Origin of the sequence: Pseudoalteromonas sp. Isolate6 (genome assembly GCF_022398435.1) — a bacterium.
Taxonomy (GTDB): domain Bacteria; phylum Pseudomonadota; class Gammaproteobacteria; order Enterobacterales; family Alteromonadaceae; genus Pseudoalteromonas; species Pseudoalteromonas galatheae.
Genome location: NZ_JAKEVK010000008.1, coordinates 1 through 56,141, shown reverse-complemented (window position 1 = coordinate 56,141; position 56,141 = coordinate 1). Strand labels below are relative to the sequence as shown.

General features: G+C 43.9%; 44 protein-coding genes, 1 pseudogene and 1 riboswitch. Of the genes and pseudogenes, 29 read left to right on the top strand and 16 right to left on the bottom strand.

Features of this window, described 5'->3' with window-relative positions; translation table 11 throughout:
• Positions 1-51 precede the first annotated feature (51 nt).
• From rpsQ to L1D50_RS02250, 5 genes and pseudogenes are all read left to right on the top strand, one after another.
• Positions 52-309 (top strand): 30S ribosomal protein S17, encoded by a 258-nt coding sequence (gene rpsQ / locus L1D50_RS02270; RefSeq protein ID WP_010607740.1) that lies wholly within the window; start codon positions 52-54, stop codon positions 307-309.
• Between the two features lie 271 nt (positions 310-580).
• Positions 581-758 (top strand): annotated as a pseudogene (locus tag L1D50_RS02265) (30S ribosomal protein S17); the annotation flags it as partial.
• A 476-nt stretch (positions 759-1,234) separates the two neighbouring features.
• Positions 1,235-2,086: a glycosyltransferase gene (locus L1D50_RS02260; protein ID WP_128725888.1), complete on the top strand. Its 852-nt coding sequence runs from the start codon at positions 1,235-1,237 to the stop codon at positions 2,084-2,086.
• 773 nt (positions 2,087-2,859) lie between these two features.
• Positions 2,860-4,812 (top strand): methyl-accepting chemotaxis protein, encoded by a 1,953-nt coding sequence (locus L1D50_RS02255; protein WP_128725887.1) that lies wholly within the window; start codon positions 2,860-2,862, stop codon positions 4,810-4,812.
• 97 nt (positions 4,813-4,909) lie between these two features.
• A complete protein-coding gene (locus tag L1D50_RS02250) occupies positions 4,910-8,368 on the top strand; it encodes a PAS-domain containing protein (protein WP_128725886.1) in 3,459 nt (1,152 codons plus the stop codon).
• Here L1D50_RS02250 and L1D50_RS02245 read toward each other — a convergent pair whose 3' ends face one another.
• Entirely contained in the window at positions 8,369-9,034 is a 666-nt protein-coding gene (locus L1D50_RS02245) for a response regulator transcription factor (RefSeq protein ID WP_128725885.1), read from the bottom strand.
• A 97-nt stretch (positions 9,035-9,131) separates the two neighbouring features.
• On the bottom strand, positions 9,132-11,414 hold the full coding sequence (locus L1D50_RS02240) for a TonB-dependent receptor (protein WP_128725884.1): 2,283 nt from the start codon (positions 11,412-11,414) through the stop codon (positions 9,132-9,134).
• 248 nt (positions 11,415-11,662) lie between these two features.
• On the opposite strand from L1D50_RS02240, the gene L1D50_RS02235 reads away from it, so the two are divergent.
• The 6 genes from L1D50_RS02235 to L1D50_RS02210 all read left to right on the top strand — a co-directional run bounded on the left by L1D50_RS02235 (position 11,663) and on the right by L1D50_RS02210 (position 18,537).
• Complete coding sequence (locus L1D50_RS02235; RefSeq protein ID WP_239965422.1) at positions 11,663-12,967, top strand: SLC13 family permease; 1,305 nt, start codon at positions 11,663-11,665, stop codon at positions 12,965-12,967.
• A gap of 15 nt (positions 12,968-12,982) precedes the next feature.
• Entirely contained in the window at positions 12,983-14,161 is a 1,179-nt protein-coding gene (locus L1D50_RS02230) for a homoserine O-acetyltransferase (protein WP_128725882.1), read from the top strand.
• 13 nt (positions 14,162-14,174) lie between these two features.
• Positions 14,175-14,930, top strand: a complete 756-nt coding sequence (locus tag L1D50_RS02225) for a 3-hydroxybutyrate dehydrogenase (RefSeq protein ID WP_039494664.1) — start codon at positions 14,175-14,177, stop codon at positions 14,928-14,930.
• A gap of 8 nt (positions 14,931-14,938) precedes the next feature.
• Entirely contained in the window at positions 14,939-15,643 is a 705-nt protein-coding gene (locus L1D50_RS02220) for a CoA transferase subunit A (protein ID WP_128725881.1), read from the top strand.
• On the top strand, positions 15,643-16,302 hold the full coding sequence (locus L1D50_RS02215; RefSeq protein ID WP_128725880.1) for a 3-oxoacid CoA-transferase subunit B: 660 nt from the start codon (positions 15,643-15,645) through the stop codon (positions 16,300-16,302). The genes L1D50_RS02220 and L1D50_RS02215 overlap by 1 nt, the downstream gene beginning before the upstream one ends.
• A gap of 888 nt (positions 16,303-17,190) precedes the next feature.
• Positions 17,191-18,537 carry an LTA synthase family protein gene (locus tag L1D50_RS02210; protein WP_235956606.1) on the top strand — a complete coding sequence of 449 codons (1,347 nt, stop codon included), beginning with the start codon at positions 17,191-17,193 and terminating at the stop codon, positions 18,535-18,537.
• Between the two features lie 168 nt (positions 18,538-18,705).
• Here L1D50_RS02210 and L1D50_RS02205 read toward each other — a convergent pair whose 3' ends face one another.
• Positions 18,706-19,353, bottom strand: a complete 648-nt coding sequence (locus L1D50_RS02205; protein WP_095728998.1) for a DUF2959 domain-containing protein — start codon at positions 19,351-19,353, stop codon at positions 18,706-18,708.
• 157 nt (positions 19,354-19,510) lie between these two features.
• On the opposite strand from L1D50_RS02205, the gene L1D50_RS02200 reads away from it, so the two are divergent.
• From L1D50_RS02200 to dtd, 3 genes are read left to right on the top strand one after another with little or no spacing between them, the layout of a single operon-like run.
• Positions 19,511-20,392, top strand: a complete 882-nt coding sequence (locus L1D50_RS02200; protein ID WP_102057833.1) for a virulence factor BrkB family protein — start codon at positions 19,511-19,513, stop codon at positions 20,390-20,392.
• 43 nt (positions 20,393-20,435) lie between these two features.
• Positions 20,436-21,380, top strand: coding sequence for an alpha/beta fold hydrolase (locus L1D50_RS02195; protein ID WP_128725878.1), 945 nt, complete (start codon positions 20,436-20,438; stop codon positions 21,378-21,380).
• Positions 21,381-21,399: 19 nt separating this feature from the next.
• Positions 21,400-21,840, top strand: a complete 441-nt coding sequence (gene dtd, locus L1D50_RS02190) for a D-aminoacyl-tRNA deacylase (RefSeq protein WP_128725877.1) — start codon at positions 21,400-21,402, stop codon at positions 21,838-21,840.
• Positions 21,841-21,872: 32 nt separating this feature from the next.
• Here the strand turns inward: dtd and L1D50_RS02185 are convergent, their stop codons facing one another.
• Entirely contained in the window at positions 21,873-22,562 is a 690-nt protein-coding gene (locus tag L1D50_RS02185) for an SAM-dependent methyltransferase (RefSeq protein WP_128725876.1), read from the bottom strand.
• A 173-nt stretch (positions 22,563-22,735) separates the two neighbouring features.
• Here L1D50_RS02185 and L1D50_RS02180 point away from each other — a divergent pair, with 173 nt between their 5' ends.
• On the top strand, positions 22,736-23,635 hold the full coding sequence (locus L1D50_RS02180; protein WP_010607756.1) for a bifunctional GNAT family N-acetyltransferase/hotdog fold thioesterase: 900 nt from the start codon (positions 22,736-22,738) through the stop codon (positions 23,633-23,635).
• Positions 23,636-23,708: 73 nt separating this feature from the next.
• Here the strand turns inward: L1D50_RS02180 and L1D50_RS02175 are convergent, their stop codons facing one another.
• From L1D50_RS02175 to dapA, 5 genes are all read right to left on the bottom strand, one after another.
• Entirely contained in the window at positions 23,709-24,731 is a 1,023-nt protein-coding gene (locus tag L1D50_RS02175; protein ID WP_128725875.1) for a phospholipase A, read from the bottom strand.
• Positions 24,732-24,942: 211 nt separating this feature from the next.
• Positions 24,943-26,055, bottom strand: a complete 1,113-nt coding sequence (locus L1D50_RS02170; RefSeq protein ID WP_128725874.1) for a M14 family metallopeptidase — start codon at positions 26,053-26,055, stop codon at positions 24,943-24,945.
• Between the two features lie 2 nt (positions 26,056-26,057).
• Positions 26,058-27,263: a PLP-dependent decarboxylase gene (locus L1D50_RS02165; RefSeq protein WP_239965421.1), complete on the bottom strand. Its 1,206-nt coding sequence runs from the start codon at positions 27,261-27,263 to the stop codon at positions 26,058-26,060.
• The gene (locus L1D50_RS02160) at positions 27,263-28,003 is read right to left on the bottom strand and encodes a 2,3,4,5-tetrahydropyridine-2,6-dicarboxylate N-succinyltransferase (protein ID WP_239965420.1); all 741 of its coding nucleotides are present in this window, start codon (positions 28,001-28,003) and stop codon (positions 27,263-27,265) included. Before L1D50_RS02160 ends, L1D50_RS02165 begins: the two co-directional genes overlap by 1 nt.
• A 10-nt stretch (positions 28,004-28,013) precedes the next feature.
• The gene (gene dapA / locus L1D50_RS02155) at positions 28,014-28,898 is read right to left on the bottom strand and encodes a 4-hydroxy-tetrahydrodipicolinate synthase (protein WP_239965419.1); all 885 of its coding nucleotides are present in this window, start codon (positions 28,896-28,898) and stop codon (positions 28,014-28,016) included.
• Between the two features lie 115 nt (positions 28,899-29,013).
• A riboswitch (Lysine riboswitch) is annotated at positions 29,014-29,191 on the bottom strand.
• A gap of 142 nt (positions 29,192-29,333) precedes the next feature.
• Here dapA and L1D50_RS02150 point away from each other — a divergent pair.
• Positions 29,334-31,058, top strand: a complete 1,725-nt coding sequence (locus L1D50_RS02150; RefSeq protein WP_239965418.1) for a response regulator — start codon at positions 29,334-29,336, stop codon at positions 31,056-31,058.
• Here the strand turns inward: L1D50_RS02150 and L1D50_RS02145 are convergent.
• Positions 31,044-31,661, bottom strand: a complete 618-nt coding sequence (locus L1D50_RS02145) for a hypothetical protein (protein ID WP_239965417.1) — start codon at positions 31,659-31,661, stop codon at positions 31,044-31,046. The genes L1D50_RS02150 and L1D50_RS02145 overlap by 15 nt on opposite strands.
• 158 nt (positions 31,662-31,819) lie before the next feature.
• Positions 31,820-32,695 (bottom strand): TraB/GumN family protein, encoded by an 876-nt coding sequence (locus tag L1D50_RS02140; protein ID WP_239965416.1) that lies wholly within the window; start codon positions 32,693-32,695, stop codon positions 31,820-31,822.
• A 528-nt stretch (positions 32,696-33,223) separates the two neighbouring features.
• On the opposite strand from L1D50_RS02140, the gene ilvG reads away from it, so the two are divergent.
• From ilvG to can, 8 genes are all read left to right on the top strand, one after another.
• Positions 33,224-34,885, top strand: a complete 1,662-nt coding sequence (gene ilvG / locus L1D50_RS02135) for an acetolactate synthase 2 catalytic subunit (protein WP_128725867.1) — start codon at positions 33,224-33,226, stop codon at positions 34,883-34,885.
• The gene (gene ilvM, locus L1D50_RS02130; RefSeq protein WP_010376329.1) at positions 34,882-35,124 is read left to right on the top strand and encodes an acetolactate synthase 2 small subunit; all 243 of its coding nucleotides are present in this window, start codon (positions 34,882-34,884) and stop codon (positions 35,122-35,124) included. The genes ilvG and ilvM overlap by 4 nt, the downstream gene beginning before the upstream one ends.
• 20 nt (positions 35,125-35,144) lie before the next feature.
• A complete protein-coding gene (locus L1D50_RS02125; protein WP_102055914.1) occupies positions 35,145-36,068 on the top strand; it encodes a branched-chain amino acid transaminase in 924 nt (307 codons plus the stop codon).
• Between the two features lie 92 nt (positions 36,069-36,160).
• On the top strand, positions 36,161-38,017 hold the full coding sequence (ilvD, locus tag L1D50_RS02120) for a dihydroxy-acid dehydratase (RefSeq protein WP_239965414.1): 1,857 nt from the start codon (positions 36,161-36,163) through the stop codon (positions 38,015-38,017).
• Positions 38,018-38,019: 2 nt separating this feature from the next.
• The gene (ilvA, locus tag L1D50_RS02115; RefSeq protein ID WP_239965412.1) at positions 38,020-39,561 is read left to right on the top strand and encodes a threonine ammonia-lyase, biosynthetic; all 1,542 of its coding nucleotides are present in this window, start codon (positions 38,020-38,022) and stop codon (positions 39,559-39,561) included.
• Between the two features lie 68 nt (positions 39,562-39,629).
• Entirely contained in the window at positions 39,630-40,682 is a 1,053-nt protein-coding gene (locus tag L1D50_RS02110; RefSeq protein WP_239965424.1) for an ABC transporter substrate-binding protein, read from the top strand.
• Between the two features lie 27 nt (positions 40,683-40,709).
• Positions 40,710-41,906, top strand: a complete 1,197-nt coding sequence (locus L1D50_RS02105) for a methyltransferase (protein WP_239965410.1) — start codon at positions 40,710-40,712, stop codon at positions 41,904-41,906.
• Complete coding sequence (gene can / locus L1D50_RS02100; RefSeq protein ID WP_128725863.1) at positions 41,906-42,574, top strand: carbonate dehydratase; 669 nt, start codon at positions 41,906-41,908, stop codon at positions 42,572-42,574. The genes L1D50_RS02105 and can overlap by 1 nt, the downstream gene beginning before the upstream one ends.
• A 66-nt stretch (positions 42,575-42,640) precedes the next feature.
• Here the strand turns inward: can and L1D50_RS02095 are convergent, their stop codons facing one another.
• The gene (locus L1D50_RS02095; RefSeq protein ID WP_010376312.1) at positions 42,641-42,910 is read right to left on the bottom strand and encodes an accessory factor UbiK family protein; all 270 of its coding nucleotides are present in this window, start codon (positions 42,908-42,910) and stop codon (positions 42,641-42,643) included.
• A 191-nt stretch (positions 42,911-43,101) separates the two neighbouring features.
• Between L1D50_RS02095 and rep the strand changes: the two genes are divergently transcribed.
• Positions 43,102-45,117: a DNA helicase Rep gene (gene rep, locus L1D50_RS02090; protein ID WP_239965409.1), complete on the top strand. Its 2,016-nt coding sequence runs from the start codon at positions 43,102-43,104 to the stop codon at positions 45,115-45,117.
• Here the strand turns inward: rep and L1D50_RS02085 are convergent.
• The 3 genes from L1D50_RS02085 to elbB form a co-directional block, all read right to left on the bottom strand.
• Positions 45,103-47,673, bottom strand: coding sequence for a diguanylate cyclase (locus tag L1D50_RS02085; protein ID WP_128725861.1), 2,571 nt, complete (start codon positions 47,671-47,673; stop codon positions 45,103-45,105). The two genes, rep and L1D50_RS02085, sit on opposite strands and share 15 nt — an antisense overlap.
• Before the next feature lie 218 nt (positions 47,674-47,891).
• A complete protein-coding gene (locus tag L1D50_RS02080; RefSeq protein ID WP_128725860.1) occupies positions 47,892-48,284 on the bottom strand; it encodes a cytochrome c5 family protein in 393 nt (130 codons plus the stop codon).
• Positions 48,285-48,529: 245 nt separating this feature from the next.
• Positions 48,530-49,180 carry an isoprenoid biosynthesis glyoxalase ElbB gene (gene elbB / locus L1D50_RS02075; RefSeq protein ID WP_128725859.1) on the bottom strand — a complete coding sequence of 217 codons (651 nt, stop codon included), beginning with the start codon at positions 49,178-49,180 and terminating at the stop codon, positions 48,530-48,532.
• A gap of 432 nt (positions 49,181-49,612) precedes the next feature.
• Between elbB and polA the strand changes: the two genes are divergently transcribed.
• The 3 genes from polA (at position 49,613) to L1D50_RS02060 (ending at position 54,071) form a co-directional block, all read left to right on the top strand.
• Positions 49,613-52,369 (top strand): DNA polymerase I, encoded by a 2,757-nt coding sequence (gene polA, locus L1D50_RS02070; RefSeq protein ID WP_128725858.1) that lies wholly within the window; start codon positions 49,613-49,615, stop codon positions 52,367-52,369.
• 615 nt (positions 52,370-52,984) lie between these two features.
• Entirely contained in the window at positions 52,985-53,554 is a 570-nt protein-coding gene (locus tag L1D50_RS02065) for a YceI family protein (RefSeq protein ID WP_128725857.1), read from the top strand.
• Positions 53,541-54,071 (top strand): DUF1285 domain-containing protein, encoded by a 531-nt coding sequence (locus L1D50_RS02060; RefSeq protein ID WP_128725856.1) that lies wholly within the window; start codon positions 53,541-53,543, stop codon positions 54,069-54,071. Before L1D50_RS02065 ends, L1D50_RS02060 begins: the two co-directional genes overlap by 14 nt.
• A gap of 24 nt (positions 54,072-54,095) precedes the next feature.
• Here L1D50_RS02060 and yihA read toward each other — a convergent pair whose 3' ends face one another.
• Positions 54,096-54,734 carry a ribosome biogenesis GTP-binding protein YihA/YsxC gene (gene yihA / locus L1D50_RS02055; protein WP_128725855.1) on the bottom strand — a complete coding sequence of 213 codons (639 nt, stop codon included), beginning with the start codon at positions 54,732-54,734 and terminating at the stop codon, positions 54,096-54,098.
• A 453-nt stretch (positions 54,735-55,187) separates the two neighbouring features.
• On the opposite strand from yihA, the gene L1D50_RS02050 reads away from it, so the two are divergent.
• The gene (locus L1D50_RS02050; protein ID WP_128725854.1) at positions 55,188-55,820 is read left to right on the top strand and encodes a c-type cytochrome; all 633 of its coding nucleotides are present in this window, start codon (positions 55,188-55,190) and stop codon (positions 55,818-55,820) included.
• Positions 55,821-56,141 lie beyond the last annotated feature (321 nt).

The following is a 56,141-nucleotide window of genomic DNA, read 5'->3' as shown; positions in this document are numbered from 1 at the left end:
TCGCAATATTGCGCGTGTGAAAACGGTTATCAACCAGAAGGCAGGTGCATAATGAGCGATAAGATCCGTACTGTACAAGGTCGTGTAATTAGCGACAAAATGGACAAGTCAATCGTTGTTGCTATCGAGCGTCAGGTTAAACACCCGATCTACGGTAAGTTCATCAAGCGTACAACTAAGTTGCACGCACACGATGAAAACAACACAGCACTAGCAGGTGACGTCGTGACTATTCGCGAATGTGCGCCAATCTCTAAGAAAAAATCTTGGACGCTAGTTGACGTGATTGAACGTCCTAAGAAAGCTTAATTTTAGTTTTTAACTAAATTAGACTTTTATAAAGCCCCGGCATTAGCTGGGGCTTTTGCGTTTCTGGATAATTTTTATAAATAGCTATCGAGCGTCAGATTAATACCAATTGTATTAGGTAAATGAGCAATTTGAAGCGGAGAAATAGCTTTAGTAGCTAGGCAAAAATTTTGCTATTTAGTTGTTCTAAATGAGAAATTTTTAACGACGCTAATATGGTATTTCACCCTTCAAATTGATTGGAGACTTAGTGTAATTGGTATAACCACCCTATCTACGGTACTCTTTATAGAAAGAAAGCATCAAGCGTACAACTAAGTTGCACGCACACGATGAAAACAACACAGCTACTCACAGGTGACGTCGTGACTATTCGCGAATGTGCGCCAATCTCTAAGAAAAAATCTTGGACGCTAGTTGACGAGATTGAACGTCCTAAGAAAGCTTAATTTTGGTTTTTAACTAAATTAGACTTTTATAAAGCCCCGGCATTAGCTGGGGCTTTTGCGTTTCTGGATAATTTTTATAAATAGCTATCGAGCGTCAGATTAACCACCCTATCTACGGTACTCTTTATAAAAAGCATTAAGGGGATAAATGAGCGTCAGACATTAGCTAAAGAAGATAGCGTTACCTTTGCGATATTAACAATTACCAAGCACGACGTATATTTTTGAGCGATATGTTTTGCGGCTTAGTATGGTTGAAACTTAGGGTGTTTGGTGTTAGTTTCTATGTCCGTTTATCTGGTGTGAAGAAGGATACTTAGGCGATCTTTTTAGTTAGCCTTAACCAGCAATCAATAGCAATTCACATCTTATTTAGTTAGTGGATCTATCTGACAATTTTCGCGGAGTATTTTCTATATTCTGGTTTTGTATGCTTTTTAGTTACAGATATATTCTCCAATTTCCAGAGTTTATACATGTTCCAACACTTTGTACTAACCCGTTTTAATTTGCGTAAGAAAGATTGGCTAGAAACGAAATCTAAAACACAAGTCCTAACCGATGAGTGGATGAGAAATCGGTTAGAGCTATTTGAACACTATTGTTTCTCTTCAGTGAAAGCACAAACGGAGCAAAATTTTAATTGGCTCGTCTTCTTTGACGTATCGACTGCTCCTGAGTTTCGCGAAACCATAGATCGTTTAGCTTCTGAGTTCCGAGCATTCATACCTATTTATGCTGATGGAATGGAGGATTTTTTACCAGCAATACAACGAGAGTTAAATGCACGATTAACCCAGCCATATTTGATTACTTCACGTCTGGATAATGATGACTGTTTACATCAGGACTATATAAAGGAAGTACAGGCACAGTTTGATCAACAGAGCTTTTTGGCTGTAGATTTTATTGATGGCTTTACACTTCAAGTAGCCCCAAAAGTGAGATTTGCCAAACATGCGCACGTGCATAATCCATTTTTAAGTCTAATTGAGACAAGTAAAGAGTATAAAACGATTTGGTGTAATGAGCGCCATGGTTATTGGTCGGAAATTAAGCAAGTGAAGACTGTACGAAAAAAACCAATGTGGATGTCTGTGATTCATATTGAGAACAAGATTAATGCATTCAAGGGTTTTGGTGATGTGAACCTAGAGCAACTTCAGGCATTCAATATTTGTCCGAAAGCTTGGAATTACATAGAGACACATATCGAGCCATATAGAGCCTGGCGTACCCAGGGTGTATATCATCAACTTCGAACGGGTTGGAAAGTCAACGCTAAAATACTGAAAAGGAAATTATTTCATGGAGACTCGACTACTTAGCTGCCTGAGTTGAGTCGTGTTTATTTATAGTTTGTGTAAAAGTTGCCAGAAGGCTGGCTACGGTGAGTGGTTAGACCTGTGCTGTACGATGTAGTGTTGTTAGCGGATAAAGTGGATAAGTCAATCACTGTTGTTATTGAACATAATAGAGCTGCGTTACCTTCCATTAGAAAAGCAAGCGTCAAGTGTACAAATAGGTTGCACACACATGATGAAAACAACACTGCTACTCACAGGTGACGTCGTGGCTATTCGCGAATGTGCGCTAATCTTTAATAACAATTTGCCTTGATACTTATTCAATTTGAGGGAATAAGTCAGGCGCTAACTGCGTAAAAACTTTTTATTTAGAACAACTAACTAGCAAAATTTTTGCCTCAAAATAGATCTCTTAATTAAGCAAATTGGTATAAGAAAAAATCTTGGACGCTAGTTGACGTGATTGAACGTCCTAAGAAAGCTTAATTTTAGTTTTTAACGAAATTAGACTTTTGTGTTTTAAAGAGAATAAATAATAGCATTCTCTCGGTCATAACGAATTTTTGTCGTGTAACATACGCTATCCCGCTCTAACTAATATTAACCATCAACAAATTACTGCTCCTTTTAAATGCGATAAGTGCGATATATCGGCGTTCCCCTAAGTTGTTTTTTAATCGGTACATACCTTTACTAAATGATGATTCACGTCAATGATTATTGTATTAAATACAAGTAGCGTCTGCTCGAGTTGCTACTAGTCTATCCGTGAATACGATGTTTAGGGTTGTTATATGCTTACAAAGTTAAAGTTAGGTCAGCAATTATCGGTTTCATTTGGAATCATGATCGCTCTAATGATAATGCTCTCTGGAGTGGCTTATGTCGGGTTGAGCGGTGGTTTTAGTAATTTTGTCGAATATCGGAGTTTAGCTAGGGCAAGTAATCTTGCAAGTAGTTTGGAGGCAAACTTGTTGTCAACCAGAGTCAATGTCTTAAATTTTCTCAAACAACAGTCTCAAGAAGATGTACGCCAATTTGAACAAAAAACTGAGCAATTACATAAAGACTTCCTTGAAGCTAGAGAGGTCCTAACTACACCTGAATTAGTCTCGCTAGTAGAGAAAAGTGAGGAGGCTTTAACTGAATATGAAGCTAACTTTAAACAAATCCTAACGCTTTACCGTCGCAGAGATTCAGTGGTTAACAATACACTGGATCAAATAGGTCCTCAAATGCGCAAAAATGTTACTCAGCTGATGGATTTAAGTGTCGAACGCAATGATTTTAAAGGGTTGGATATTGCGGCTCATATGCAAGAAAAGCTGTTATTAGGGCGATTATTTGTCAGTAAATTCTTAGTGAGTAACCTACCTGAAGACTATGAAAGAGCAATGAAAGAACTTAAGCAAGAGAAGGATTTACTAAACCAATCTAAGTCAGAGTTTACCGACGACGTATCCAAACGTCTGCTTGCAAGTACAGGATCACTGGGTGAGCGTTACTCTCAGGGGGTAAACGAAGTTCAGCGAATTATCACTGAGAGGAACCAGTTAATAGCTGGCTCACTTAACAAAAATGGTCAAAGTATTGCGGACTATTTAGGGCGTATTAAAGAGTCGATTAAAAACAAGCAAGACAAACTGGGGCCAGTTGCTCAAGCACAAAGTGAAAACACAGTGAATTCTATTATTGTTGTTGCATGTATTGTGATCCTGCTAGGCTGTTTTTTAAGCTGGTATATTACGCGTTTAATTAAAACTCCGATTGGCGGAGAGCCAAAAGAAATTGCAGAAGTGGCATCAAGGATTGCCAGTGGAGACCTTACTATTCAATTTGACAGGGGAGAGTCGGTCAGTGGTATTTATTTGGCGATGCGCAATATGGCTGACAAACTCAAAGTCATCATTGCAGAAATTCAAAGCTCCACTCATGCATTATCTTCCTCGTCGGAAACACTTAGTGCTATCACTGCCCAGTCCAAACAAGGGGCGGACAACCAAATGGAGCAACTCAGTCATAGTGCTGTTTCGATGAATGAAATGGCTGCTACGATTGCTGAAATAACCCAAAGTGCTCAACTCGCAGCGGATGCTGCGACCGATGCGGATTCTCAATCTAATTCAGGTGTTCAAGTTGTCGTTGCAACACAGCAAGCAATGGAAGGTCTAGTTGGTAAAATAGAAAATGTTAGCAAAACCATTGAGAATCTTGAACAAGAAACAGAATCGGTTGGTTCTATTTTGGATGTTATCAGGGGTATCGCGGAGCAAACTAATCTGTTGGCGCTCAACGCAGCAATTGAAGCTGCAAGGGCTGGTGAACAAGGGCGAGGTTTTGCAGTAGTGGCCGATGAAGTGAGAAGTCTTGCGAGTCGCACCCAAAAGAGTACGGACGAAATTCAAGAGATGATCTCTAAGTTGCAAAATGAAGCGAAGCGCTCCGTTGGTATGATGCGAGAAAACGTGAAAGACGCGAAAGATACAGCGGACAAGTCAGCGAAAACGGATGAAGTGTTACAAGCGATTTCTTCATCTGTGAGTACGATTAAAGATATGAATCTACAAATTGCCAGTGCTTCTGAGGAGCAAAACACGGTTACACAGCAAATTTCGCAAAGTGTGACCGAAATTAGTGAAACCGCGCAAGAGACTGCAACGGGAGCGGAGCGGGCGTCAGAGGAAGCGTTATCGCTGTTGTCGTTGTCCCGCGCACTAGATAAGTCGGTGAGCAGTTTTAGGTTATAAGTGATGATACTAAGCATTGGGGGATAGCACTAAAGTGTGCTGTCTTTTTACAGTACAGCCGCTATGCTAGAGCAAACAATAAAAAATCATCACAGTTATGTTTTCTATCGGGCTGATAAGTCTTATTGCGCTGCTGTATTTAGCGCTTTTATTTACCATTGCATGGGGCGCAGATAGGGCGAGTACAAAATTTCGGTCTTATCATGCCAAGCAAGTTACTTATGCCTTGTCACTTGGGGTATATTGCACCTCTTGGGCGTTTTTTGGTACTACCGCGCAAGCTGCAAATAATGGCTGGTGGCTTGCCCCAACTTATGTTGGCACGATTTTACTGTTTATATTTGGTTGGCAAGTCTACACACGAATTGCTGAAATATGCCGCCAGCAGCAGCTCACTTCCATGGCGGACTTTATTGCCACGCGTTATGGTAATTCTTCTAGTTTGTCTGGACTCATTTCTCTGATCTCTGTTATTGCGGTCGTGCCCTATATTGCTCTTCAGCTCAATGCTACCAGCGCCAGTATCGGTATGCTAACAAGTGACACCCAGCGGGTGAGTGTCGCGTTTTGGCAGGATAGTACTTTTTATATCACCTTACTGTTAGCTCTATTCGCAATTTTATTTGGCACGCGTAGGCTGAGACCGAGTGAGCATAACCCAGGGTTGATGACTGCAATCGCCTTTGAGTCATTAGTTAAGTTGCTGGCGTTTATTGCCGTTGGTGTCTACGTCTGTTTTGTACTCTTTGAATCGCCCACTCACTTATTTAGCCAGGCGGATCAGCAGGGAATTACCAAGCAAATAGAGGCAACTGCTAGCCCAACCTATGTTTATTTAGTCCATGTTCTCTTAGGGGTATTGGCAACGCTTTGTTTGCCGAGGCAGTTTCATACCTCTTTTATTGAATATGATGAACAAAACCAATTTAAGACCGCACGCTGGTTATTTCCCGTTTATTTGTTGCTAATTAATTTGTTTATTTTGCCAATCGCCTACGCCGGACTGGTGTATTTTAATGGTCAAGATGTTGGCTACGATACGTTTGTGCTCGCCTTACCACTGGGTTCTGATGCGCCTCTAGTTGCTTTGACAGCCTTTCTGGGAGGGTTTTCTGCGGCGACGAGCATGGTGATAGTTTCAGCCATCGTGCTATCTATTATGATCACCAACGACTTTATCAATCAATTTTTGTTGCGCCGCTCGCAGTTAAATTCAAGCCATCGGGGCTTATCTAAGTTTAATCTGCTCAATGCTCGACGGGTGGTTATTGTTGGCATTTTATTATTGAGTTACGCCAGTCATCGAGTGCTTGCTGAGGGCAACACGTTGGCCAATATGGGACTCATGTCATTTGCCTTGGTTGCGCAGTTTGCGCCTGCAATGGTGGTTGGTTTATGGTGGCGAGGGGCTTCATGTTTAGGCGCGCAATTGGGGATTGTGACGGGTTTTGCTATTTGGTTTTACACGCTGTTATTACCGAGCTTGATCAGTGGCTTTAACTTCGAAAGTCACTGGCTGAGCGCGGGACCCATGAATATCACATGGTTAGCACCTTTAGACTTTTTGGGTCTGGGATTAGATAGTACGAGCCAGTCCGTCTTGATCTCTTTAAGTGCAAATCTGCTGGTTTATTTGCTGGTGCCGTTTATTTCATCTGCACGTCTTGCTGAGCGATTACAAAGCAATAAATTTGTAATGCCGTCCAAATCTGCACAGTCCGCTAACACGGTATTGAGTTACCAAGACTTGGCAACATTACTGCAGCGCTTTAGCGAACAAGCGCGTGCGCAGCAGCTTGTAGAGCTTCATTTCCCTAAAGAGCCTGCAAACTGGAAGTTGCCAGCGCCATTGCAAGTTGAAAATATGATCGAGCGGGAGATGTCGACTCTCGTTGGCGGGGCATCTGCGAAACTGATTTTAGATGTCGCCAAAGATGAAAAACGCCAACCTTTAGAGCAAGTTGCAGAATTTGTCGATGAAGCGTCACAGGTGCTACGTTTTAATCGCGATTTACTACAGTCGACGATAGAAAACGTCAGTCAGGGGATAAGTGTAGTGGATAGTCAACTGCAATTGGTTGCTTGGAACCAGCGCTACGCAGAAATGTTTAATTATCCAGACAATGCGCTGTTTATTGGGCGTCCTGTGGCTGAGCTTATTCGTTACAATGCGCAGCGTGGACTATTTGGTGATGCTGATGTCGAGCAGCAAGTAGAGAAGCGTCTATCACATTTACGACGAGGCAATGCGTATCGCTACCGCCGCGAGCATCACGATGGCCGAGTGTTTGAAATGCAAGGTAACCCACTGCCTGGAGGTGGATTTGTAACGACCTATACGGATATCACCGAGTTTGTAAAACAACAATCCTTACTAGAGCAAGCTAATGTAAATCTAGAAGAAACGGTCGCGGCGAGGACCAAAGACTTGATAGACGCTAACCGTGCTTTATCTTCTGCGAAACGCCAAGCGGAACATGCAACGGAGAGTAAGACCCGTTTTTTCGCCGCAGCAAGTCATGACCTGTTACAGCCATTCAATGCAGCTAGCCTGTTTTGCTCATTAATGAGTGAAAAGGCCCAAGGGACTGAACTAGCTGAGCTTTCGCAAAGCATCAAAAGCTCATTGGCTAGTGCTGAAGAGCTTTTGTCGAGCATTCTTGAGCTAACAAAGTTAGAGGCTGGAGCGTTTAAGGTTAATCGCTCGCGCTTTGCGTTGTCGTCACTGTTGGAACCATTGGAAAACGAATATGGGGCGGTTGCGAAAGACAAAGGGTTAGCGTTTGCGGTGCGGGTTTGCGATGTCATGCTCTACACTGATAAAGCACTGCTAAAAAGGGTATTAGGAAACTTACTGAGTAACGCTATCCGTTACACTGAGTCTGGTACGGTAAGGCTTATCGCTGAATGTCAGGGGGAGAGTGTTTCTATCATTGTTGAAGACACTGGCGTGGGCATTGCAAAGCAAGATCAGGACGCCATATTTCAAGAGTTCAAACAGCTCCATAGTAAAGAGCTAGCGCAGGGGTTAGGACTCGGGCTTGCTATCAGCAAACGAATATGCGAAGTGTTGGAAATTCCCATCACCCTCGGCTCACAACTTAATAAAGGCACACAATTTACCTTAACATTGCCAAGCCTTGGGGGGCAGACGGATAAAAAGGCTGAAGTAACCGCTGACAAGCTCAGCGGTGATTCGCAATTATCGGGTCTGTCTATTTGGCTACTCGATAATGATGCCAACGCACTGGATGCACTATCACAAGTATTGCTAAGTTGGGGGTGTAAGGTGGCCGTAGCGCGAGATGAAGCAGCGCTTAGTGCACTGCAAGCAACGAGTCGGGCTGATATGTTGATCGCGGATTATCAGCTTGATCATGGTGTCACCGGACTTGAGGTAATTACGGCGCTTGCGCTGGACAATATGCCAATCATTATCAACACAGCTAACCACGACGAGGCTATTCGCGAGCAAGTAAGTGATGCCGGGATCCCATTACTTTATAAACCGCTTAAAATACCAGCCCTAAAGCGCATGATTAAACGATTAATTTAGTTAAGCACTCGCTTCATCGTCGAGGTGTACATCCGTAGCCAGCTGATTAAAGAGGATCCCAGCTTGGGTGCGGTTATACACATTGAGCTTTTTTAAAATTGCTGAAACATGCTGTTTGATGGTGGTCTCTTGAATCGACATTGCATATGCAATCTGCTTATTCAAAAGGCCGTCGGCAATCATCGTTAACACGCGATATTGCTGCGGTGTTAGCTTTTCTAAATTACGTGCAAATTGCGCTTGTTCGCTGTCACTTTCTGGCGCGATATCCACGATTTCAGGCAACCAAGTTTCTCCTTCAATAACGAGCTTGATAGCATCACTAATCACTTCTAGTGAGGAAGACTTGGGAATATAAGCGCTTGCCCCGAGGGCAACACATTGACTAATAATGGCTGCCGATTCGTTGGCTGAAACCATGATCACTAGTATGTCTGGATACTGATTTCTTAACCGGGCAAGACCTTCGAGACCTTTCGCGCCTGGAATAGATAAGTCCAAAAATACTAGCTCTGTTTCAGGATGCGCGAGCAACATCTCGAATAAGCTGTCTAAGGTACTGGCTTCTTTGATAGGATCATGACCAATCGCTTGTGCAGCGGCTTGTTTGAGAGCGCTGCGAAATAATGGGTGATCATCAGCGATGATTGCTTGCACCTGAGACATCCTTAACTAACTCCTAGTATCCGTTGTTATAGGGTATTTCCAAAACTACATCAAGTGATTGAGATAGCGAGGCTTCCTTGCAGCCTCGCTTTCGATGCTAAAAACGATAACCTACGGTAAGCGAAACGGTTCTTGGGTCGCCAAAGTAGCCTATCAAAGTATTATCACCACCAAGCCCCGGCGTATATTTACTCACATTACTCGGATCGCTCGGATCTGGTGTCACGAACTGATAGCCTCCTATCATATATTCTTCATCGGTCAGGTTTTTCCCATGAAGACCAACACGCCAATTGCCATCTGTGCTATACCAATTAATACTCAGATTGACTAAACCATAGCTATCCTGCGTCAGTAGGCTATCTTCCTCAAATAAGACATAATCACCACGATGGTAGTAGCTGGCATTGAATACCCAATCGCCAATATCGCTGTAGAGTTTATATGTCGCCCCAAGGTTAAAAGTTAAATCAGGGGTGTTAGAAATACTAAAGCGGTCTGATTTATCAAATGTCGCACCCGTGTCTGGGTTAGTATCGAGTACCTCTTCAAAGTCGCTGTCGATATATCCTATCGCGGCGTCAAAACTCAGCGCCTCTGTGGCGACATAGCTCAGCTCGGCTTCAATACCATTTGCTGTAGACTTACCGATGTTGCCAAGTCGTTGGTTTAGATCGGCAGAAGTTGCACCGGGCAATACGGAAATATATTGGCGGTCTTTGTGATCTAATGTGAATAGCGTGATATTGGCTCTTAGATTGTCGTTCCATTCGCTTTTCATACCGATTTCGAATGAATCTACGATTTCAGGGTCTGCAGCAGGCTCTGCGGTGCTAGCTCTGGGGTTGAAGGTGCCGGATTTAAATCCTTGAGCATAGCTGGCAAAGAACATGATATCGCGGTTGTATTGATATTCCACTCCCACTCTTGGCGTAAACCGTGACCAATCTTCTTCATCATCAAGCACTGACGGTACGAGCTCACCGGCAGGGCGTGTATAACCTGGGATCCAATTTGATTCGGGATACACGACATCAAAGACCAAACCATTACTGACTTGTGCTTCTTTGCTGTCTTTAGTGTAACGAGCGCCCAATGTGAGCGACCACTGCTCTGCTAAATCAATGGTGCCTTGAATATACGCGGCTTTACTATTTGAGTTGTTACAACCACTCACTTCTCGCGTAAGACCGGGAGCGCCCAAGCTTTGTCCTAATACCTCCAAAATTGCTTGGAATTGGCCGCATGACTCGCCATCGTAATAATATAGACCTGAGACAAATTTGTAGCCGTTACCTGCATGGCTTAGCTGTATCTCATGCGTGGTTTGTTCATCATCATAAATGGCGGGTACATCAAAGATCCGCAATGGCGTATTATCAAAGTCGATATTGGTCGGGGAATAACTATCTCGGCTAGCGCCGATGTATTTTATTGTGGTGGCGTCAGAAAAGTCCCAGCGAGCGGTCAAACTATATCCCTCAAGTTCGACTTTATTCCACGTTGGCATACTGGTGTAAGAATCAAATACGCTGTCAGGCACGGGAGCGTCAGTCAGTAAGCTCGGCAACAAGCGATAACCCCCTTTAGAGTTAGAGTCATCGTCGGTTTTATCCCATGCTAAACGGAAGAACAAGTCGTCGCTTGGACGATATTCCAAGGTTAACCGTGCAGCTTGAATTTCTTTATTGTAGTTTTCCTTATCTTGGCCGGGTAGCGTTGAAACCTTGAACTCGCCAAAACCATCTCGATTTAAAGTAGCAAAGCCATAACCTAAGTAGAGTGTGTCTTCCACGAGCGGCAATTGACCTGTGATCTTAAGATCGCGTTGATTATAACTACCAACAGTCCCTTCCACGTTAAAAGTCGCATCGCCAGACATTTCCTTAGTGACATATTTTATAGCGCCACCAATGGTGTTTTTGCCATATAGCGTTCCTTGCGGTCCTCGTAATACTTCAATCTGTTGTACATCAAGGAGGTCGAGTACAGCCCCTTGCGGCCTTGCCAAATAAATGTCATCGACGTAAATGCCGACACCGGGTTCATAACCCCATAATGGGTCTTGTTGCCCGACACCACGAATAAAGGCTGTGAGGGTAGAGTTAGTGCCTCGGCTAGCTTGAAGCGTGGTATTGGGTGAAAACTGCTGGACTTCAGAGAGTACCGAGATGCCATTTTCGAGTAGATCGGTTTCACCGATAGAAGTCACTGCAACTGGAACGGTTTGAAGGTTTTCTACCGTCTTACGCGCCGTGACTTCAATGCGTTCTAGCTTGCCTTCTGATTGTGTTGCTTGTTCTGCTGCCGCTGGGTTGACTTGAGTTGCGAGTGTAATAGCCAACGCGATAGCTGAATATCTAGGTTGGTAAATGTTCATCCTGTGGTCCCTATTATTGTCATTTTGGGTGCTTGTTGTCACACCAAAGCATAGGGGAGTTGTAAAGTTTTTCTATTAGTACCTTAGTACTAATACCTTGATACGCTAGGATTAACACGGGGTGTAGAGCTTCTATAACCTTAGTACTATGGTTTTTATTGCGCCTGCACGCCACACTGATATTCATCAACAGCATGCCCAACACATCAACTTATAACGGGCATTAATAACAATAAAAGGAAGCCCTTATGCTCAGTATGCTTGGACTGGCAGGAGGACTTGGCCTGCTTATTTGGCTAACTCTCCGTGGCGTAAACTTGTTTATCGCAGCTCCACTTTGCGCTTTATTGGTCGCATTAACGAGTGGCGTTGCGCTATTTCCCACAGAAGCTGTAGAAAGCAGCTTTCTTACACTTTATATGGATGGCTTTGCTGGCTTTTTGAGTGCTTGGTTTTTCATGTTCTTGCTTGGCTCTTTGTTCGGTAAGTTCATGGAAGACAGTGGTGCTGCCGACAGCGTCGCACGCTATATTGTCGACAAGTTAGGTATGAAACATGCGGTATTAGCGGTGGTGATTGCCTGTGCGGTACTAACGTATGGCGGCGTCAGTGTTTTTATTGTTGCTTTCTCTGTCTATCCTATGGCGCTTAGCTTATTTAAAGATGCCAATTTACCAAGGCGCTTTATTCCCGCAACTCTGGCTTTCGGCTCAGTCACCTTTACCATGACTTCGGCAGGCTCTCCTGAAATCCAAAACTGGATCCCAATAAAATATTTAGGCACGTCGCCTTATGCAGCTTGGGAAGTCAGTCTAGTGGTTGCCACGTTTATGGCTATTACTGGCTATTGGTGGTTGAAAAAGATGATAGCCAAAGCGGTGGCAAATGGTGAGCACTTTGAGGCGAAAGAAGACGACCCTGAAATCCATGAACGTAACTATCCTCATCCAATCACTGGCGTACTGCCTCTAATCGTGGTGTTGATTTTATCTTTTACACTTCATGATGTGCTGCAGCAAAGTGCACTTATTGTAGCTCTACTTGGCGGTGTACTCAGTATTGTCGCGATTAACTTTAAGCATTTTCACAACATAGGAGCCGCGATTAACTTAGGTACAACTGGGGCGCTAGTTGCTATCGGTAATACCAGTGCGGTAGTGGGTTTTGGTGCGGTAGCAAAAAACACCGAGGCATTTCAATTAGCGGTCGAGTTGATGACACAAATGCCGGGTAATGAGCTACTTGGCGCCGCTGTGGCGGTAAGTGTGATAGCCGGTTTAACCGGCTCTGCATCCGGTGGGCAAGCTATTGCGTTACCTTTAGTGGCACCGCACTACATTGATGCGGGTGTCAATCCAGAACAATTACATCGTGTTGTCGCTATTAGCTCAGGCGCTTTGGATACCTTACCGCACAACGGTTATGTGGTCACAACCATTCGCGCCATCTGTAAAGAAACACATCAACGAGCATACTGGTCCATGGCTGCGTTGACTGCGGTCGTGCCGCTGGTGGGCGTTGCCCTCGCATTAACCCTATTCATCTTATTTTAACGGAGAGATACAGCAATGAAGCGGATTTTCCTGTTACTTTTGTTCGTTGCCAGCCATATCGTCTATAGCAGTGAGACAAACAAATCTATGCTGGTTGAAAAGCGGGCATTTACACTCGCGCATTTTACTACAGAGTCTGGAGTCAGCATTCCTGACGTTAAGGTCGGCTGGGAAAGCTATGGCAAATTAAATGCCGACAAAAGCAATGCAATTTTGATCACGCATTTCTTTTCAGGCACATCTCACGCTGCGGGTAAGTATCGAGAGTCTGACGTATTGGCAGGTTACTGGGATGCCATTATCGGCCCGGGCAAAGCGATAGATACTAACAAATACTTCGTGATAAGTTCAGATACTTTGGTCAACGCAAATTGGCATAATAAAGATGTGATCACAACGGGCCCTGCATCCATTAATCCAAAGACGGGCAAACCTTATGGCTTGGATTTTCCCGTGGTGACCATCGGTGATTTTGTTGAAGTACAAAAGCAACTATTGGATAGCTTAGGTATCGACAAACTACATGCGGTGATGGGCGCGTCTATGGGATCTTTCCAAGCGTTAGAATGGTCGGTGCGCTACCCCGAAAAAGTGTCACGTTTAATTCATGTGATTGGCGCGGCAAAGATGGATGCTTGGACCGTTGCGGCGTTAGAGAAATGGGCTTTACCCATCCGCCTTGATCCAAATTGGCAGGGCGGGGACTACTACGACGGGGAAAGGCCACTTGCTGGACTCACGGCCACGATGCTTAATATCACTCAAGACGCGATGCACCCCGCTATTTATAACGCCAGTTTTCCAGACTTTATTGTGCTTGATCCCAAAGCAAAGCAAGATATTCGTCAGCTTCCTAAACTCAGCCAAACGCTAGCCACGCGCGCACGAGCAAGGGCCGAAACGCAAGACGCGAATTCTATCTTGTATTTAGTCCGCGCCTCGCAACTATACACCGCAGGCATGCAAGGTAATTTTGATAGTGCTATCGATAAAATCACAGCAAAGGTTTTATTGATGCCTGCAAGCAATGACTTGTTATTAAGGCCTGAGCCCATTCGTAAGTTAGCAGAAACCCTTAAAGCCAAAAATAAAGACGTACAAATTACAGAGATAGAAGGCGTTTGGGGGCATTTAGACGGTATTTTTTCAATTCAATCACAGGCTGACACTATTGCTCAGTTCTTAGCAAAATAATCAAGGAGTGACGATGAAGACGGCGTTGATCACAGGGGCTGCAAGTGGCATTGGTCGCTATATCGCGATGGCCTTGAGCAAACAAGGTTACAGTTTATTGCTTGTAGATTTGAACTTAGCGCAAGCACAGACGGTGGCTGAGTCTATCGTCAGTGACGGAGGAAATGCACAAGCGTTTGCGCTCAATATCGCTAATAAGCAAGACATCGCTGACTTTGTCCGTCAGCACGATAACATTGATGTGCTTATCAATAACGCAGGTGTGCAACATGTTGAAGCACTGGAGCATTATCCAGAAGATAAATGGCAATTGCTGCAAGACGTGATGCTAACAGGCCCAGCCATGTTGTGTAAGGCAGTATTGCCGCATATGCGCAGAGGAGGCTTTGGCCGTATCGTCAATATTGGTTCTATCCATGCTTTAGTCGCTTCTAAGTATAAGTCTGCTTATGTCGCTGCAAAACATGGGTTGATGGGATTTGGTAAAGTATTGGCGCTGGAAACCGCAGACTGCGATATCACTGTGAACACCATTTGCCCCGCTTATGTAAAAACCCCATTGGTAGAACAGCAAATTACCGCGCAAGCGAAACAGCATGGGATCAGCGAAGATGAAGTGATAAACAATATCATGTTGGCACCAATGCCGAAAAAGGCGTTTATAGGGTTGGATGAGATTGCCCACGCTGTTAATTTTTTACTCGCAAATGAGTCACGCAACATTACTGGCCAAGCCATTGTGCTTGACGGCGGCTGGACAGTGCAATAGGAGGAATGATGGCTGGTTTTGATAAGGTAGTCGTAAGCTACGACGAAGCAATGGCAGGACTGTGTGATGGCATGACCGTGATTGCAGGGGGCTTTGGTTTGTGCGGGATCCCTGAAGGTTTGATAAACCAAATACGCCACATGGGCACAAAGGACTTAACCGTGGTTTCTAATAACTGCGGAGTAGACGGGTTTGGTTTAGGGGTTTTGCTTGAGGACAAGCAGATCCGCAAAATGGTGGCTTCCTACGTGGGAGAAAACGCCTTGTTTGAGCAGCAGTTATTGAGCGGTGTATTGGAAGTTGAATTAACCCCGCAAGGGACACTTGCAGAAAAAATGCGCGCAGGTGGAGCCGGGATCCCCGCTTTTTATACCGCGACAGGCGTTGGTACACCCGTCGCTGAGGGTAAAGAGGTAAAAACGTTTGGTGACAGAGAATATATTTTAGAGCCGAGTATTACGGGAGACTTTGCTATTGTAAAAGCGTGGAAAGCAGACCGTTTTGGCAATTGTGTTTATCGCCACACCGCCATGAACTTTAATCCAATGGCTGCAACAGCTGGAAAAATTACCGTTGTTGAAGTGGAAGAAATTGTAGAGCCCGGCGAAATCGAACCGAGCCAAATTCATACTCCTGGAATTTATATCGATAGAGTGATTTTAGGACAGTTCGAAAAACGCATCGAAAAACGTACCGTGAAGGAGCAGGCATAATGGCATTAACCAGAGAGCAAATGGCCATGCGAGTGGCACAGGAATTAAGAGATGGGTTTTATGTCAATCTTGGTATTGGGATCCCCACGCTGGTGGCCAATTATGTACCACAGGGCATGGATGTTATACTGCAATCGGAAAACGGCTTATTAGGAATGGGGGCTTATCCAACCGAGCAGGAAGTGGATGCGGATATGATCAATGCGGGTAAGGAAACCGTTACGGCCCGCACGGGAGCTGCCATTTTTAGTTCTGCAGAAAGCTTTGCAATGATCCGTGGCGGTCATGTGGACCTGACAGTGCTTGGCGCTTTTGAAGTGGATCAACAAGGTAATCTCGCCAGCTGGATGATCCCAGGTAAGCTTATCAAGGGCATGGGTGGCGCGATGGACCTGGTCGCTGGGGCTAAAAATATAATTTGCACTATGACGCATGCGAATAAACAAGGTGAGTCCAAGCTGCTACAGCACTGTAGTTTACCGCTCACCGGCGTAAACTGTATCAATAAGATAGTAACCGATCTTGCGCTGCTTGAAGTCAAAGGTGGCGCGTTTCATTTACTTGAGCGAGCTCCAGGTGTTAGCGTCGCGGAAATTCAAGCAAAAACAGCTGGTATATTGATCTGCCCAGATGACGTACCGGAGATGGCGTTTAGCTAGGGTTGAACTAAAGCTAAGCTTCCATGCTATGCACGCAGCTGGCTTTAACGCGAGCTGCGCTACATTTGTTATTCTGCGCCGCTTCCACAAAGTGGCTTGTAATCAACATACCTTCTCAGTTATCTAAAAGTCCTATTTTTCCCTTAATTATCCTTCCCCTGCTATAGCTTCTCATCGTAGTCATAAAATTGTAAAAAATAGTAAACACTTACCTATAAAGCCTCCCATATAAACCTGAAATTGGTACAATTGTTTATTACAATTTGCAAAGGACATTCAATGCAAGCTTCTTTTAGCGCACCAAAGGTGGGGCGGTGGTACCTTTTTATTACTGAGAGTTGGAAGATACTTTTATTATGGCTGAGTGGGGTATTTCTACTTATGTCATTTAGGCTATTTTATCTATTTCATTTCAGCGAGAACATTTCGTTAAATATCACGGCTAAGCAAATATTTGATGCCTTAGCCACTGGTTTTAAATTTGACTCCTCCGCTGCTGGAGTTTGTCTCGCTATTCCTTTTTTGCTGAATTGTTTCCTACAACCTTTGCGATTAGATAATTGGGTTAGACGAGTACGCAATATGATAGGGCTAATTTATCTGAGTGTTTTTGTATTATTAGGAATCTGCGGGATAACTTATATCAGCGAGTATGGAACTCAATACAATTATTTTATGCTGGAAGGGTTATATGATGATCAGCAGGCTATACTGAGCACGGCCATTCAGCAGTATAAGCCCTGGGGGAGTTTGTTGAGCATAGGTATACTGCTATCTTGCGTAGTCGTATGGACTCGTTTTGTGGATAAGAGAAGTTATCGCTTACTGATAAACATTTGTCCGAAGAGCAGAATCAAGCAAGCAATTATTTCGATATTGGTGTTCGTTATGTTTGTTTGCGCCGCTAGAGGCTCATTTGACTCTCGTCCTGCATCAAGAAAGTGGTCGGCCGTCACTACAGATCCATTTGTAAACAACTTAGTTATTAACCCGTTCCGTAGTTTCTTTTACGCGATACAAGACTATGGTGAATTAAATCAGCTCACCACGTTAAGTACTAATCCTTATTTGGCCGATAAGCATGAGATCGATGATGCGCTGCTAAATAATGAAACCCGTAGTATGGGGCCCTTAATTCAAAAACCTTCGCGCATTTTTTACATTGTAATGGAAAGCTTTGATTCTTGGCCTCTGCAGGATAAATATAGGGATTTAGCGCTAACAGAAAATTTTCATCGACTAAAAGCAAAGGGTATTTATGTTGAACAAGCGTTGCCTGCTGCTTCTAGTACAATGAACTCATTGTCCAGTCTAGTTACAGGGATTCCATTTAGTGGTATTAACATGAGCCGTCTCACGAGTAAGGCTCAAACATACTCGCTAATCCATTTGATGGAGGATCAAGGTTATACATCACAATTTTTTTATGGTGGCTTATTGTCTTGGCAAACGGTAGGTGAGTTTATGAGTAGACATGGCGTCGATCACGTCTATTCTGCTGCAAATGCTGGAGGCAAGGGGAGCGCTGGTGTATGGGGGGTTGATGATGGGCAATTATTTGATCTCGTTAGCCAGTCAGTGCCAGAAAATAGCTTTAATTTGATTATGACGACTAGCTACCATGGCCCATTTAATTTAGATTTGTCAGCTAGCGATTACCCTTGGAAAAACGGTGACTACCCAGTTCAGTTTCAGCGGATGGGTGATGAAGTGTTATCAGCTAACACTCTTGGACACTTATGGTATTCAGATCAAATGATGGGACAGTTTGTGGATAATATGCAACGCAAATACCCTGACGCGCTATTTATCATTACTGGAGATCACTACAGCCGCCGCTATTTTCATGCTAAGCCTAACTTGTACGAACTCACCCATGTCCCAATCCTTATACTGGGGCAAGGGGTTTCACCTAAATTGAGTAACCGAACAATTGCTTCACATATGGATATCACAGCAACGATTATGGACTTGATAGCAAGGTCCAACACATCGTTTTCTAGTTTTGGCTATTCACTTGTTGGTTCTGAAGCTCCAGAAAATGTTTTTGGTTATAAAACAATTCGAGATACGGAGCGAGTTTGGAAACAAGGTGATGGTGAGCAGTTTTATAGCTATCAGGTTAACCCCAAACAGGGTGATAAAGGTGTTGAGCAGCCAGCACCAACCCTTGAATATCAAACTTATATGGCTGCTGCATGGCAATTACTAATGGGGAGTCCTACACCTCATTAAACTGCGACGTGGGCCAATATAGACTGTTAAACCCGAGGGCCATACTAATCTTTTGATTAGCATGGCCTGTAATCGTATTCTTATAAGTGCAAATCACTATAGCAGTGAGGTATGCTTTTTGGATGATACTATTTAGTCTTATTTATTAACTGTTAATGACTAAGATACTCACGCGCTACGTGCATTCATCTCAGCAATAAACTTGTTCGAATCTTCAATAGAGCGGTTCATATCAGCGATTAGGGCGCTAATATCACGCTTTAACCCCGTAAACTCACCTTTAATAGCGCTTACCGCTTGTGCATTTAGGTTATGTTTAAGATACAGCACATTATCTTGTAGCGAGTCGAGCACGGGCTGCATTTTGGCTTCACTGCTGCGCATTGAGCGAAGTAAGCGTTCAAATTGGCGCTGTGTTTGGCTTAATTGCTTAGCACTCTCGCGTTTTAGGTTTGCACTTGAATATTGCTCAAGTTCATCTTGCCACTCGTCAAATAGCGCATTGGCTACGTCTTCCACTTTGTCTATATTGCTACTTACTTCAGCTGCAGCGGCAAGGGATGACTGGTAGTCATCGTTAAGCAGGTTATAGGCTTCTTGTAATTCACCACCATCAAAGTTAATTAACGTGGTGAGTCTTTCCAACGCCGATTGAAACTCTTTTTGTGATTCCTCTTGGGACTCCTTTGTTTCTTCGACACGATCAACCAATATCTCGCGTTTATGCACACCAAACTTTTCCATAGTGGCGTAATAGGCACTCTGGCAGCCAGTAACGAGTAAAAGTAACACTGCGCTTAAGGTGAGTTTCTTCATTTGCACTCCCGGGCTCTAGAAGGTCAATAATTAGTAAGTGGCCACGTGACCGTCGTTATATATTACTATTTAGCGTTATAAATTATGGCGGGGATTGTTATGATATGTAAAGTGATCCATGAATATTAACTTGATTATGATGCAAAGAATAACCGAAATGAAGGTCGTAGCACTGCGATTCTTACATTCTCAGCCTAGCTGGTGGCGCCGCTATAGTAAGCGTTGTATTGAGGACCAGATCACGGTCAACGCGGGCTATTTAGCGTATGTCACACTACTTTCGTTAGTCCCCTTAGTTGCGGTGGGTGTGGCAATTTTTTCGGCGTTTCCTGGATTTGAAGATACGCGTTTTGCTATTGAAAACTTTGTGTTTAATAACTTTGTGCCAACATCTACGGACACCATTAAAGAGCACATTAGTGCGTTTACTGGCAATGCGAATAAGATGACAGCTGTGGGGGTGAGCTTTTTGGCCGTTGTGGCTTTGTTACTTATTCGCAATGTTGACACCACACTCAACCGAATTTGGCGAGTGAAGCAAAAGCGCCCATTGATGATTTCGTTTGCGATTTACTGGATGGTGCTCACGCTTGGTCCTGTGCTATTAGGCGCGAGTATTGGTATGACATCTTATATCGTTTCTTTAGTGACATTTGCCGATCAAGGGATCCCGGGATTTAGTGGTGCACTGATTAAGATGTTGCCTTATTTAATTTCTATGGTTGGCTTCATTATGCTCTATACTTTAGTACCAAATACCAGTGTGTCATTTCGAGCCGCGGTTCCGGGTGCTTTGTTTGCAGCTTTGTTATTTGAGCTAACGAAAAAAGGCTTTGCATTATACATCAGCCATTTTCCCTCATACGAAGTTATCTATGGCGCGCTCGCGACAGTTCCTATTCTTTTTGTTTGGGTATATTTATCTTGGATAGTGGTGTTGTTAGGTGCGGAGTTTACCGTGTGCTTAACCCAAGATATGGAAGCCGCAGGATTAGATGCAAGCTCGGAGTTTGACCCACCAGACGCGCAGGGACTTTAGCTTTTACCAATAACGGTTAGCTTAAGACCCTTTAGGGGGAATTATGAGCTTATTGTATCGACATGGCGATGCATTGCGTCGCTTTCATCTCGCGGTGGGTGAAGGGCATCAATTGGGCATAGAGGAATATGGCTGCAGTGATGGCACACCGCTTATCATGCTGCATGGTGGCCCAGGTCAGGGCCATTCTCGTAATGTGCTCGGTTACTTCAATCCACAAAAATACCGTATCATACTGTTTAGTCAGCGAGGCTGTGGTAACTCAACGCCGACTGATTTTAGCAAGATAAATACCGCGAACCTGCTGAAAGATATTCATACCATTCGTGCGCATTTAGGACTGCAAAAGGTTGTACTCGTCGGAGAATCTTTCGGTGCCATGCTGGCACTTCTTTATGCTGAGCAACATCGTGAAAATGTCTTGGGGATGGTGTTGTGGTCGAGTTTTTTGGGCAATGAGGCGGATCTTCATTGGCTTTATGGTAGCCAAGGTGCCCCCGCACAAATTTATCCAGAGCAGTATCTTGCCTTTGCACAAGGTGCACAAACTGTGGAATCCTTACTAGACCATTATCATTCGGCACTCTTTGGCGAGGATGAGTTACTCAAAAGAAAAGCAGCACAGCGCTGGTGTGAGTGGGATAACCTGATCACAACAGATAGCGATACACAAGGTATTAGGCTCTGCAAAGCAGACAAACAGCTCAGTAAAGCACAGCATATGGTGCATTTTTTTAGTCATCAGTGCTTTATCAAAACACAACAAATTACAGCAGATGCACATCAGCTCAATCACTTACCTATCTGGTTTATTCACAGTCGGCATGATTTAATGTGTCGATACGCACCGGTTCATCAGCTAGCACAAAGCATTAAGGCGCAGTTACTGATTTTGAATGGGGTTGGGCATTGTAGTGCTAACCCCATTTACGCAGAAGCAATAAGGCGAGCGGCTGATCTATTGCTGTGCAAAATTCAGCATCATTAGCAGTCACAAGAGGTAGGTAGTGCAAGGATTAATTCAAAGAGTCAGCGAAGCAAAGGTAGAAGTAGAAGGTGAGATTGTAGGCCAAATCCGTCAGGGGATATTGTTACTTTTAGGCGTTGAAAAGTCGGATACCGAGCAAACGGCGGATAAGTTGCTGCATAAGGTAAGTAACTACCGTATTTTTACCGACGACAAGGGGAAAATGAATTTAAGTTTAAAAGACATTGAAGGCGAATTATTAGTTGTATCGCAATTCACCTTGGCGGCAGACACCAAAAAAGGCATGAGGCCAAGCTTTTCGAGCGCAGGAACACCTGAGCAAGCGAATACACTCTACCAATACTTTGTGGCTCAAGCCAAGGCTGCAGGGTTGAAAGTCGCGACGGGACAATTTGCCGCGGATATGAAGGTGAGTTTACTCAATGACGGCCCTGTGACTTTTAATTTTAATGTTGAGTAGTGATTTGACTAAAAGCTTAAGACCAACAAATGCTAGCGTTTAACTTCGATAATCATATTGGCGTAGTCCGGCACCTTTTCGATAAAGGGCTTTTTACCAAAGTTGGTAATTAGTAAGTGTTGAAGTTGCTTGAGCTGCGACTCATGCTCAGTTAAAAAGTTGATATACAGTCGGCCCCCATCATTAATAGCAGCTCTGAGCAGGCGATAAAACTGATGCTGAAACAAGAAGATGGGAGGCTCAAGTTCGCTAAATAAATCGAGCACAATCCAATCGTAGCGTTTGCCTTGTTGCAACGCTTTAAATACATCAACACAATTAACATCGCACAAAGGGTCGCCACCAAAATAGCGTTTGTAACAATGGATCACATCTGGGTTGTTATCTACAGTGGTTATGTGACAATTTGGATAAGTGGCATTGAGGTAATCACGGATTGCACCTGCGCCAAGACCCAGCTCCAGTACGCTGGTTGGCGGGGTGACTTGCTGCCAGCGACTCGCGAATGTTTTTAAATGAGGAAATAACAAGTGCTCCGGGTGGTTTAACTCCACAACGGATTGTAATGTGTTGTTTATCAGAAGCCATCTTAACGATTTCTCTTGTCGCACTTGGATGCTATTTCTGCCTTGTTTATGCCAATATAGCAAGTGTCCTAGCTGGTGGCTCCGGTCCACAAAATCGTTGCTGATAGTGCCTGAATGCGTGATAAATTCTCCCATGATAACATCAGCATAGACGAGGATTTTGTGAATGCCAGCTTGTCCACCAGTTTTTACACCAAAGGATAAGTGTTTTGGCGCATTTTATTCCCTACACTGAGCTTATCTTGTAGGGTGTATCCGTACTAGATTTAAAGTCGTTTAACAGGCTAATAACAAAACAGGAGTCAGTGATGTTTGAGGTAACTTCACCACAAAGCAGCGAAGATTGGCAAGCTTATTACCAGTTACGCTGGCAGGTGTTAAGAGCGCCATGGGATCAACCTCGTGGCAGCGAACAGGATGATTTAGAACAAGAAGCTGAACATCGCTACATTAAAAATAATGATGGTGAAGTGCTAGGCGTAGCTAGGCTCCATTTTAACAATCATAAGCAAGCACAAGTACGCTATATGGCCGTTGCAGAGGGGCATCGAGGTCATCATTTAGGTAGCCGTTTGCTTCATGAGCTGGAAGTTATTGCGTGGACGCAAAAAGCAGAAGAGCTGGTTTTGTACGCTCGTGAGCGTGCGTTATCATTTTACGAGCGCCATGGCTATCAAGTGGTTGAAAAGGCACACTTAGCCTATGGTGATGTGCAGCACTGGAAAATGGTAAAACAACGTCCTACGGAGCCGGGCTGGTTTAGGCAGCCAGATTGGACCCATGTATTACAAAATACTTGGCGGGAGTCTATTCCAATCAGTGATGCGATGGGGATTAAAGTAGAAAGTTATACAGACTGGCAGTTTTCCACTAAGGCTGACTTAAAAGCGAACCTTAACTTACACAACTCGATGTTTGCAGGCTCTATATATAGCATGGCGACGTTAACGGGTTGGGGAGCGACTTATTTAGCACTTAAGGAACTCGGGTTAGAGGGAGATATTGTGTTAGCTGATGCCAATATTAAATATCTAAAACCTTTAACCACTGCTCCAGCGGCAACGGTTACTATTGCGGACTGCGAAGGTGAATTACAAGCGCTAGAGACGGCAGGCAAAGCAAAATATGTGGTGCCAGTGAATGTTTATGATGGTGACATGTTAGTTGCTAAATTTGAGGGGCAGTTTGTGGTGATTAAACCGCAATAAGTAGAGAATTATTTTCAGCTTCCCAAATGAAAAAGCTCTGAGTGTTCAGAGCTTTTTTCGTATTTGAATGTGCTTAAAGAATATCAGTGAGCAGCACGCCAATACCGAGCCTTTGGGTATGTGTGTTGTAGTCTATTAAGCTTTCGCCGTAGCCGTTAAAGTATTGTGCATAACCACGCAGTCTTCCCCAAATTGGGAATGACCAGTCTAACTGAATTGCTCCACGATTATCGCTGCTTAAGTTATTGCGCCACATAAAGCCAAACTCATGTTCTTCATGACGATATACGCCACTAAACTCGAAGTTACCTAAATATTTGTCTATGTTTGGGTTGTCGTCTCCTCGCGGATCTAACGCATCATCTTTGTCATCTTCAGGTAAGCGATACCAAGGCTTAAAGCTGAATACAAAACCTCGGTTTTCCCAGATAAAATTCGCATAGATACGATTCCAAGAGCGGGAGTTTGGTTGACTGCGTCCGTTCGATTGGTGGGAAACCCCAAGTACAAAGGCCATCTCATCGCCCCACAGCACGTTTTCATCATCTAAAAAATTAATCCAAAAGATTTCTGGTTCATAGTTGGTTTCACGAAATGGCGAAGACACATCTTTGTTGTACAGCTGCCAATACGATTGCAGTGTAAAAGCAAAATAGATTGCCTGATCTTTATCCGAAAAGCTTTTATAAATAGGCGCTTTTAACGAGATTTGGTATTTGGCTTCAAAGTTGTCGATTGGCTCGCCGTCTTCATCGTCAATAGCTTTTAGACCGTCGAATGGTCTGCTGTTGACGTTGGTCATATAAGAAACTGGCAAAATATAGTTACGCTTATGTGGTGTTAATACGTTACGGTTTTTTTCTGTTACGCGTTCACGCGCCATGCGTTTATCTAATTGGCTTAGGGTTTTATCTGCATCAGCCTCGGCACACTCTGTACGGACTTGCTCAATGGTTTTATCTTTTTCTCCAGTCAATACTGCGTTTAGTACGCACTGTTTGACTAAATCGATTTCATCTTCCTGTTGGGCTTCTTGAGCGTAAAGTGGCAAGGTAAGCAAGGCTAAAGCCGGTATTGATAAGTGTGTAAGTTTCATCCTGTATGCGCCGAGAGTAAGTACAATTGATTACATTATTAACTAATGATAATGAAAGGGAAATGAATCTCGAAGGTCAAAAATGTCAGAAAGAAAAATAGGTACAAATAAAAAAGGTGGCGGCTATCGCCGCCATACCTTAGTAAGCGTTAAGCTAAATAAGTAGAGCTTATTTGCTTTGACTTACTCTCACGCAACTTAAGTACTCAAGTTAAAGCGTTTCAACTTGAGTAAAAAACTTATAAAGCTCAGTGCCTTGATTCACGCTAGCAGACGCAAAGTGCAAAATGGCGATGGCATCTTCGTCTAACTTGATCTCATTTAAGGGAGCTTCTGATAAATAGCGCTCCATTCTGAGAATTTTAGCAATGGTTTGACCCGCCTTAATATGTTCTCCAAGCTTTGCTGTATATTCCACCATACCACCCATTGGGGCATAAAAGGCGCGATAATTTTCTAGTCGACAGACGTAACGGGTGATGTCTTGCGGCATAAAGTGTGCATCTTGAAAGGCCTCTTTATGGTTCAGGTAGCTCAAAATGCTATTAGCGTCATTCAATGCTTCCGCTAAATCAATTTTTTCTTGAGAGCCAAGCTCAACCGTAAACGCTTCAGTTAATACTGGGATCTCTCGGCCTATAGCCTGATAGGCTTGCTGCAAGTTCCACCATGGACAAAAACTGGCTTCATCCATGGCTCCATCAAAGTCACTCGGAATAAGCAACACATGTGGAATATCAAAATATCGAGCGCTGTTTTTTGCATACTCAGGGCAATACAGGTGTTTTGCTGAAATTGGCCCCGTATGAAGGTCTAAAACAATGTCAGCCTCGTGAGCTAGACGCTGTAAATTCAAGGCGATGCGCTTACCTGTCGTCAACCTATCTAAGGGCCCATCAAGTAGTGTTTGGGTGCGCTCAACTAATCGTTGGCGAAATTGCTGAGCGATTTCTGTGATTGAAAGCGTCGGGTTTTGCTCCACAAACTCGGTAACCAACGCGGAATGGTTGATGTACATCCGATTCCAATTCGTGCCCGTAATTGGATCGAAACGACCTAAGGTAAACTCACCAGACTTCTGATTACAACCAATCGGGTTTGCGTAAGGCACTAGGGTGATGTCCGCTTTTAATGACAATTGCTTCAACTGTTCCAGCAGTTGATAAATCACTGCATTACCTTGCACCTCGGCGCCATGCATATTCGCTTGAATATACACCTTAGGCCCACTGCCATCGCCTTTGATGCGATAGACTGGAATAGTCAAAGGCAGACCATTGGCAATTTCACCAACCTGAATATGTTGTTGTGTAATGGTATTCATGTTTACCTCAAATAACTTGAAGCGGGCTCAGCTTCACGGACACAGCTGATTTCTCCAGCTGAGATGATGTACTCTGCTGGGAGCTCATGACATAAAAAGAACGGCATACTTTCGGTGTAGCCGTAGGCACCACATTGACTGAAAACAAGCCAATCGCCCTCGCTACTGTCGCTTGGTAAGTGTAGGGTGCCTAATTTATCCAGCGCCGTACAAAGTGGGCCATGAATATGAAAGTCTGTGACCTCAGCTTGAGACTGGCGTAACAATTCAGCTGGGAACGCTTGTCCGGTAACGGCTGGACGCAACAGATGGTTGACACCGCCTGCGACAATCAGTTGTTGTTCACCGTAGTTTTGCTTTTGTTCCACCACAGGGTTGAGATAAAAACCACATTCGCCAACCGCATAGCGGCCTAATTCCATCCATAATTCTTCCACTTGCGTGGCGGATTTTATCGATGCGAGCGTGTCTAATAATTTCTGCCAATCGAGAGAAGGACTTTGCCTATCATAGGGGATGCCAAGACCACCACCTAAGTCGAGTACCTTTAGAGTAATATCTAAATCAGCAGCGAGCTGAACTAAAGGCGTAACCATAGCCTGCCAAAGTTCAGCGAGTGTATCGCTACAGAGCATATTGCCCCACTGGAAAATATGCAGCCCGACAAAATCTAGGTGGGTGTAGTCACTTAAAGTTAGGGCTTGCCACTGCTCAGCACCGAGACCAAAAGGAGTTAGCGTATTGCCACCAAGTGGATTGTGCTCTGCTTTATCAAAGCGTAACTGCACCCGCAGTAAAACTTCAAATTGAAGCTCAAACTCTTCGGCTACTTGATTTAACCAGCGTACTTGATTGTGACTTTCAGCCACGAAAATACGTACGCCTTGTGTTGCAAAATGACGGATCTGCTTTAGTGATTTGGCAGGACCGGTGTTGAGCACGCGCTCAGGTGCGATCCCTTGAGATAACACCTGTTCAAGCTCGCCGCTAGATGCCACATCAAAGTTAAACCCAGCGTCATCTAGGGTTTGAATGATATGTGATAGCGGATTCGCTTTTACGGCATACCAAAGCCTAACGATTTGCTGATCAACTAAGGGCTTAACATGCGCACTTAGCTTATCTAAATCGTAGCAAAAGAGAGGCGTGTCCTGTTGCTGGATCAATGCCTCAGCTGCGGTTCGCTGTGACGTGCTCAACCAAGTCATTAGCGTAGAACCTCTTCCAGCGCCAGTGATGCATCGCTTTGTTCATCACGGTATTTTACGATAAGTGCGCATGACATACTTAGTCCTTGCTTTCGTGCCCACTCACTTGAGGCTGGACGGGAGCCTGGGATCACTATCGCGTTTTCAGGGATGGCTTCACCTTTGTCAAGCAAGCGCTCGTTCACGCAGTCATAGACAGGAATACTTGCTGAAAGGCGCACACCCGGTGCTAATACGGCACCGCGTTTAACAACAACTCCTTCAACCAATACACAGCCGGCACCAATAAAGGCATCGTCTTCAACAACAACAGGGCTTGCTCCAACTGGTTCTAATACACCACCCACTTGCACCGCTGCGCTAAGGTGGACATTTTTACCAATTTGCGCGCAAGAACCAACCAACGCATGACTATCTACCATAGTACCTGAATCAATATAGGCACCAATGTTGACATAAGCCGGTGGCATAATGATTGTGCCCGCTGCGACGTAAGCGCCACGTCTTACACTGCTTCCGCCAGGAACCATACGAACGCCATCTTGGGCAGCAAATCCGCGTGGTGCTAAGTTATCCTTATCAACAAATCCACCTGGGAATTCCGTATTTACGCCATTTCTAAATGCCTCAAGGATCCCTTGTTTGACTTCTACGTTAGCATGCCAATGGCCTTGCTCATCCTGTGTTGCAGCACGTACTGTGCCATTTTCTAAATCGTTTAGTAGAGTTAACCAGCTCATATTTACTGCCTTAGTTCCAAGATAAAATCGTTTCGTTCGCGCGAGTGATCGCATCGGTATGGGTGAGTTCTAAATGTGTCAGTGGCGGGCGCAAGTTAGGACTTGTGAGCTTGCCCTGTAAATGCATTAACACTTTGACCGGAATAGGATTTGCCACTGCAAATAAGCTATTTGCAGCTTCTGACCAGATGGTAAATAAATTAGGAGAAGTGCCGCTTAACGAGCGCCTTACAAATTCCGCGGTTTGCTGCGGCCATGCGTTTGCTGCGACAGACACTAGACCCGTCGCACCAGCTTGTGCAAAGTAGGGCATTAAGCCATCTTCGCCGCTATAGATTGCGACATCAGGCGCTGCCTGACGAAATGCTTCAAAGGTGGCAATATCACCACTGGCTTCTTTTAGTGCCCACAGATTAGGGTGGCAAGCTAGCTCGCCGAGTAGTTCAGGAGCGATAGCAACGGCACTGCGACCAGGTACGTTGTAGAGCATGCAAGGATTGTGACTTTCATCAAGTAGTGTGCTAAACCAATGTGCCAGACCGACTTTGCCGGGCTTTGCGTAGATTGGTGAGCCAAGCAAAAGTGCATGAATGGGCTGCGTATTGCAGAAGCGCACCCACTGTGCCTGCTGCTCAAGATTACTGCCGCCAACGGCAATCATGAGTGGTACGCTTGGCGCGAGCTGGCAAACAAACTCAACGATTTGTCGCTGCTCTTGCTGGGTGAGCGCCAAGCCTTCGCCGGTACTGCCAAGTAAAAGAATGCCGTTACGAGCCCGCTCTTGATCGCGTACAAGCGCCGTTAACACGTGAAAATCAACCTGATTTTCAGCATCAAAAGGTGTTACTAAGGCCGTCCACAATGGATAGTCAGATAAGTTGAATTGTGATTTCATCTCTACCGAACTTAAATCATGTTCGGAGTTAGGAGGGTGTCCAAACTTCGAACCGTTAAAATTCGAAGAGCAATGGACTTAAAAAGGATAAGGCAGCCAATGGCCTTATTTTTCTAAGACCAGAAGCTCTCCACCAAGTATGTTGGTGACAGTCGCTGGGATTCAGCCCAGTCGCCCGAAACGAGTATTAGCAAAAAGTACTCAATTTCTCGGCGTGTATTCCCCTCACTAAGCTGCAACGGAGTTTGCTCTCCTTCACTTAGTTACCTGAATAACGCACCTCTTCCAGCCCTCAGCTTGACGCCGTAGCATCAAACTATCTAAATAGGGTGAGCGCGCATTGAAACATTTTGGCCGTCTAGGTGTCAAGTATTGGGCTGTAAATAATGCGATTGTTAACTACACTTAAGATTGCGGCTGAGACAACGCTATGAGATGAAAAACAAAAATATGTCGTTAATAAATAAAGTTAAAAATCGTTATATCGGGGCATTATTAGCTATGGCTATCTTGTTATCGATGGCGATGGGGGTAATGCAGTATCTACTGTATCAACAGAGCCAAGACGCACGGGTAATTAATATTGCAGGTATGCAGCGGATGTTGTCTCAGCGTATCGCACTTTTCAGTGCACAAGAGGATAAAAGAGATAGTGAAGCACTGCGCCAAGCGATTGACAAATTTGAGAGTAATCATGACTTTTTAACCAAAATAGAGCGTGGTGAGGCGGTTTATTTAAATGAAGCCCTCGAAGTATTTTACTATCAAGGACCTGTGCAGTTAGATGTTCAGAGTAAAGCTTTTATTACCTTGGCAAGGTCACAATTACAGCAACCAGCTCCTCAATTAGTGGCGCAAATTTTTATCGCATCTCAGCACTTACTTCCAAATCTTGATAATGCCGTTACACTGTTCGAGCAGCACGCGCGAAGTAAAACAGAGATGGTGAGGAAAATAGAGCTGTTAATTTGGCTGCTTGGACTGTTGCTATTGTTTATCGAAGCCAAGTTTATATTTCGCCCAATGGCGCGAGAAATAGCTGAAGCACTTGACAAATTAGAGGCGGCAAGAAAACTTGCCGACGATGCATTACACTCAAAATCACGATTTTTAGCGCGTGTTAGTCACGAGCTAAGAACGCCTTTGCAGGCCATTCAGGGGTATCTGGATGAATACCTAAATAATAAAGATTCTCAGCAATTACAACATGTGAAAAATGCAGCAAATCAATTGGACGTATTACTTTATTCCGTTCAAGACTTTAATAACCTTTCCGAGCAAGAGGTTGTAATTGAGCGCCATCGGGTCGCGTTGCGCGCACTAATAAAGTCAGCCTGTATTGCCTTTCAATTAACCGCACACAAGAAATCTCTCGCTTTTAATCTGGCGTTAAGTAACGAGTTAGATGTGACTTGTTACTGTGACGGTAAGCGTGTTAGTTGGTTAATCAGTGAATTGGTCAATAATGCAACTAAGTTTACCGAATATGGCAGTATTCAGGTGTTTGCAGATCTCATTGTGGATGAAAATGTGTCATTTTTAGAGTTTGTAGTTGAAGATACTGGACCTGGGTTTGACTATCAGCTGTTACGAGAATCTATGCATAGCGAGCACTTTCAAGGCACGCAATTAGGGCTTAAGCGTTGCCAATTACTTTCATCAGCGCTTGGCGGCCGATTAGATTTTATTGCGAAAGAGCCTGCTGGCACGAGAGCAACTCTGAGAGTCCCCATTGAAATTGACAGTCAACAAGCACCTGCTCGTAAGGCGGAGCAGGTGTCAGCTCACATTTTATTGGTGGAAGATAATTTACTAAATGCTCGCGTGATTGAAAAAATGCTTCAGCCCGTAGCTAAACGAGTAACGCATGTTGAACACGGTGGGCATGCCCTTGAAGTATATGAAGTGGGTAAGTTCGATATTGTGCTAATGGATTTAAATATGCCAGTAATGAGTGGCTTTGAAGCCACTCAGCGCATAAGAGCGCTAGATCCAATCGTTCCTATTCTGGTTGTTACAGCAAATACTAATGTAGAGGATTTGGATAAAATTTATGCACTCGGGGCAACGGCTCATTTGTATAAGCCGTTGCAGCCTGATGTGCTGCATAACAAAGTGACGTTGTTATTGGACGAGTGTGGAGACTTAGTCTCGTCTTAACCGGATATTTCCTACACCGACTTCTGCATCGATAGAATACGGACCCTGACCACGATAGTCTGTTGTTGAACCAACTATACTTTTTTCGGAGGTTTCTACGTTGCCAAAACCTGACATTTTCGTTTTACCAACACCTGAATCTAACGACACCTTTTTGAAGTCGCTGGCGGTAGTCTCAATCTTTATTTTCCCTACGCCTACCTCTAAATCAGCAGAATTATTAAGATCTTGAATATCAATTTTGCCAACACCAACCTCTACATCTAAGGCTAGACTGACCGGTACCTTAACTTGCCAAGATAGTTCGTAATCATCAGACTTGATCTCGAGTGATAATTTGTCCCCAGAAGTGTCGCTGGTCAGGGTGGCCTCACTCACATCTGGTTTACCAAACCAACTGTCTGATTCTTTCGGTTCAACCAAAATGTCGACCTCTATGGTGTTGCCATTGTAGGTTTGTAGGTCGATTTTGCCCACGGCAATATCCACTTCCAACTCGGCTAGGTCATTACTTGGAAATGAGGCTGTAATGGTTTTTGACTCTTGTGCTTGTGCAGTGATTGCCACAGCAGCTAATGCTACAACTAACGCTAATTTTTTCATTATTTTTTACCTTCAACGAGAGTGTTTGAAAGGTAAGTCGCAAATAACAATGAAAAGGTTTAAAAAGATTTTTATTTTTTAGGGCGTGTTGATGGAAGTACCTGTTTTCCACGCCCATAAAGTAAACTACTTACCTTTTGGTAAGTTAGTGCTGAGCGTTATAGCCGGGTGACTGAGTAGCCATTATTTTTAAGCTGCTCAACAAGGCCATATTTTTCAACGAGATGTAATGCACCAACGGCAATAAATGTTGATTCATTAGGGAGTTGTTTTTTTAGCATTTCGATCCAGTTATTGTTGCGCTCAATGATCATCAATTGTTCAGCTAATTTGCCGTACTTATCATCCGCAAAGCTTACCTGATAGTAATGGGATAACTTTTCTAAATCGCCGCTTCGCCATGCGGAAACTAAATCCAAGAAGTAGGTATTCAAATCTGACATCTGTGCAAATGTTTCCTTGAGCATAGCGTCACTATGAATACTCAGCTGACTGAACATTTCAAGCTGATATTCTAAGGTTTCAAATTCACCAATTGGGATCTTCTTTTCGTTTGCATAGGCTATTACTTGTTTATCGATGCCATTGGTATCGGTAAATCCAAGTTTTTGATATTCCAGTTGTAGCATAGTTATCATAACAGCCCATGGCTTGTAGCGTTCAAATAAGGCGATATCTATTTGCTTTTTGGAAAAGTAATCTTGTAGTTTCTGATAGACTTCTGCAGAGAGTTGGTCTTTTAGTGTTTGGTTGCTTTTTAACAACATAAATGGCATTGAGCGCTGTTGGATTGCAAATGGAGAAAGTGCCTCTAAGTTCACTTCAACCATGACCCTATCACTGCTCGCAATGGCGCTTTTTACCTTGGTCGGTAAACCTTGCATATGTTTGTCACCGACGTGCACGGTACCAAATAAGTACGACGTTTTGTTGTTTTTTTCTATTTTCCATAGGCCAACTTCTGCGTTGGCGAGATTACTGAAAAAGCTTAAGCAAAGATAAACAAATAACAATGGTGAAAATACTTTACCCATAGTAATGATCCAAATTGGTTGTAAAGGGTCAGTCTGCGATATCGAAATGTGAATGTCACTAAAAAATGAAGTACGTGTAGGCGGTAGAAAAAATTTCATATAGGCAAATCGAGAAAGTAAATTTTTCGTTATATCGAAGCTGAACCAATAGAAAATTCGCATTTTAAAATGTGTGGTTGTTTTGATTCTATAAATTGTGGTTATTTGGTTTTTTTATGCGTTAAACTCAGGTTTTTAATTTTAAATAGCATAGTTTTTTGTGTTGACTTAAGTGTGCAAGGCGCGGTATTAATAGAAAAAGAGGCAGCGCAGTACTTACACTGGATGATTGCCAAGTTTAAATTTACGGAATTAAAGCAATGTTACTAACAGCAACTCTACTAGTCGTGATTATCAACGTGGTGATTATTATTACCGCGGGGGCTAGTTAGTGCTGTAAGAAAAGTATCAGCATAAGCGCCCCCCGCACCAAAAGGTTCGGGGGGCGTTTTCGTTTTAGGGCATAAAAAAGGCAACTGAGAGCAGATCATGAGCAATTCAACAACCGGCGCACAACTTGTTATCAAGGTGCTAGAAGAGCAAGGCGTTAAACACGTATTTGGTTATCCTGGTGGTGCCATCATGCCCATTTATGACGCTTTGTATGGCGCGCCAGTTAAGCACTACTTGACTCGCCATGAGCAAGGTGCTGGTTTTGCTGCTGTTGGGTATGCTCGCAGTACAGGTAAGCTTGGGGTTTGTTTTGCCACATCTGGACCTGGCGCTACAAATCTTATCACCGCACTTGCTGATGCCATGATGGATTCAGTTCCGCTACTGGCTATCACTGGGCAAGTGCCGACCGCTGCTATCGGTTCGGATGCCTTTCAAGAGGTGGATGTACTGGGCATGTCTTTGTCGTGTACAAAGCACAGCTACATGGTTGAGCGAGCGGAAGACTTGGCTGAAGTATTACAAGAAGCCATGTACTTAGCGCAGTCTGGGCGACCCGGTCCGGTGTTGGTCGATATTCCTAAAGATATCCAGTTAGCTAAAGTACCTTTTCATCCTTTTGCTGCGCCACAAGACGAACAGCCGAAGGTTTCGCAAACTGAAGTAGCAAAAGCCAATCAACTATTATGTGACGCTAAACGACCTGTTGCTTACATTGGCGGTGGCGTGCAAAGCGCTGATGCACAGTCACAGCTGATGCAATTTTTAGAAAAAACCCATATGCCGGCCGTATCGACGCTAAAAGCTTTGGGCAGCGTAACGCCAGATTATGATTATGACTTAGGAATGCTAGGTATGCACGGTACTCAAGCGGCGAACCTGGCGGTTCAGCAATGTGACTTGTTGGTATGTATCGGGGCGCGATTTGATGACCGTGTAACGGGGAATTTGGCAAAGTTTGCTGCAGGGGCAAAGGTGATCCATTTAGATATCGACCCTGCAGAAGTGGGTAAACGAAAACCCGCAGCCGCTTCGCTTATTGCAGACTTAAAACAGTCATTGCCGCAACTTGAGTGTGTGGTTACGAATAGCGAATGGCTAGAGACCATCGAAGCACTGCAACGTCAACATGCGTGGCGTTATGACTACCCTGGCGAAAAAGTATTTGCACCGTATTTGTTAAATCAACTGAGCCAAAAGCTACCCAATACAGCGGTAGTTTGCTGCGATGTAGGCCAACATCAAATGTGGGTAGCGCAGCACATGAAATTCAGTCATCCAAGCAATCACTTAAGTAGTGGCGGTGCAGGCACAATGGGATTTGGCTTACCAGCTGCAATTGGTGCACAGATAGCACGTCCAGATAACACTGTGATCACGGTATCTGGCGATGGCTCCATCATGATGAATATTCAAGAGTTAGCAACCATCCGCCGTAATAACCTGCCCGTTAAGATATTGATATTAGACAACCAAAGGCTGGGCATGGTGAGGCAGTGGCAGCAACTCTTTTTTGACGGTCGTTACAGTGAAACCGACCTATCAGACAATCCTGATTTTGTCTCATTGGCTGCCGTGTTCGGTATTCCTGGACAGACAATTACTCATGCAAACCAAGTAGATGATGCCGTTGACGCCATAGTGAATGCGCAAGGGCCCTATATTTTACATGCTTGTATCGACGATAAAGAAAACGTATGGCCGCTTGTTCCACCTGGTGCTGCCAATGATGAAATGATGACGGAGAGCCTTTCATGAAACACCATTTAACCGTTGCAGTAAAACAACAGAGCATCGCAGTGGAGCGCTTTTTACGCGTAGCCAGACATCGCGGATTTCGCTTAACGAATTTGGAATTACAAGGTCAAGATGACTTATTCCACGTCAAAATGACGGTAGATAGTGACAAACCTATCTATTTATTAACCTCACAACTGAGTAAGCTAGTAGAAGTGCAAGCGGTTGACTTGCATACACTACAGAAACAGGCAATTTAGAAGAATTAAGGTAGTTAACAATGACACAAACATCAGAAGTAATTTGGCATAACGGTGAAATGGTTCCTTATTTTCAAGCGACCACTCATGTGCTTAGTCATGCTTTACATTATGGCAGCTCAGTTTTTGAAGGGATCCGTGCTTACGATACGCCAAATGGTCCAGCTGTTTTCCGCTTAACCGATCATATTCAGCGCCTCTTTGATTCTGCGAAGATCTACCGTATGGAAATTCCTTTTACCCAAGAGGAAGTAATTGCAGCGTGTAAAGAGACGATCCGTGCAAATGACTTTACCAATGCTTACCTTCGTCCATTTGCATTTTTGGGTCATGTAGGCCTTGGTTTAAATCCGAAATCACACCGTGCAGACATGACTGTCGCTGCGATGGAATGGGGGGCGTACCTTGGTGAAGAAGGCTTAGCGCAAGGTGTTGATGTGTGTGTTTCTTCTTGGAGCCGCCTTGCACCAAACACCATGCCTACAGCGGCTAAAGCGGGTGGTAACTATTTATCTTCACAGCTTATTTCAGGTGAGGCGAAGCGTAATGGTTATGTCGAAGGGATCGCGCTTGATGTTAATGGCTACCTGAGCGAGGGCGCTGGCGAGAACTTATTCGTTGTGAAAAAAGGCGTGCTTTACACCCCGCCAACCACAGCTTGTATTCTACCTGGTCTTACGCGCGACACTATCATCCATTTGGCGAAAAAACGCGGTTATGAAGTACGTGAAGAGCCGATCGCTCGCGAAGCGCTTTATCTTGCTGATGAGTTCTTTATGGTTGGTACCGCAGCGGAAGTAGTACCTGTTCGCAGCGTAGATAAAATTACGGTGGGTAATGGTGGTAGAGGTCCAATTACGGAAGAGTTACAGCAGGCATATTTCGCTTTGGTTAAAGGTCAAGCTGATGATGAAAATGGCTGGTTAGAGTACGTAAACGAATAATTTTATTGGTCTCGGGGCCAAGCGCCCCGAACAAAAAAGTATTGTAAATTGTGGGAATGAGGAACTCGGCATGACCGAGAAAAAGGTGAAACATGGCTAAATTACGGAGCAAGACAACTACTGAGGGCAGGCAACGCGCGGGCGCTCGTGCATTGTGGCGAGCAACGGGAATGACGGACAGTGACTTCCATAAACCGATCGTTGCGGTCGTGAATTCATATACCCAATTTGTTCCGGGTCATGTTCACCTCAATCAACTTAGCGCATTGATGGCTGATGCGATAACAGAAGCAGGCGGCGTACCTCGCGAATTTAATACTATTGCTATTGATGATGGTATCGCCATGGGTCACGGCGGTATGCTTTACTCGCTTCCGTCTCGAGACTTAATTGCTGATTCGGTAGAGTACATGGTTAACGCTCATTGTGCCGATGCTATGGTCTGTATTTCTAACTGCGACAAGATCACCCCAGGTATGCTACTTGCGGCACTGCGGTTGAATATTCCGGTGATCTTTGTTTCCGGCGGCCCGATGGAAGCGGGAAAAACCCGTTTAGCGGATATCGATTTAAAGTTGGATCTTGTCGACGCTATGGTGAAAGGTGCAGATCCGACGGTGAGTGATGAAGACTCTGAGCAAGTAGAGCGCTCTGCTTGTCCTACTTGTGGTTCGTGTTCAGGCATGTTTACTGCCAATTCCATGAACTGTCTTTTAGAAGCGCTGGGCTTAGCCTTGCCTGGTAACGGTACAACACTAGCGACACACAAAGACCGCCAACAGCTGTATTTAGGCGCAGCAAAGCGCATCATGGCTTTATGTGATGAGTACTATGGTAAAGACAATGAGCAAGTGCTGCCACGCAACATTGCTAACCAAGCCGCATTTATGAACGCCATGACATTAGATATCGCGATGGGCGGTTCATCCAATACCGTGCTGCATTTATTGGCGGCAGCCCAAGAGGGCTTTGTCGATTTTGATATGAATGACATAGATCGCTTATCTCGTAGTACACCCTTTTTATGTAAAGTTGCTCCGGCAACACAACAGTATCATATTGAAGATGTTCACCGTGCTGGCGGCATTATGGCCATCCTTAACGAGCTGGCCAGAGGCGATAAATTAGACTTGTCGGTAGGGCATGTGGCTGGCGGAAATCTAGGTGAAGTTATCGCGCGCTGGAATGCCGCAGACCGTGATAACGAACGGGCACAAACTTTCTATCGTGCGGGGCCTGCAGGGATCCGCACCACCCAAGCTATGAGCCAAGAGTATCGCTGGGATGAGCTCGATTTAGACCGTGAAGGCGGCTGTATTCGCTCCATTGAGCATGCCTTTAGGCAAGATGGCGGCCTTGCAGTATTGAAAGGTAACTTAGCGCCTGATGGTTGTATCGTGAAAAGTGCCGGGGTGGCCGATGAAATGCTGCGCTTTACAGGGCCTGCTGTAGTATTTGAATCTCAAGACGATGCCGTCGAGGGAATACTGAGTGGTCAAGTTAAGAAAGGTGATGTAGTGATCATTCGCTACGAAGGGCCTAAAGGTGGTCCAGGTATGCAAGAAATGCTGTACCCAACTAGCTATCTTAAATCGATGGGGCTAGATAAAGACTGCGCTTTACTTACCGATGGTCGTTTTTCCGGCGGTACTTCTGGACTTTCTATTGGCCATGCGTCTCCAGAGGCTGCCAGTGGTGGCAATCTGGCGCTGGTTGAAAACGGCGATGTTGTCGCTATCGACATCTATAACCGCAGTATTGACGTTAAACTGGACGACACCGAGTTGGCGCTGCGCCATGAAAAGCAACTAGCCCGAGGTAAAGACGCGTACAAACCAGTTAACAGAGAACGTTATGTGAGTCCCGCGCTAAAAGCCTATGCACTGCTAGCAACGAGTGCAGACAAAGGCGCGGTACGTGACTTACAAAAACTAGAGGAGTTAGGCTAGCGATGGTTTCCCAAGAGCTTGATTACTTTAGAGCCATTATTCAGGCGAATGTGGCACCGCTCGTTGAGATAACGCAAGTGAATCAATTAGAGCAAATGTCAGCCCTGCTTGGTAACCAAATTTGGCTGAAAAGAGAGGACCAACAGCCGGTCTATTCTTTCAAATTGCGTGGTGCGTATAACAAGCTACGTCAGTTGCCGAAAGGATCGCGGGTGTATACCGCTTCTGCGGGTAATCATGCTCAAGGGGTTGCACTAAGTGCAACGCATCTAGGTCAGCACGCTACCATTGTAATGCCTGTGACTACGCCAGAGATCAAGGTCAACGCGGTTCGTAAGCTCGGTGGTGAAGTGATCTTACACGGCCATCACTTTGATGCGGCAAAGCAGTACGCGCTAGATCTTTGTGAAGCGCAAAATGGTGTTTTTGTCCCGCCATTTGATGATAAAGATGTGATCATCGGCCAAGGTACGGTGGCGCGAGAGTTAATTCAGCAACTTGATGAACTAGACGTCGTATTTATTCCCGTAGGAGGTGGTGGTTTGCTTGCGGGAATGGCAGTGTATTTGAAGTCACTTCGTCCTGATATCCGTATTATTGGAGTAGAAGCTGAGGACAGCGCATGCCTTAAAGCCGCGCTTGAAGCTGGAAAGCCCGTGGAACTTGAGCGAGTCGGTGGTTTTGCGGACGGCGTGGCGGTAAAGCTTATTGGTACAGAAACTTTTCGGTTAGCACAAAAGTTTTGCGACGAAGTCGTTACGGTTAATGCCGATGAAATTTGTGCGGCGGTTCAAGATATTTTTGTTGAGACGAGAGCAACTGCAGAGCCTTCCGGTGCATTATCAACCGCGGGTTTGAAGAAATGGCTCACGCAAACGGGTGAAAAGGGGCTGAGTGTTGCGGCTATCTTGTCAGGCGCTAATTTAAACTTCGATCGGTTGAGGTATATCGCCGAAAGAACGGCGCTAGGTGCTAAACATGAAGCATTGCTCGGGGTGACTATCCCTGAAGAGAAAGGCAGCTTTAAGCGTTTTTGTCACTCTCTTGGTGGTAGAGCAATCACTGAGTTTAACTACCGCTATGCCGGCTGTGGCGAAGCGCAAATTTTTGTTGGTGTTGGGCTTAGAAATGGTCAGCAAGAGCTAACTGAGTTGACTGCCTCGTTGCATCAAAATGGCTACCTGTTTGATGACTTATCAGATAACGAGTTGGCAAAGTTACATGTGAGGTATATGGTAGGCGGCAAACCGCCGAGCGTCATGAATGAACGTTTGTTACGGTTTGAATTTCCTGAATACCCAGGCGCATTAGCGCGCTTTTTAGACATGTTAGGCTGTAATTGGAATATTACTTTATTTCATTATCGCAATCACGGCGCGGCACAAGGTAATGTGTTGGCCGCTTTTGAAGTAGAGCTTAGTGATTATGAGCGCTTTGATGAACATCTTGCAAAGTTAGCGTATCAGTTTCAAGAAGAAACAGATAACCCGTGTTTTACGCGTTTTTTGCATGGTGAGCAACTGCAAAAGCAAAAGGCTGGATGAAAATCTAATGGCAGCCTGAGTGCCTTAAACTATAGTTAGATATTATCAGCTAAAAACGCAAGGATATGATGTTTCACTACTATGCTGCGTTATCGCTTCTCTTATTTAGCATACAGGCTGCTGCCCTTGAAAAAGTCACCTTACAGTTAAAGTGGACGCATCAATTTCAGTTTGCGGGCTACTATATGGCAAAAGAAAAAGGGTTTTACCATAAGGAAGGGTTAGATGTTCATATTCTTCCTGCCGATCCCAATAACCCTAATGTTGATTTTCGTGTGTTATATGGCCAAGCACAGTTTGGTGTGTTTCACTCGGGCCTACTTAAACAAAGACTTAGTGGCAAACCCTTTGTAGCGCTTGCAGCCATATTGCAGTCTTCTCCTTATTGCTGGATGGTGAAGGCGGACAGTGATATTTATGTTCCTCGTGATTTTCAGGGGAAACGCCTCAGTCATTTAGGTCACACAGAAAACGGCGAGTTGCTCATGATGTTGCAACGCGCTGGCGTCAATACACAAAATATGCGCTTATATTCAGGTGATGAACCTCTTAAGGACTTTATAGCGGGTAAATTTGATGCGATGCAGGTCTATAGCACTAATGAGCCTTATGCAGTGCAGCAAAGTGGTATAGCAACTCGTGAAATTTGCCCAAAGCAATTTGCTCTAAATGTTTATGCGGACATTTTGTTCACAACCGAAGCCATACTAGAAAATCGTCCTGACTTGGTTAAACGATTTCGCCGAGCAAGTTTGAAAGGGTGGCGATACGCAATGTTGCATTTAGAAGAGTCACTCGCAGTGACTAAGGCGCGTTATGCTACCCAAAAATCGATGGCACAGTTGGCGTTTGAAGCCGAGAAGCTGAGGGAGTTCATAAAGGTGGCTAATATTCCAATTGGAAAAATGTCGACGGCAAAATGGCAATGGATAGCGCAGCTATATCACTTAGATATCAGTCAATTTCATGAACATAAGGCGCGTTTTATTTATTCTGAAGTGAAGAATGAACAATCCAATTTATCTTGGGCGCTGATTATTGCTGCCATTCTGACGTTGGTCTGTATCCCCATGTATATCCACTTAATTTTTTCTCGTAAATATCACCAACAATTACGCTAGAATAAGGGTATTGTTTCTCTGACAACTGTGGCTATTGTGGAATCGAGCAAACGCTTTCAACTTTTAGATAAATTATTATTCGATACTCGGAAATATTGGCAGATCGTTGCCTTTGAGCACCTCTCTATTCCTTGGCCACAACTGCAGTCCGAACTTCTGCAGTTAAGCGATGACGCAGTATCCGTATTGGACAATGACACTGATGCCCTTTTTACTTTTTTTAGCCAACACATTCCAGAACTCGAACAACTGAATGCTCTAAGCATTTTACCGCAAAAAATGGGTCACAGAGACGAGTTACCATTTTGGTTAAGTAATGGTATAAAAGGACGCAAATTGGAGCAGTTGCAAGATTTTGTTGCTGCAGTAAACGAAACCAAAGCATCGGTATTAGAGTGGTGCGCAGGTAAAGGTCATTTGGGTCGGCTACTTTCTTATCATGGTGCGCCAGAAGTAAACAGTATTGAGCTTCAAGCGGATCTATGCCGACAAGGAGAAGAAAGCGCAAAGCGGCAAAATCTAAACCTTCATTTTCATTGTGCTGATGTGTTGAAAGATGACACTCATCACCATTTTGTTGAAAATCGTCATGGTATTGCACTGCATGCATGTGGCGAATTGCATCGTGTATTTATGTCCCAAGCTGTGGCGAATGGCATGAAAAAGTTATCGCTTTCACCATGTTGCTATCACTTATTTACACCACCTAATTATCAAGCTATGAGCGTTGAAGCGCAGCAGAGTCAACTCAATTTATCTCATCACGATATGAAATTGGCGCTGCAAGAGACAGTTACAGCGCCTGGAAGAGTGGCACAAGTACGTAAAAAAGAAGTGAGTTGGCGCTTAGGATTTGATGCGCTGCGCAGAGAGCTTACCGCAGATAAACATTATGTGAGTGTGCCTTCGGTCAATAAGGCTATTTTTTCGGGGGCATTTAGTGATTTCTGTTATTGGGCTGCTGAGCAGAAACAACTAATCTTGCCTGATGGAATCGATTTTGACCGATATGAACGTATTGGACGTGAACGAAAACAAGTAACAGATAGAATTGAGTTAGTACGACACGTGTTTCGCCGTGCGATTGAGATCTGGTTGGTCCTGGATAGGGTTTTATATCTGCAAGCAGCTGGGTATGATGTCACCCTTAGTACTTTTTGTGAAAAGTCACTCACCCCAAGGAATATTTTGATACAGGCTGAACGTCAGTCGGAGAACCATTAATGTGTAATACGAGCCCAAGTCCGCTGAGTCACTTACTCGATAATAATAAACAGTGGGCAGATCGCACCAATGCCAGTGATCCTGAGTTTTTCAAAAAGTTATCGCAACAACAGAACCCAGATTACCTGTGGATTGGCTGCTCTGACTCTCGTGTGCCTGCCAACGAGATTGTTGACTTAATGCCTGGAGAGTTGTTTGTTCACCGCAATGTTGCCAATGTCGTTGTGCATACTGATCACAACTGCTTGTCGGTCATGCAGTATGCGGTAGAGGTGCTTAAAGTAGATCACATTATGGTTGTCGGTCACTACGGTTGCGGTGGCGTGCAAGCGGTGCTCGATAATGCTAAGTTTGGTCTTATCGATAATTGGCTGCGTCATGTTGCGGATGTGAAAGAGAAACACCAAGCGATTATCGAACAAGTGAACAAAGAAAAGCAGTGTGCGGCGCTTTGCGAGCTAAATGTGATAGAACAGGTACGTAACGTATGTCAGAGCAATATCGTTCAAGATGCTTGGCAGCGAGGTCAAACTTTGACGGTACACGGATGGGTCTATGGTCTAGCTGATGGTCTCTTGAATGAGGTGGTGAACGCTGTAGAAGATATGGAGCAATTGTCTCTTTGCTATGAAAAGTCTCTGCTTGGCGTGAATCAGCGCTATTGCTAGGGTCAACAGAGCTTGGAGTTTGCGTGCGCCAAAAGCGCACGCTTTACTATCCGAAGCTTTGGTTGCTTATTCCTGCGAGTCGGATGCTTGGCTGGCAAGTTGTGCTTCTAACTGCGCCACTTTTTCTTCAAGTTCAACCAGCTTTTCACGCGTGCGGATCAGCACTTTGCTTTGAATATCAAACTCTTCTCTGCTAACAAAATCCATTTCTGATAATTTGCTCTGGATCGCCTGTTTCGTTCTTGCTTCAAATGTTTCAGCAAGATTCTTTACGCCTTGAGGCATGTTACTGGAAATTTGCTTAGCAATTTCTTCAATTTTGGCTGGATTAATCATCTTCTTACCTTAGCTTGCGAGTCAGTATACACAGTTCATCTTACCTTATGCGTCGCAGACGGAAAAGGTTCGCTTCATAGTTTTACATGGATACGATAAACTAGGGCCTGTTTATAAGAATTCCTCAACCCCTCAGCACTGACAGTTGTTGCCAACATTGTGCCAAGCGAGAAGATAACCGGATTAGTTGCATGAAGCTCAACCCAAAACAAGACGAAGCGGTAAAATATATCAGTGGTCCATGCCTTGTATTGGCAGGGGCGGGCTCAGGTAAAACCCGGGTTATTACCAATAAAATTGCCTACCTAGTGCAGCAGTGTGAATACAAAGCAAAGAATATCGCAGCGGTCACCTTTACCAACAAAGCGGCGAAAGAAATGCGTGAACGGGTGGCACAAACTTTGGGCAAGCAAGAAGCTAAGGGTTTGTGGGTGTCGACATTCCATACATTAGGGCTGGAAATCATTAAAAAAGAGGTCAAGACCTTAGGTTATAAACCCGGCTTTTCCTTGTTTGATGATCAAGACACCAATCAGTTGTTGAGTGAACTCACTGAAAAAGAACTTGAGCGTGATAAAGACTTACTCAACTTGCTAAAGATGCAGATTGGTAACTGGAAGAATGAGCTTATTTTGCCAGAGCGCGCTATTCGAGAAGCGCGAGAGCCACAAAAAGCGCTATTCGCTCAGCTTTATGCGCGTTATCAAACGCAGTTGCGTGCTTACAATGCGTTAGACTTTGACGATCTTATTATGATCCCAACTTTGCTTTTGAATCAGTCGGTTGATGTGAGAGAGCGCTGGCAGCAACGTTTCCGCTATTTGCTGGTGGATGAGTATCAAGATACCAATACCAGCCAGTATCAGTTAGTGAAGCTGCTAGTTGGTGAGCGCGCACGTTTTACTGTGGTTGGCGACGATGATCAGTCTATCTATTCATGGCGTGGCGCTAAACCGCAAAACTTGGTGCTGCTGAGCAAAGACTTTCCGGGTTTGAGGCTTATCAAGCTAGAGCAGAACTATCGTAGTGCAGGTCGTATCCTAAAGGCCGCAAATATTCTTATTGCTAATAATCCCCATGAATTTGATAAACAGCTGTTTAGTGAGCTGGGGTATGGGGACCCGATCCGGGTGATAGCGACTCGTGACGAAGAACATGAAGCAGAGCGTGTGGTCGCAGAGATCATTTCACACAAGTTTATGAAACGTACCAGCTATCGCGACTATGCATTGCTCTATCGCGGTAATCACCAAGCTCGAGTGTTTGAAAAGGCACTCATGACCAACCGTATTCCATACAAAATTAGTGGCGGTATGTCGTTCTTTGCACGCAGTGAAATAAAAGACATCATGGCTTATTTACGATTCCTAGTGAACCAAGATGATGACAACGCATTTTTACGTATCGTCAATACCCCAAGGCGTGAGATTGGTCCTGTGACATTAGAAAAGCTAGGTAGCTTTGCCAACGAACGCCATATCAGTCTATTTGCTGCGTGTTTTGAGTCAGAGCTCGCGGAACGTTTGGCGGGTCGTGGCTTAAATGCATTGATGGGGTTTGCGCGCTGGGTGGTTGAGCTTTCCGACCGAGCAACCCGCGGAGATACCTTGGAAGCGGTAAAAGATATGATCCGAGAAATTAATTACGAAGCGTATCTTTACGAGTCATCACCAAGTGCAAAAGCTGCGGAAATGCGGATGAAAAACGTATCAGAATTATATCGTTGGATCAGTGATATGCTCACGGGAGACGCAGATAACCCCGCTATGGCACTGCCAGAAGTGGTGAGCAAACTCACATTAAGAGATATGCTTGAGCGCAATGAAGAGGAAGATGACTCAGACGCAGTACAGTTATTGACGCTGCATGCGTCTAAAGGTCTCGAGTATCCACACGTATTTATGGTGGGGATGGAAGAAGGCTTGTTACCTCATCAAACGAGTATTGATGAAGACAATGTCGAAGAAGAGCGGCGTTTGGCTTACGTTGGCATAACTCGCGCTCAGCAAACCTTAACTTTGACCTATACCAAGAGTCGTCGTCAATTTGGCGAGCAGATCACCCCTGAGTTAAGTCGTTTTGTACAAGAGTTGCCGCAAGATGATTTACAAATTGAAGGAAAAAAGCCTGTGGCGACACAGGCAGAGCGAATGGAAAAAGGTAAGTCTAACGTTGCGAATTTACGGGCTATGCTAAGACGGGACTGATTCGTTATCGAGGTTTTGGATAAAGGCTTTACGTCCTTTGTTTTTGTCCAGCATCTGCTGTTTACCAAAGAACAACTGCAAGCCGTGCTTTTCCAGTAAGCTTCTAAAGTTTAAAATTGCAGGACCTCTGGCGATGACTTTAACACTTTTCACCTTAGTAACGGCTAAGATCCCTTGTAATTGAACTTCATAGCTCGTTTGCTGTAAGACGCGTTTACTAAACGTCGAGCTTAATAATAGATAAGTAAAATCGACTTGACTGATCAGGGTGAGATCGCAGCGATCTTTACCAAAATTATTCAAGCCAATAGGGATCCCCATATCGGCTAAGGTTCTGAGGTTTAATATCTGCTGGCTAGACGCAAAGCGAATTTCGCTCTCTTCGAAGAGCAAGCAAAGAGCTTTTTCTTGTCGTTTAAGTTGCTGCTTTAGCGCGTCAAAATGTGCGCTTTCTAATAACATTGCAGAGCAACCAAATAGCATATCTTCATCACGGCTATGAGTTATTTCTTGGGCTTTGTTAAGCAGGTGCAGCTCAATTTCAAGCAGCTGAGATTTTTCCGCTGCAAACTTTTTCAGAATATCAAAACTCGTACTACCTAATACCGGATGTTCGCCAAAGGCTTCCAAAAATCCAATTGGCTGAGCGTTATCTGACCAGTTTACGATTTCTGTGCAGCGGAAGTGGGTAGGGAGCTTATCTAAGTGATGCTGCTCTTGCTGTTTATGACCGTTTGAGCTCGCGGTAAGTAGCGGGTGATAAAATTCATATCTGCCACGACCTGCATTCTTGGCATAGTACATTGCAGCATCGGCATCTCTGATAATTTCATCGGTGTTACGATATAATTTATTACTATAGGTAATGCCAATACTGGCACCACTTTGCATACACACACCCTTTAAACAGAAAGGTTGTTGCATGACTTTAATGATACGTTTAGCGACATCTTCCGCCTGCTGACGATCAGTTAGGTGATCGAGTAGGATCACAAACTCATCACCAGCAAGTCTTGCTAGTAAGTCGTGTTCACGAATACATTCGGAGAATGACTGAGCGACCCATACTAGAAATTGATCACCAGCTTGGTGGCCTAGTTCATCATTAATGTCTTTAAACTTATCTAAATCGATAAAAAGAACGGCAAAATTATCTTCGGGATATCGGTGATGCTTTTTCAGCGTTTTTTCGAGCTGAGTTAAAAACAAACTGCGATTGGGTAGACCTGTGAGCGAGTCGTGATGGGCATCATGATAAAGCTGCTGTTCAATTTTTTTACGTTCCTCCATCTGCATCTGTAGATGTAAGTTGGTTTGTTGTAGCTCTTTCGTTTTCTCTGCCACACGGTGTTCTAACTGCTGATGACTAATCTTGAGTGCTTGATTTGCCAAATGGGTTTGCAATACGGTAGCGATCTGATTCGATACAAAAGAGATAAGCTCGACATCATCATAATTAAACTCGTATTTATGATCATAAGCCTGACATGCGATCAAACCAATGACGCCAGTGGCCGTTTTTAATGGGGCACCAAGCCAACTTGTTGCTGCGAGTTTGTGGTTATAGCCAGCTGGGCGCTCTACCGTACCATCGAGTGCAAGGGCTTTGGCGCGTATACTGTCTATTAGCTGGCTTTGTTCTGTTCGAATAACTAGCTCACTATATCCTTTTGCAAAAGGACGAGGCTTATAGCTCGTTTTTTCATCAATGTGATATGGAAAGGTAAGCCAATTCTTTTCTGTATCGTATAAAGCGATATAAAGGTTGTCAGCAAAGGTGATGGAGCGAATAATATCATGAACTTGCTGGTAAACGTCGTCAATATCAGAGAACTGGGTTGCTAGCTCTGAGATTTTAAATAAGATTTGCTGTCTTTCTAAAGCACGCTTGCGATTTTCTATTTCTTTATTTAGTGCTTCATTGCTTTGCATTAGCGCTCGAGTACGGATTTTCACTTCAGACTCTAACAACTCACGCTTTTTAACCCGCTCAATAGCGGTCGCTAAATACAGTGACATGACCTCAAGTAATTCAATTTGGTCATCGCTGTAAGCCTGATCTGCAAGATAGCTTTGTGACACCATAACGCCAATAATCGCACCATCGCGATAGATAGGTACTCCCACCCAGTGCTCTGCTTGGCTACCCATTATTTTAAAGTCACCAGCTTTCGCCCGAGCTAGCATATTGTCTTTGGTGAGGTATACGGTTTCACCGGACTTAAATACAAAGCCCGTCACACCATCTTTAAAGTGATGTGCTTCATGAAGTGGAACAGATATTCCGTCTTTTTCATCGACAAAATAAGATAACTCTAGTGCCTGAGTAAAACGATTTTGTAATACCACATAAAAGCTTTTACTAGGCAAATATTGAGAGAGAATATTATGAATTGCTGGGTACAACAGGGTTAACTCAGCAACAGTGCTCGCCTGTTCTGATAATTGAATTAATGTGTATTGAAGTTGAGACTTTCTTTTATACTTTTTAAGTAAAGACTCTAATCTGGCGGTTCGCCGAGATAGTCTCCTAACCTGTTGTGATGGCTCTTCCAATGACGAAACCAGTTCTTATTGTTGTTTAATTATTGAGCTTAATAGTTTCACTTTTAGCTGTAGTGGTCAAGTGTAAATTTTTCTTTCTTCGTAGGTGAACAAGACAGAATTTTTGCCATGTTAAAGGCGCTTTTATATGTCTATGAAAGAGGTGAAAATGCAGCGTTTTACGCTGCATTTTCAATAACCATTTCGGTTTCAGTCTGTAACCAAAATATTTATTGCTTCGTCATGAAATCAATTGCTGCTGCAATCTCATCATCAGAACAGTCCATGCACGTACCACGAGGAGGCATCGCATTGAAGCCGTTAATAGCATGGTCTAATAGCACGTCAGAGCCTTTTGCTAGACGAGGAGCCCAATCGTCAGCTGTTTTTGGTGCGCCCAGTGCGCCTGTGCCGTGACAAGCAAAACATGCTGCTTGATAAACCTGCTCACCTGAGCGAGGACCTGATGGTTCGGCTTCTGCTGCACTTTCAGCGCCAGCTAAATATACTGAGCCGATAGGCTGAAGACGTTTTTTAATCGCTTCTTCAGTTAGAGAATTGTCGTATGGTTGCGCAACTGCGGCTGTTGATAGCAATAAAAGTGCTGCTGAAAGTTTTTTCATTTACCTTGCTCACTTCGTTTGAACGTGTTCAATCACGATAATGGATGACGGAATTATCGGGATTATAACGCCACCTGTTCATTTATAAAACGTAAACTTGAGTATAAATGGTTAAAACCATTAATTTATTGCGTTAGGGCAAGCTTTTTTGCCTAAATTTGCATTAGCGCAAGGCCGAGATGTGAGTCAGTCGACCTTGACGCATTTTCCTTAATAATACGAGGAAAAACTTGTATCGATCGCTTTTATGCCATTTCGATTAACTTAACTACTGCTTTTTCGATGCCGGTCGCAGCTTCAAGGATTGATGATGCCAGCATATATGCAGGAGTACTAATCACTTTTTCATTGTCATCAACGACGATCTCGGTTACTTCACAATCCACGTGTTTTGCACCAAGCGTATTAATTGCCGCTGCAGTATCAACATCATTACCTATGGTTGCGAGTGTACCTGGTGTATGGATATGGGCGATAAGTGCCGGCGCAATACATAAATAGGCAATAGGTTTTTGCTGGTGATTAAACTCACGACATACGCGTTTTACGCATTCAAGAATCGTAGAATCTGCGCCTTTAAAGGCAAAATCGGAAAGGTTTTTTGCAACGCCAAACCCGCCCGGTAGGACCAAAGCGTCGAATTCATCGGCATTTAATGTTTCCAGATCTGCAATTTCTCCGCGAGCAATACGGGCTGCTTCAACGAGAACATTACGACGTTCATCTTGTTCTTCACCGCTGATGTGATTGATCACATGGAATTGATCAATATTCGGCGCAAAGCATTGATAGCTAGCTCCAGCTTTTTCAAGATTGAGTAGAGTCAACACTGACTCGTGGATCTCGGCACCGTCGAAGACACCACAGCCACTTAAAATTACCGCTACTTTTTTCATTCACTTCTCCTTTCAATGTCACATCATACGCGCTATATGCATAAAAAGAATTATGCACGAATTAAAAAATTATAAAGGATCTTCTATGATCTTTGATCAATTGTGTTAGTATACTCCTCCGCTTGAGAAAATCAGGCTATTTTTTACTCACCCAGTTTGTTAAGCGTGACTAAAAAAATTCTTTATCCACAAAGTGATAAAGATAATAACAATAAAAAAGGCACAAAAAACGCAAGTAAATCAAGGTTTTAATTCTTACTCTGACTTTTCAATCAAAGTTTCGGAGCGATTTTTTGTGTTTGTCTACAAAGTTATCCACAGGTGCAGCACGATTTATCTAAATGATGAGATAACGCGAAACTCGTTTTATCATGTGCCTTGTGGCATCCTTACATTCTACTCCACAAAAGACTAATTTAGGATCCAATATTTATGTCTCAGATCCCTCAAAATCCGTTGATCTTGGTTGATGGTTCTTCCTATCTATTTCGTGCTTATCATGCGCCACCGCATTTAACAAATTCAAGAGGTGAGGCAACTGGTGCGATCTACGGTGTGATAAATATGCTTAAGAGTTTGCTCAAGCAATATCAACCCAGTCATATGGTAGTAGTCTTCGATGCCAAAGGGCCGACTTTTCGCAACGAAATGTATAGCGAGTATAAAGCACACCGCCCACCTATGCCGGATGATCTGAGAACGCAAATTGAGCCCATCCACGAAATTATTAAAGCAATGGGCCTGCCACTGGTAAGTATAAGTGGTGTCGAGGCCGATGATGTGATCGGTACATTCTCTAAAATAGCGTCGGAGCAGAGTCGCCATGTGCTAATCAGCACTGGTGATAAAGATATGGCACAATTGGTCAATGAACATGTCACGTTGATCAATACAATGACGAATACGATCTTAGACCCTGAAGGAGTCGTGGATAAGTTTGGTATTGGTCCTGACTTGATCATCGACTATCTCGCGTTAATGGGAGATAAGGTCGATAACATTCCGGGTGTACCTGGCGTTGGTGAAAAAACGGCATTGGCGATGCTTCAGGGGTTAGGCTCAATTGATTCGCTTTACGAAAACTTAGACAAAATTGCTGACTTAGGTTTTCGTGGCTCGAAAACCATGGCGAAAAAATTAAAGGAACATCAAGAGCAGCTAAGGCTGTCGTACGAGTTAGCCACCATTAAGCTGGATTGTGAAGTAGAGCAAGACTTAGAGCAATTTAAGATAGCTGAGATGGATAAAGATCGCTTAATCGAGCTATATGGTCAGTGTGAATTTAAGCGTTGGTTAGCTGAACTGCTGGATGGTCAGTCACAAGCTGACATCGTTGATGTGGAGGCTGAAGGGTCGGCTCCAGCAGCGGCACAGGTCGACACCCAATACGAGACCATTTTAACAAAAGCGCAGCTTGATGACTGGGTAAATAAGTTAAAAGCGGCCCAGCTCATCGCTTTTGATACTGAAACCACCAGTGTTAACTATATGCAGGCGGATCTAGTTGGAATGAGCTTTGCGGTTGCACCGGGCGAAGCGGCTTACTTACCAATCAATCACGATTATGTGGGAGCGCCCGAGCAGCTTTCTCAAGACATAGTGTTCGAGATCATGGCACCACTACTTGCAGATCCTCAGATCAAAAAAGTGGGTCAAAATTTAAAATATGATCAAAGTGTGCTTGCTCGTGCAGGCTTAGAGCTGCAGGGGATCGCTTTTGATACCATGTTGGAGTCTTACGTATTTAACAGCGTAGGTACTCGCCACGATATGGACTCTTTGGCGCTCAAATATTTAGGCCATAAAACCATTAGCTTTGAAGATATCGCAGGCAAAGGTAAAAACCAACTGACCTTTAACCAAATTGAGCTAGAAAAGGCGGCTCCTTACGCTGCGGAGGATGCTGATATCACGCTGAGACTGCATCAACACCTCTGGCCGTTAATTGAAAAGGAGAATAGCCTTAAGCAGGTGTTTACGGAGATTGAATTACCGCTGCTGAGCGTACTTTCTCGCATTGAACGCACAGGTGTGCACATCGATGGCGATATGCTAGCGAAACAAAGTATCGAGATTGAAAAACGCTTAGGTGAGCTTGAACAACAAGCTTTTGAAATTGCAGGTGAGGAGTTCAACCTGAGTTCAACAAAGCAATTACAAGCGATATTGTTCGACAAACTTGAGTTGCCAGTGATTAAGAAAACGCCAAAAGGTGCGCCTTCAACGGCTGAAGAAGTGCTACAAGAGTTGGCGCATGATTATCCACTGCCAAAACTTATTATTGAACACCGTGGCTTGGCTAAGCTGAAATCAACCTATACAGACAAATTACCAAAATTGGTTAATGCGGATACTGGTCGTGTACACACTTCTTATCATCAAGCTGTTACGGCAACGGGCCGCCTAAGCTCAAGCGATCCAAACTTGCAGAACATTCCGATCCGTAATGAAGCCGGACGTCGTATTCGTCAGGCATTTGTTGCTGACAATAATAAACAAATTGTCGCGGCGGATTACAGCCAAATCGAGCTTAGGATCATGGCACATTTGTCACAAGATAAAGGGTTGTTGAGTGCCTTTGCTGAAGGTAAAGATGTACACAGTGCAACGGCATCAGAAGTGTTTTCCGTGCCGCTTGAGGAAGTAACTTCTGATATGCGCCGCAAAGCCAAAGCAGTTAACTTTGGTTTGATCTATGGCATGAGTGCGTTTGGTCTGTCACGTCAGTTAGATATTCCAAGAAATGAAGCGCAACATTATATGGATATGTACTTTGAACGCTTCCCAGGTGTATTAGAGTATATGGAGCGCACGCGTGAAGAAGCTGCAGATAAAGGGTATGTTGAAACCTTATTCGGTCGCCGCTTGTATCTACCGGATATCAATGCGCGTAATGGCGCTCGCAGAAAAGCAGCTGAGCGTGCTGCCATCAACGCACCGATGCAGGGCACTGCGGCGGATATCATCAAAAAAGCGATGATTAAAGTGGATGAATGGCTACAAGGCTGTGATAGCAATGATATCCAGTTGCTTATGCAAGTGCACGATGAATTAGTGTTTGAAGTACACAGCGACAAAGTTGCTGAATACAGTGAAAAGATCTGTGAGTTAATGAGCGCAGCGGCAACACTTGATGTACCGTTATTAGTTGAAGCCGACAGTGGTGACAACTGGGAACAAGCGCACTAGTTGAAATAAAAATCTACCCGAGTTGCACTAATCAATTAGACTAGTGCAACTTTATTCATTTTTGTTTGCAAGTATACACTAGCAGCATAGCGTCTTAATTTTGTAGCTCCTGTTAATCTCTAGTAACAAAAAACAAATTAACGTTGAAAGTTTATCAAATTGGCTTAAGTTTTGCTTTTTGGTGTTTATTTCTGGACGTCTATTTGTTAGAGTTCGCGCCGTCCTCATCCTGTAGGACATCCTGTTGATGATGTATCTCTCGAAAGAGGATACAGTGTATTGATAGCTTCTCCCCAGATTGCTATAGCGGCTCGTAATTTTTACGGGCCGTCTTTTTCTTTTCTCCCCAAAGATGATACCAATTGATGTAACTACCCAATCAATCTACAGGTGAAACTGTTATTAGCTTCGCTAAAAATTTTTCGTCTAGGATAACTAAATCACAAAATTTTTGCTTGGCTACTAAAGCTATTTTCCCGCTGTAAAATGAATATCATGAGCATAAAAGTATTCCAACATAACGACGAGTTTATGATTAAAGGTTTATTTAATTTGCACTGCGTTTTACACTGAGCGCTCAAATGCAATTCACTCTCATTTCATAAGGAAGTCGTCATGCTAAAGTACCTTCTTTTAGGTAGTGCACTTATTTCTTCTCAGGCGTTTGCTGCTTGGCAATTCAATCAACAACAAAGCGATGTTAGCTTTGTGTCTGTGAAACAGACTAGTGTTGCAGAAGTACATCATTTTAAAACGATAGATAGCACACTATCTGCTAAAGGCGAACTTGAGGTTAATATTGACTTGGCAAGCGTTGAAACGATGATCCCGATCCGTAATGAACGCATGCAAAAGATGCTGTTCAACGTAGCGCAACACCCAAAGGCTAAAGTTAATGCTGATGTTTCAGAGGTACTTGCTAAACTTAAAGTTGGTACACAAAAAATCAATGATGTAACAGCAACATTGACACTGCATGGTCAGATCCAAAAGATCAGCTTAGACTTATTGATAACGAAAAGTGCTAATGGCTTGGTGGTTACGCCAGTACATGCGTTTATTCTCGATTCTAAGCAGTTTGGGTTAGATAAGGGGATTGAAGCGCTACGAGAAATTGCGGGTCTGAAGACTATCGCGACTAGCGTGCCTGTTAGCTTCAACTTGGTTTTTGATGAACAAAATTGATGCGTTAATCAAACAGTATGTTACGACTCATGCGCCGACCGAAAATTGGTCGGCGCCGTCGTGCGGTTTTTCTGATATCAAAATTGCAGCGGATGGTCGTTGGTTTCATCAAGGGCGTGAAATTAAACGGCAATCGCTAGTAGCCTTGTTTGCAAGTGTCTTAACCTTTGATGGTCAACAGTACTGGTTAAAAACCCCAGCAGAAAGTTGTGAGGTTGAAGTACTTGCTCATCCTTTTATTATCGAGCAATGGCGTTACTGCGATGAAGCATCGGCTTTGGGGTTATCACCTTGTATTATTGCGATAGACAATTTAGGTCGTGAGTGGCCCATTTGTGATGTGTTTCCATTGGCGCTTGAGCAAGTTAATGGGGGAGATATTCCATTTCTCACACTCAATTATGGTTTAACTGCTAGAGTTTCACGAAATGTCTATTATCAGTGGGCTGAATTGCTCGAGGAAGATGAAAAAGGCTTTTATCTGATGTCGGCCAAGACGCGCTTTTATCTTAGCTAAGCGCGCCCTGTGTTTACGTTTTGATTATTCGCTCGCTTCCTCTTGAGCTTCTTTCACAAACGGACCTAAGTACCAATCATCCAATTTCCACGCCAGTTCGTTTAATCCAATGCCCTTTAAAGAAGAAAACGCATGAACGGTGATGTCACCGTCGATTTCAGATAGAGCACGACGTACTTGTAGTACTTCTGCTTTACGTTTACCTTGCTTTAGCTTATCGGCTTTAGTCAACAAGGCCAATACCGGTATATTACTGCTGGTTGCCCAATTGATGAGATCCATATCGAGATCTTTGAGAGGGTGACGAATATCCATCAATACCACAATTCCTTTTAGGCATTTGCGGCGTTGTAAATATTCACCTAGCGCTTTTTGCCATTTCTTCTTCATCTCTAATGGGACTTTCGCAAAGCCATAGCCCGGTAAATCAATCAAACGCTGATCTTCGCCTAGAGAAAAAGTATTTATAAGTTGAGTTCGACCAGGTGTTTTACTGGTGCGTGCCAGTTTTTGGTCTGTAAGCGTATTGAGTGCGCTCGACTTACCAGCATTAGAACGACCCGCAAAAGCAACTTCAATTCCAGTGTCTGGTGGCAGTTTACTGATATCTGGGGCACTTGTGATAAATTGTGCCTGATTGTATTTTACGCGAGATTTTAGCACGCTGACTCCTAACTGATTAAACTTTCGCGGATGGAATTGCGTATTTTATAACAGTATGGCGGAAACCAAAAGTACTGTGGGGTTTGTTCTAAACGCTGCTTTTATCGCAAATTGGCCGAAGCCTCGTCCTAATATTAATTAATCTAGGTCAAGTCCCTATAAATTATAAGCTTAATATGGGCAGAAAACGTGCCAGAGAAAGTAATATCGTGTAGAATGTAGGAATTGCAATGTCAATCTAAAGTGTATACCTATCAGTAGTCACTACTGAGCAAGGCGTATTTAGATGGATCGGTGCTGTTTGGCGTTATATTTGCTAAGTTTGCATGTATGATTCATCTGATTAACATAACAACCTAATTAGTACTGATTGGTATTATTTGCCCGAGCAATAAAGAGAGCGACTTTGTTCGCGAGGGTACAAATTACAGGGTCGGAAACAGAGAATTTACCATGAAAAAAATAGCATTAACTTTAACAATGTTGCTTGGTACGTTGTCAGCAAGCAACGCATCGGCATTCGATGGTGACGCAGAAGCAGGTAAAGCAAAGTCTGCAACGTGTGCAGCATGTCACGGTCCAGATGGCAATGCCCCTGTGACTATGTATCCTAAAATCGCAGGTCAGCATGCAGATTATATCTACAAGCAGCTACAAGAGTTTAAGCTAGGTATGACGTCTGGTGGTAAAGAAGGGCGCATGGATCCTGTGATGAGTGGTATGGCTATGCCGCTATCAGATCAAGATATGAAAGACTTAGCTGCGTATTTCTCTTCTTTATCTATGTCTGCGGGTTCAACGCCTGAAGATGTTGTTGCTGCGGGTCAGCAGCTTTATAAAGCTGGTGATGCAGAACGTGGCATTCCATCTTGTGCTGCATGTCACGGTCCTCGTGGTAACGGTACTTCTTTAGCTAAATTCCCTAAAGTGTCATTCCAGCATCCTGAATACATCAAGGCACAGCTTGAAAAGTTCCGTGATGGTACTCGCAACAATGATATGAACGGTATGATGCGTGATATCGCGAAGAAGCTGACAGACAAAGACATCGAAGTATTATCTAAGTACTTAGGTGGTCTACACTAAAGTCGTATAGTGAGTTTACCTCTCTCAGGGTAAACTCTTACTATTGAAAAAAGGGCAGCATAGGCTGCCTTTTTTTGTTGTTACCTTTGTGAGATATATCTCACTTTTCTTGTAAGATATCTGCTTGGGCTATATGTGAGTTTTAGCTTATTTTTAAGTTTTTGTTCAGTGTAAGTTTATGTAATTCATCTTTTTTCTGTTTAATTAAAAAAATTAAGGTAAGAAATTTGTTATTAAACAGTTGTAACTCAAGCTCTTTTTCTGTTTAATTAAAAAAATTAAGGTAAGAAATTTGTTATTAAACAGTTGTAACTCAAGCTC

Coding starts and splice junctions, on each gene's coding strand:
- L1D50_RS02065 (WP_128725857.1), top strand. CDS start 52,985: ATGCTAAAGTACCTTCTTTTAGGTAGTGCACTTATTTCTTCTCAGGCG.
- L1D50_RS02200 (WP_102057833.1), top strand. CDS start 19,511: ATGAAGGTCGTAGCACTGCGATTCTTACATTCTCAGCCTAGCTGGTGG.
- polA (WP_128725858.1), top strand. CDS start 49,613: ATGTCTCAGATCCCTCAAAATCCGTTGATCTTGGTTGATGGTTCTTCC.
- L1D50_RS02260 (WP_128725888.1), top strand. CDS start 1,235: ATGTTCCAACACTTTGTACTAACCCGTTTTAATTTGCGTAAGAAAGAT.
- L1D50_RS02245 (WP_128725885.1), bottom strand. CDS start 9,034: ATGTCTCAGGTGCAAGCAATCATCGCTGATGATCACCCATTATTTCGC.
- L1D50_RS02110 (WP_239965424.1), top strand. CDS start 39,630: ATGTTTCACTACTATGCTGCGTTATCGCTTCTCTTATTTAGCATACAG.
- elbB (WP_128725859.1), bottom strand. CDS start 49,180: ATGAAAAAAGTAGCGGTAATTTTAAGTGGCTGTGGTGTCTTCGACGGT.
- can (WP_128725863.1), top strand. CDS start 41,906: ATGTGTAATACGAGCCCAAGTCCGCTGAGTCACTTACTCGATAATAAT.
- L1D50_RS02210 (WP_235956606.1), top strand. CDS start 17,191: ATGTTTGTTTGCGCCGCTAGAGGCTCATTTGACTCTCGTCCTGCATCA.
- L1D50_RS02240 (WP_128725884.1), bottom strand. CDS start 11,414: ATGAACATTTACCAACCTAGATATTCAGCTATCGCGTTGGCTATTACA.
- L1D50_RS02175 (WP_128725875.1), bottom strand. CDS start 24,731: ATGAAACTTACACACTTATCAATACCGGCTTTAGCCTTGCTTACCTTG.
- L1D50_RS02145 (WP_239965417.1), bottom strand. CDS start 31,661: ATGAAAAAATTAGCGTTAGTTGTAGCATTAGCTGCTGTGGCAATCACT.
- L1D50_RS02180 (WP_010607756.1), top strand. CDS start 22,736: ATGTTTGAGGTAACTTCACCACAAAGCAGCGAAGATTGGCAAGCTTAT.
- L1D50_RS02185 (WP_128725876.1), bottom strand. CDS start 22,562: ATGGGAGAATTTATCACGCATTCAGGCACTATCAGCAACGATTTTGTG.
- ilvG (WP_128725867.1), top strand. CDS start 33,224: ATGAGCAATTCAACAACCGGCGCACAACTTGTTATCAAGGTGCTAGAA.
- ilvM (WP_010376329.1), top strand. CDS start 34,882: ATGAAACACCATTTAACCGTTGCAGTAAAACAACAGAGCATCGCAGTG.
- L1D50_RS02080 (WP_128725860.1), bottom strand. CDS start 48,284: ATGAAAAAACTTTCAGCAGCACTTTTATTGCTATCAACAGCCGCAGTT.
- L1D50_RS02140 (WP_239965416.1), bottom strand. CDS start 32,695: ATGGGTAAAGTATTTTCACCATTGTTATTTGTTTATCTTTGCTTAAGC.
- L1D50_RS02165 (WP_239965421.1), bottom strand. CDS start 27,263: ATGACTTGGTTGAGCACGTCACAGCGAACCGCAGCTGAGGCATTGATC.
- L1D50_RS02170 (WP_128725874.1), bottom strand. CDS start 26,055: ATGAATACCATTACACAACAACATATTCAGGTTGGTGAAATTGCCAAT.
- L1D50_RS02225 (WP_039494664.1), top strand. CDS start 14,175: ATGAAGACGGCGTTGATCACAGGGGCTGCAAGTGGCATTGGTCGCTAT.
- dapA (WP_239965419.1), bottom strand. CDS start 28,898: ATGAAATCACAATTCAACTTATCTGACTATCCATTGTGGACGGCCTTA.
- L1D50_RS02060 (WP_128725856.1), top strand. CDS start 53,541: ATGAACAAAATTGATGCGTTAATCAAACAGTATGTTACGACTCATGCG.
- ilvA (WP_239965412.1), top strand. CDS start 38,020: ATGGTTTCCCAAGAGCTTGATTACTTTAGAGCCATTATTCAGGCGAAT.
- L1D50_RS02250 (WP_128725886.1), top strand. CDS start 4,910: ATGTTTTCTATCGGGCTGATAAGTCTTATTGCGCTGCTGTATTTAGCG.
- rpsQ (WP_010607740.1), top strand. CDS start 52: ATGAGCGATAAGATCCGTACTGTACAAGGTCGTGTAATTAGCGACAAA.
- L1D50_RS02205 (WP_095728998.1), bottom strand. CDS start 19,353: ATGAAGAAACTCACCTTAAGCGCAGTGTTACTTTTACTCGTTACTGGC.
- rep (WP_239965409.1), top strand. CDS start 43,102: ATGAAGCTCAACCCAAAACAAGACGAAGCGGTAAAATATATCAGTGGT.
- L1D50_RS02255 (WP_128725887.1), top strand. CDS start 2,860: ATGCTTACAAAGTTAAAGTTAGGTCAGCAATTATCGGTTTCATTTGGA.
- L1D50_RS02125 (WP_102055914.1), top strand. CDS start 35,145: ATGACACAAACATCAGAAGTAATTTGGCATAACGGTGAAATGGTTCCT.
- ilvD (WP_239965414.1), top strand. CDS start 36,161: ATGGCTAAATTACGGAGCAAGACAACTACTGAGGGCAGGCAACGCGCG.
- L1D50_RS02150 (WP_239965418.1), top strand. CDS start 29,334: ATGAAAAACAAAAATATGTCGTTAATAAATAAAGTTAAAAATCGTTAT.
- L1D50_RS02160 (WP_239965420.1), bottom strand. CDS start 28,003: ATGAGCTGGTTAACTCTACTAAACGATTTAGAAAATGGCACAGTACGT.
- L1D50_RS02215 (WP_128725880.1), top strand. CDS start 15,643: ATGGCATTAACCAGAGAGCAAATGGCCATGCGAGTGGCACAGGAATTA.
- L1D50_RS02235 (WP_239965422.1), top strand. CDS start 11,663: ATGCTCAGTATGCTTGGACTGGCAGGAGGACTTGGCCTGCTTATTTGG.
- L1D50_RS02095 (WP_010376312.1), bottom strand. CDS start 42,910: ATGATTAATCCAGCCAAAATTGAAGAAATTGCTAAGCAAATTTCCAGT.
- L1D50_RS02195 (WP_128725878.1), top strand. CDS start 20,436: ATGAGCTTATTGTATCGACATGGCGATGCATTGCGTCGCTTTCATCTC.
- L1D50_RS02230 (WP_128725882.1), top strand. CDS start 12,983: ATGAAGCGGATTTTCCTGTTACTTTTGTTCGTTGCCAGCCATATCGTC.
- L1D50_RS02220 (WP_128725881.1), top strand. CDS start 14,939: ATGGCTGGTTTTGATAAGGTAGTCGTAAGCTACGACGAAGCAATGGCA.
- L1D50_RS02050 (WP_128725854.1), top strand. CDS start 55,188: ATGAAAAAAATAGCATTAACTTTAACAATGTTGCTTGGTACGTTGTCA.